Source organism: Pedosphaera parvula Ellin514, assembly GCF_000172555.1.
In the GTDB taxonomy this organism is placed as follows: domain Bacteria; phylum Verrucomicrobiota; class Verrucomicrobiia; order Limisphaerales; family Pedosphaeraceae; genus Pedosphaera.
In genome coordinates this window covers 1-41760 of sequence record NZ_ABOX02000057.1, presented here as the reverse complement: position 1 = coordinate 41760, position 41760 = coordinate 1, and the positions used below count along the sequence as shown (strand labels likewise).

Below are 41760 nucleotides of genomic sequence, written 5' to 3'. Positions count from 1 at the left end.
TTGCCGCCATTGGAATCGATATAATACGTGACCGCAAAACCGGCCAGCGGAATTAATAATAGAACGAGAATTAAAAGGCGTTGCAGGAACGCCATTGTAGACGTCAGTTTCATAAGGGTCTTGATCGGTTTTTGCTGCCCTGATTCTAAAATCAGGGGGGATCGGAATCGGCGGCAGTTTTGGTTGAAGCAAGAATATCAAAAAATTAGTGACTGCCAAGCTTTAATCGAATTTTTCAATGCAAGCTCTCTAGTGCGGATGCCACAAGAATCAGAGGAGTCATTACTTCTTCGTCATATAGGTTTCCTTTCGGTTCGCTATTTTGTTCTTCGTTCGGACAATAACGTTCTACCGGGAGGAAACCTTCCTCCGCCGGCCAGCACTTAATGTTTATCAAACCAAAGTGATTACACAGCCATTTCGCTCCCAACCTCGCTCACGTTCGCAGAATGAAACCATCCCACTGCGAAGCAAAGTCGGAACCAAAACTTCACTGTTCAATTTTCAACCCACGACGGCACCCGCGCGACAGAGCCCAATCAATCCAAACACGCCAGCCGTACGACCCTCTCCTCGGGGAGAGGCAATGGTGAGGGGGACCGCGACACTCGAAAACCCAAACCTCAACACGATTAGCCTCCACGACTCCCCCGCTCAGTCACCCCTTAATTTTCAACCCACGTCAGCAATCGCCTTCAGCCACGAAAAGGGACAAACCAAATTAATCACATAGCCATTGTGCTTCCAACCTCGCTCACCTTCGGACAATGAAACCGTCCCCACCGCGAAGCAAAGCTGCAAACTCCAACCCCTTCCGAACAATCCACAGTGCCAACGGCACGCCAGTCAATAGCCAGGGCATGTGAGCCCCTTTAAGGCTCAGCTTGGGGAAGGCTAAAATAAAACGTCGCTCCTTTGTCCACCGCAGCCTCTGCCCAAATCCTTCCACCATGGCGATGAACGATGCGCCGCACAATGGAGAGTCCCACGCCTGTCCCTGAAAACTCCTGCGCGCTGGTGCATGCGTTGGAATACGCCGAAGAGCTTGTCGGCATAGCGCATGTCAAAGCCAACTCCATTGTCCCGCACAAAATAGATCGTCATTCCCTCTCCATCTTCTGCTTTGGAGCCCACTTCAATCACCGCTACGGGTCGATTGCGGGTGTATTTCATGGCATTGGACAGGAGATTGACAAACACCTGCCGCAGCAGAGCCGGGTCGCCCATGCAGCCCGGCAGATCGGCTGCTTGGATGTCCATGTTGCGGCCCGGATATTCGGCCTGCAATTCATTGGCCGTCTGGCGCATCAGCGCGGTGAGGTTCACGGGACGCGGCACGATCGGCTGGCGGTCTATGTAAGAAAGACTCAAAAGAGCCTCGATCATTTGGCTCATCTGCAGGGCGCTGTCTCTGGTCATGGTCAAGAGGTTCAGAGCATCCCCGGATAGCTCGTGAGCATGGTCGGACATCAAAAGCTCCGCGAATCCGGTCACCGTCCGCAACGGACGCCGCAAGTCATGCGACACCGAATAGCTGAAGGCATCCAACTCCTGATTGACCTGCCGCAATTCGGCGTTGACGTGCTGCAGTTGGGCGGTGCGCTCCTGCACGCGCGCTTCCAGTTCATCACGGGAGTGGCGTAGCGCGGCTTCGGCCTTCTTGCGTTCGGTGACGTCATGCGCCACTCCGACAAAGCGGGATATACGGCCTTCGGTATTTTTTATCGGAATGAGGGTGGTGTAAAAAATAAAATTTTGCCCGTAGACCGCTGTAATTGGCTCCTCATAGCTGATGGGGGATCCCTGGGCGATACATTGTTTATAATGAGCAATCATTTGCCGGGACTGATCTGGCGGAAATATTTCTTGAGTCGTCTTGCCGGAAATTTCAGCCGTGGTAAGCCCTACCACCTTTTCGGCCATGGGATTATAGCGATTGATTAAAAACCGACCATCGGCTGTGACATCCATCAGAAAGATGGAGTCGGAGGTGGTTTCGAATACCTCGCGATAGCGCCGCTCACTTTCGCGCAAGGCGATTTCAGTTTCCCTCGCCTGGTTCAACGCGGCGCTGATCGAGCGATTAGCCAGAAACTGAAAAATGGCGATGAATTCCATGCAGATGGCCACAAGCGCCCAAATTGAAAATAGTGTGTAAACTATTTCGCTCTTAGGAAGATGGCCTGTTGATTCCACCAGAACCACACCCAACGCGGTGAGGCAGAAAACAACGCCTGCAACCACTCCACCCCTCCCGCCAAACACCAACCCGGCGATGAGCACATACACGATGAACATCAAAACAGCCAGCGCATGAATGCCGTGGGCCGTCAGAGCCAGAACCGTCGCCATCATCCACAGCTCCGTCAAAAGCAAGACACCCGCCAAGCGCGTGTGACCGCGCTTGTTCAGGAGCAGCAAGGGAGGCAGGGTGAAGTTGAAGGTAAGCAGGATTGCCAGCCATCGTGCCCACTGGTTAGGCAGGAGGAGGAAAAAGACAAAAAACTGAGTATCAATGACAAACAACAGGCTCAAAACAACAAGATGCACCATCCGTGCCTGTGTGCATCTTCCCCCCATCGGCAAAAGCCGGTGGACTGATGAGACGGCGAATATTCATGCGCAACGCTTTGATCCCCATGTCAACCAATCATACCACCACAACTCAGGGCCAGCGACTCCAACTGCCTGCGCAGGTGTATCACTACTTATACCGAATGCCGAAAGAAATTTCCGGATGGCAGGAGGGATTTTGGTTTGAGGCAAGGCGGAGGCTGCCGGCGCTATCTGAAAGATAACGCCAAGGCCGACAACGCCGCCTCAAATCAAAAGCATCCTGTACTCAATGATTAACGAAGTTCCTCTTTCCTCAGGGTCATGGCTTTTTCAGTCTCCACATTCATCAGGCTTATTACTTCCTTTCATTCCGGTTCTTTTCCCCATTCCGGAAATTAATTTTGGCATTCGGTATAACGCCACGGACGCGGTGCTAGCGCTCGAGCAGCGCTCCGGTTATGCCAGGTCCAATGCTCCTGAAACCAGGAAGCCGAATCCTCTCATATTTGACCGGTCCAATCCGATGGGGCAAAACCCCACAGGGCGACCTCCCACTGGAAAGGGTTCAAACCAAATTAATTACACGGCCGTTTTGCTCCCAACCTCGCTCACCTTCGGGGATGAAACCCTCCCACCTGCAAAGTAAAGTCCGAACCCAAAGCTTCACCCTTCGATTTTCAACCCACAACGGCGCCCACGCCACCGAGCCCAATCAATACAAACACACCCGACGGTCCCCCCTTCTCCACTTTGCAATGAAAACGGAACGAACTTGATCCACCCCCAGGTGAGCCTCGTGTAACGACCTTGGAAGATCAGCGGGAAACGGTCTGCCCTGAAGCTGCGTCCCCTCTACGGGCGTTTGATCCGGGCGGGCGACGCCAACCGGCGGCGACGCCCACCCCACCCTAATATTCTAGCGAATCAACCCGGGCCGCCGAGCGACGACCATGCCGTCCAGGTACCGGCGTTGTTGTAGGTATGGCCGACATTGCTGGTTGCCGCGTCGCGGCCATAAACTTCCGTCGTGCCATCGCTGTTCACAATGGCTGTCGGATCGCTTTGCAGGGTGACGGAGAGGCTGATGTGCGCCCAACCGTTAAAAGGCGTGCCCGTTCCGTTATTCCAGTTGTGCCACAAATTGCCGTCGGAGGTGATGGCAAAAATTTCGATGTGCCCGCTTGCGTTTTGCGTGGCACTGATGTTCGAGGCGACTGTGCCGCCAACTGAGCCGGAGCCCCAGGTGTCCGAGAAACTGCCATGATAATAGTGATTCACGGAATTGTCCGTGTTGCGCACGAACACTTCCACGCCACCATCATTGCGGGCAACGACGCATGGACGACCTTTGTTGCCGCCACCAAGCGACACCCAGCCGCCGCTATTCCAAGCCGTGCCAGGACCAGTGTTCCAGCGATGAACGAGATTGCCGTTCACATCGGTGGCAAACACTTCCAGGTAACCGTTCGCGTTGATGATGGCTGCGCAATCGCTGCCGATCGAGCCGCCGAGCGAACCGTCATTCCATGTCGCGGAAAAGCTCCCGTGATAATAATGCTGAACCGAGCCGCCGTTGTCGTTGTGAACGAACACTTCCACGCCGCCGTCCTGGCGAAGAACCACGGCGGGATTGCCAACGTAATTGTTCGTGCCATCCAAACCGACGGTTTGCCACGTGCTCCAGGCCGTGCCTTCGCCGGTATTCCATTTGTGGCGTAGATATCCGAGATCATCGCCAACGCAGAAAATCTCCATGTAGCCGTTCGTGTTCAAAACCGGCACGACGGCACTGGCGCACATTTGCGCGTTGTTGTCGCCGAGCCATTCACCTGTCCATGTGCCGTTGCCGCTCACGCCGGTCGTGTGCGAGTCCCACGGCGCCGCGCCGTTGTCCTGGGTCGCGAAGACGACGCGATGGCCGTTGGTGTAAGTGATGGGACTTGGTTTCAATTCTACCGCCGCCTGGAAGCTGCCGCCAACGAGGAATTGGTCGATCAATTGCGACGTGCTGCCGTTGTAGACATCCCCGTCCACGGAGCCGGAAATGCCGGAGACGCTGAGGCCACTCGTGTATTGCCAGATGTCCCACGCGCCCGAGCCCCAAACTTCGCAACTGGTACAAATGTTCCAGGGATTTCCGGATTGCGGGTTTTCGCCGTTATAATTGGCGAGCCACGCGCCCCATGAATGTGAAATGCCGCTCAAATTGCACGCGCTGCACGAGCTGGTGTAAATGACCGGCGTGACGCTCAAGCCTTTGGCGGCAGCTTTGCTTACAATGGCATTGCACCATTGATTTGCCCAGTCGCCATAGCTGCTTGCGCCCACATGGCCGTTGAATGTTTCAAAGTCCAGCATCGGCACAAAAGTTTTTCCATCGGCTTTAATGTAGGAGCTGGCGACGTTCCAAAAATAATTCGCTTCGGCCTGCGGCGTGTCCAAATCGGGCCGTGCGAAATCATATGCGCCCATGTAAATGCCCGCGTTCTTGCCGTTCTTCATGTTGCCGGCCAAATAGCCGTCCGTGAAGTAGGTGCCCTCGGTTGCTTTTGCCCACGAGAAGACCATGCCCGAGCTGCGGACGGAGTTCCAATTGATGGAGTGGTTGTTGTTGGAAACGTCAATGCCGTTCGGCTTCGCGCCCACCGGCCCGGCCGAGAGCACGCCCGCTGCCACCAGAGCGGCGGTGAATTGAAGTGATTTTCTGATACTCATTCTTTTCCTTTTAGTTGTTTTTAATTTTGTGACTGTTCCTTCCAATAACCGTGAACCGAAATTCCGGTTCACAAAAAGCGAATTCGTTGAAGCAAAACTTTCAACCATGTCTCGAGGCGATGTGGATTTTTTGGCTCTGTTGACTAAAGCGCAAAACACGAGTGCGCTGGAACAGAGGCTGACTGGTTCGGATTACATCAAAGCTCCAGGTAACTGTCCACCGATTTTTGAGTTAAACACAGCCTTTAATCTTGGAAAAGTTGCTTATGTTACCTCAGTTTCGCCGCAGCAAAAAAGGGTCGCCCATCAGGGCATTGGACCAAAAGGTAAAACGGTATGGAGGGGGTCGCTCTCAGTTATTTACACTATTTGATCCTGTAAAGAGACCAACCCTAATTAATTACCACAGCCATTTTGCTTCCAACCTCGCGTAGCGCACGAAGCTGGCCCAAATGACTTCCTCGAAACGGGTGTCGCTGCAGGGTTCGGCATTGCTTTTCTGTTCGGATGGTGTTCTAGTTTTTCTCGCCCACTCTCAGCGGCGATCGCCAAGCCTGGGCGCTAAGGATCATGTGCGCATCTACACCAAGGTCTGTTATTCACTGGAAACGGTTGTTCCTGATTTTGGAGGCATTTGTTGTTCTCGCCTGCCTTTACGGACTGGCCCTGAGGATTACCTGGCGTTACGACGTGGGCTGGCATCCACACGGGATGACGGTCTACCAGATTTTGTCTCCGCTGTTAGGCCCGATGTCCTATGGTTTTCTCGCAGCCTCGGTGTTCTTGCTGCTGGGCAGCCCATTTTTTTTGAGACCACTCCGTTCCGCCGCGGTCAGGGCGTGGCTAATTGGAGTAGCGGCATTATTCTGTGCCGGCTGCCTGCTTGTTTTCCTCTGATGCTTGACCATTCACTGGAGCGAACCAGCACCCGTCGAGTCGGTAGTCTTGCTGCCGGTGAAAGGCGGGATACCTTCGACTCCAATGTCGGGGTTGGTGAAATGAAACATTAACTACGAGGCGATAATCCAATGCGACAAATAGTGCGCGAAGAAGCAAATTGCGAAATGATAGCCGCGGAATTAAGAACGCGGATTGAAGCCTTTAACGAACGCGTCGTCGGAGCATTGAATACAAGAGAGATCGTTTTGACAGTTCGTGACGATGCGGGCAATTTGATCGCCGGTTTAACCGGCGAGATGTTTTGGAATGTCCTCCATGTCGATGTATTATGGGTCGATGAGAATCATCGAGATAAAAACCATGGCACTGAGTTATTGAAACACGCGGAACATCTGGCGGCGGATCAGTCTTGCGAAGCAGTTTATCTTAGCACTTTCGGGTTTCAGGCTCCTGGATTCTACTCCAAGCAGGGGTACAATGTGATTGGTGACCTGCCTGACGTACCCAAACATTCCATGCGTCGGTGGTTCTGGAAACGGTTGCCAAGCCCTGCAGTTTAAAAAGGGTGCAAACTTCGGCCAACCCTAATTAATTGTACACCCATTTTGCTTCCAACATCGCTCACCTTCGAAGAACGAAACCATCCCACAACGTGTCAGGATGTTGGTATCGAGCTGTGAACAAAGTCTCGAGTCTGCCAAATAATGATGCTGGAGGCCGTCAAGAGCACGATGCCGACTAAAAAGAACGTGCCGGCAACAACGGTTCCCTGACGAAGCGGATCCCAAGGTACGTGTGGCTTGGCAGATAAACGGCGTTTTTTCTTATTCACGGACGGCACGGTAAATCCAAGTGATTGGGGTTGTCGAGTCACTACTGTCCAAATTAGCTTTTAAAAGTGAGTGAAAATGGCTCTCGGTCTTGCAGCAGCCGGATGCGCGGTGTTCGCCGCCGGAACTTTTTTGCGACACAGAATTACGAGCACCTATGGAAGCGCTGGAGGATTGAGAGCGTTTGGGATGATGCGATGGTGAAAAACCCTTTGTAGGGTATCACCTACTTGGCAAAATTACGCTGGAGATATATCTGAAACCTTACACTTTGGTATGGTCAACAGGTTTGAGAGAAGACCTTGAGCATTTCGCACCGGCCATTCGCGGCAAGGATTGTTTCGCTCCCAACCACCGGAAAGGAATCGCATGATTGCAGACGGGAATGGTTCAATCGCGCTGAATGGACACGTTTTCAATGGGGCAAAAAACTCGGTAGTGGCCGAGGACTTGGTGCTGCTTCGCGAGCCGCCCTGCCAGGAACAAATTTGCATCCGGCCGTGCAAAACATCAGACCACGGATCTATTCAGCGTCTCTGCTGCGAGACCGGGTTTCTGGGGCGGCCTGTCGATCCGATGTTTCACGACCATGATTTGTTTGCTGAATTATTCACACGCCCTTACCTCGACTACGAACCGGGCTGGAGCATGGTTGCCGAAGCGAACGGGAGAATTGTTGGCTATCTTTTAGGTTCAGTCTCCCGTTATTTTGATTGGCTCCAGTTGTGGTGTGGATTTCAGACCGCTTCCAAAATGGGCTTCCGATTCGCCACAGGACGCTATGCGAATCACGCCCGCAGCCGGAAGTTCGTTCGCTGGCTCTTCACTGCAGGAATGAAGGAACAACCCAAACATCCCGATGGCGCCGCGCATCTCCATCTGGATATTGACGCACGATATCGCGGCCGCGGGATAGGACGAAAACTATGGGAGACTTACGAACAACGACTGCGTGGAGTTGGAATCGAGCGATGTTACGGGGCGTTCTTTTCACATCCCGGGCGCCGGCCCGAATCTGCGTATGCCCGGTTTGGTTTTACCGTCTTTGACCGACGCCGCACTACCATGTTCGAGCCGGATATCCCCCACCCGGTGGAAGTGGTCTGCGTCTGCAAGAATCTCTGAGGTCGGGATGCAAGTAGCGTCCGCTCTATGAAACATATTTTCTTCACCTTGGCCAGCGCACGTTCAGGGACGCTTTACCTGCGCGAGCTTTTCCGCAACAACGTGCTCGATTGCGCCAGCCGTCACGAGCCGTTTTTCGACTGGGGAAACCCGACCCTCTTTGGCCCGGCGATTTACGACGCGTTTGCCGGGCGGGTGGACCGCATCCGCGCACGTTTGGCAAAGAAGCGTGTGTACATCGAACAGCTTCCAGAAAGTATCTATCTTGAATCCAGCCACGCATTCCTGAAATCGGCCTACGTCGCCGCGCTGGAGTTTTTTCCCAACCTGCGGCTCATTCACCTCGTTCGTGACCCGCTTTGTGTCGCACATAGTGAAACGTACCGTCAGCAATGGCGGGAGCGCATTCACGCGCCGTTTCATTTCTATACTGGCGATGATGGCCGCCGCCACTTCTGTTGGGCGTTGACTGGAAACGAGGACGTTTTTCGGCACTTCGAGGGCATGCAATTGAGTTTGTTCCAATGGTACTTGATTCAGTGGATTGAAATCGAAAACCGCGCCATGAAGTTCCTGGACCAGCACCAATTGCATGACCGTTGTTTTACCCTGCACTCGTCCGCGGATTTGAACAACGGATCAAAAATCCGGACGATGTTCGAATTTTTTGAGCTGCCAACGGTCGCGCCTGCGCACGTTTTCCTGGGCGGCCGTAGAAACGAGAGCATTGGGCACCGTACCGTCGTCACATTCGAAAACGAGCGGCAATGTGGTGAAGTCCTGGAAAGAATGCCAACCCGGTACTTGGAGATATTCGCCCGCGAACCGTATCGCGACTTCGGCTGGAGCAGCCGCTTTAAAAGGGATCAAACCAAAGTAATTACACAACCATTTTGCTTCCAACCTCGCTCACCAAACCATCCCACCGCAAAGTAGAGTCCGAACCAAAACTTCACCCTTCGATTTACAACCCACGTCAGCAACCGCCTTTACCTGAGTCAGAGAGCATCAAATGAGTGTACTTAATTTGGTTTGTCCTTTTCGGAAAGAGAAAGCAGCCTGTGCAAAGGCTTGCAAGACCATGGAGCAGGAAGTAAATCGCAAAAAAACCCGGCGCCGGCTGTGGCAGGAACTCATATGGGAAATCTCAATTAACTGATCGTTTTTCGCGTGAGGAAAAAGTTGAGCATTTTGTTGACGGTTCTCATTCTCGCCGTGTTGGGCGGCATGATTCAGATTGCCTTGAGACCGCGCGAAACCGAACCGGTTTATCAAGGCAGAAAGCTGAGCTTTTGGTTGAGCGATTATTTGCCCGGGGCCAAGGCGAGCCCGGAGCAGTTGCAGCGGGACAGCGCCGCCGTTCGTGAAATTGGCACCAATGCCATACCCGTTTTGTTGCGATGGATTTCTGCGAAAGATGGTCCGCTAAAACATAAAATAATCGTCTGGATCTACGAGCATCCCCGTGTGCCTTTTCGCGTCGAATCGGCGGTGGACAAACAAATGATGGCCGCCAGCGCTTTCAGCATTCTCGGACGGTTGCAAGCCACCTCCGCCGTCCCTGCGCTGGTTGAGATCGTAAAACAAGGCGGTGGCACCAAAACTTCCGGTGTCGGTGCTCAAACTTTTCCAATTTTTGCCCCTGGCCGAGCTTGATCCCGAAGCCGCGGTCAAGGCGGGGGTAAAGTTCGGATCCGGCGGCAGCATTGCCGGCTGGAGCGCGCCGCCGCCTGAACCAAAACATTAAACGGGACGAATTAATTTTCGCATTCGGTATAATTCTTTCGAAGCAACAAATACAAAGGCGCGCCCGATTTTTCATTGTAAGAAATTCCAATCTCTCCAAAATTTGGCCGCACTGTCTCGCCGGGGTGCATTGGTAAATCTCTATCATGAAGAAAAAATTATTTGCCTGCCTCTTTTTGGGGTTGAGCATGATCTCCGCCACGCTGTCCGCCGCTCCGGTCAGGCTGCAAATCCTCCAGCAGGGCACGAACCTCCTCGTCTCGTGGCCCACGAACTACTCCGCCTTTGGCCTGCAATTCAGCACCAATCTCAACTCCACCAATTGGACGCCGGTTTCAGTGACCCCATCGCAGACCAACACTTATGTAGTGCTGGACCCGCTCCAGGCCGGCCCGCGCCACTACCGCCTGGTCTCGCCCTGTGGCACGAATGCCGCACCCTATTTGCCTGTCGGGACGTTCCTCAAATTAAATGGCAATGGCAATGGCTATTCCATCACCTCGACCAGTCTGACAAACGCCCTGTCGGTTCCAACCTTGAGCTTTGACGCTTCCGCCTTCGTGGATCCGTCCAGTTGTTTTGGCAACGGCGGCTTGTCCTACGCCTGGCAGTTAACGACGAACGGCTCGCCGATCCTTGCCAATGTCAGTGGTCTAAATGCGGCCCGCTTAACGATCACAAACAACTCTCTCGCGGCAGGGGTCTATGGCCTGAACCTCGCCGTCACCGGTTCCAGCGGACTCACCACGAACCTGACCTTGACCCTGACGCTTAAAGATTTGCTCCCCGGTGACCCGCAAAATCCCGGAACCACACCTTTCCTGCCGGCGGGAAGTTATATCTTCGAAAACAATGTTCCGATGATTGATGGTGATACGGCCATGCTCGCGGATTATTACCCTCATCTTACCTTTGATCTTATCGGCCTTTTCAGCACCCAGGTCGATCCATTCAGTATCTTGGATGTCGGCGCGGTCGTTGATCCGGCCACCTGCGATAACAGCTCCTTGACCTACCAATGGAAAATAAACAACTCGGACCGGGGACCAGACCTCCATCCCTTCGGCGTCGCAGGCTTCAACGCCTCCCGTTTGAAAATCTTCCGTCAGTCGCTGGCGAATGGTTTTTACGATGTGCATGTGTTTGTGACGGGCCTCACCGGAACGAGCGAGTTTGCGTACGAATTTGAAGTTCGCGACTCCAACGCGCAATTCCGGACTCCTTGCAGCACCAACACCGCCCCCTATCTGCCGCCGGGAAACTTCGTGACCCTGAATGCCAGTCCGCTTCCGGCCGTGTTTCAACTCGCCACCAACGTGACCTCGGTGGTCCTTGACGCTTCCGCGTTCACCAGCCCCTTCAATTGCGTGGGCGGCCTCGGGCTCATGACTTTTCACTGGGCGCTGGCCCCTTCTTCGACCAATGCTTTCACCGGCAGCGTCAGCGGAGCCGACACATCGGTGCTGACCATCCCCGCCAGCAGCCTCGCGACCGGCTCCTACATTTTCCGCCTCACCGTCACCGACCAATTCGATGGCTCGACGGTGCAAAAAGATTACCCGGTGCAGTTTCTCCGCCCCTGAACCTCGTTGCGGCTCTCAAGTGCGGCGCGCTGTGTGAAGGGGTCGGCCCAGTTATTTACAGTGATACTGTAAAGGAGCCAACCCAAATTAATTGCGCACCCATTCTGCTACCAACCTCGTCCACCATGGCGGAATCAAACCCTCCCACCGTGAGGTAAAGCCCGAGCCAAAACAGCTGCTCCGGTAATATCCCTGTGACTCAGAAAAGCCAAAATTGTCACGGCAGTGTAATACTCAGGTGACAATTGGCCGCCACCCATTGACTTCACTCGTTTCTGTGGCTCAATCCCCGCTAATGGTGTAAATATGAAACAGACTCGACGCGAATTTGTCCGCAAACTCTTCGTGGCCACTCAGGTTGCTGTGGCCAGCCGTTTTCTTCCTGACAACCTCCTTGCAGCCGAACTCGACCGTCCCCTCTCCCCGGATGGTTTCAACTTCATCGTCTTCGGCGATTGGGGGCGAAATGGCGAACGCGACCAGTCTGAAGTTGCCGCTCAAATGGCACTTGCCGCCAAGGCAACCAAGGTCCGTTTTATCATCTCGGCCGGTGACAACTTTTATGATAATGGCGTCGCCTCCGCCAGCGACCCTCAATGGCAGACCTCCTTTGAGCATGTTTATCGCGACCCCGCCCTCCAGATTCCGTGGCATGTCATCCTCGGCAACCACGATTATAATGGCAACTGCGACGCACAGTTGGAATATGCCCGCTCCCACCCTCGCTGGAACATGCCCGCCCGCTATTATCTGCAAACACATCACATTGACAAATCTACCACCGCCGACTTTTTCTATCTCGACACCTCGCCGATGATCGAGAGCTATCATCGTCACCGCAGACTCGGCCCCAACGTCACAACTCAGGATGTGAAAAAGCAAATCGCCTGGTTCAAAAACGCTCTCATCGCTTCTCAGGCCCAATGGAAAATTGTCATCGGACATCATCCCATTTATTCCGGCGGTGAACACGGAGACACCGCTGAACTCATCAAGGACGTGTTGCCGCTGCTGCAGGAACACAAGGTGCAAGCTTGGTTCAACGGCCACGACCACGACCTTCAACATCTGATGGCTGGCGACCTGAACCTATTTTGTTGCGGGGCCGGGTCGCAGGTTCGTAACACCAGGAAAACCGAGCGCACAAAATTCGCCCAATCCCGATCCGGTTTCACCACCGTTTCACTGCGATCAGACCGAATGCGCGTCCACATGACCGATAACCACGGTCAACTCCTCTACCACACAGATGTTCCAGTAAAGTCAGTTTGACTCCGTTTCGCACCTGACGGCGTTGGCGGGTGCTTTGATCCGTTTACCCGTTCAGCGTCCAGCCCTTCCGGTAGGTGTGGCTCAGGTATTGGTTGGCTTCCGGGCAGTCGGTGCATTGTCCAGTGGCGCCGTCGTATTTAATCTTCTTGCCGGCGCGATAGGCCACCAGGCCAAGCAACATCATTTCGATCATGTCGCAGGCGTAACCAAAGTTGCAGGAGGTCTTGAGGTTGCCCTTGCAGGCGTTGATCCATTCCTTCTGGAAAACGCCCATGGCCGGAATCTGCTCGTTCTTGGGACGAGGCTTATACCCGCTGCCGTCGTCTTCCACTTTGTCTCCGCTGCGCGGAATGAGAATGCGGGAATTGAAATCTGCGACGAGGGAACCTTTGCGCCCTTTGAACAACACGCCGTGGTCAATTTTATCCAGATCAATGCCGCGATGCGGCGACTCCGGCATCGCGCCGCCTTGATGCCAGGACACTTGAATGGGAGGACGCCAGTCGTTGGCCGGAATATCAAAGCGCGTCCGAAGTTTCACTGGCGTCACTTCTGGATTGAACGGATCGCCCGTGCCTTCGGCGGACGTGGGCAGTCCGGCATCAATGGCGTTCCAGGCCAGATCCATGGTATGACTTCCCATGTCGCCCACCTGCCCGCTGCCGAAATCCCAATGCATGTTCCAATGCAGGCAACCGCCGAGAAAGTATTCCGGGTTGTAGGGGTGAAAAGGGGCCGGACCGAGCCATAAATCATAATTAATATATTTAGGCGGATCGCCCGCTGCGGGCAGATAGCCGGCACGCGGAACCTGTCGGTTACCCCAGGCGCTGACCGCCTGCAATTCACCGATGGCCCCGTCGCGGATCAGTTCACGCACCCGGTTGAAATTTTCGAACTGATGCCGCTGTGTGCCAACCTGCGTGGCGAGCTTGTCCTTGTTCTTCAGCCAGGTGGCGCGAATGAGGCGCGCTTCCTCCACGGTGTTCACCAGCGGTTTTTCACAATAAACATGTTTGCCGCGGTTCATCGCCCAGTTGGTGACAAAGGCGTGCGTGTGATCCAATGTGCAGCAAACGATGGCGTCAATATCCTTTTGCTCAAGGCACAGGCGCCAATCCGCGTATTGCTTCGCCTTGGGAAATTTCTTGGCGGCGGAAGCCAGATGCTGCTCATTCAAATCACAGATGGCCACCACGTTCTCGTGGGACATCACCTCGAAATGTTCCTGCGCCCGGTGTCCGGTGGCGATCAGGGCGACGTTTAACTTGTTGCTCGGGGCTTCAGCCCCAAAAAGTTTAAAGCGAGGCAGGAGAAATCCCGATGCTCCGATCACGGCAGCGGATTTGAGGAAGTGGCGTCGTTTGATGGCGGAGGATGAGGGTTTAGAACCACTGTCAGCCAAGCGCGGCTGAGCCGAATATTGCTTCCTGGAATTCATGCGGGAAGTTTCCCGCAATCACGCGGGAGCCTCAAGCGAAAAACTATCACGCGAAAGATACAAAACATCCCACTAGGCGTGATTTGTTCAGGCGGCTTCCCACTGCTCGCGCAGGAGTTTGGCTGCGGCAATGAGGGCCTTGCTCCGATCACCTTTGAGACCGCATTCGAAGGAGACCAGGTCCTGGTAGCCGATGAGCTTGAGCCCCTTGAAGCCGTCCACGTAATTGTCGCCCGCGTCTTCGCCGGGCATTTTCCGGCTCTTGCGGCTGGCCATGTGAACGTGCCGGAGATATTTGCCGCCGGCAACAAATGCGGCCATATCGCTGGTTTCCTCAAACGTCATGTGCCAGAAATCACCCATCACGCGGATGCCGGGATGATTAACGTCACGGCAAATGGCGGCACCGTCGGCAACCTGGCGCAGGAAATGGCATTCCTTGCGGTTGAGCGGTTCGAGCAGCATATGCATGCCGACTTTTTGGGCGTGCTCGCCAATTTCAGGCAGAACTTTGACGAGCAACTCGCGGGCTTCCCAATGCTCGAGCTTGGTTTGATTGGGCCGGGCAGGCACCATGACCATGCCGGTCGCTCCCAAAGCGCCGGCGGCGGTCAGTACCTCTTTAATGCTGTCCATGGCTTTGCTGCGAACTGCTTCGTCGTCCGAAATAAGACTTCCCTGCATGCCGCCGCAAATGACGCCTATCTTGATCTTCCGGCCTTGCATTGCCTTTTGCAGTTCATCAGCGATCTCCAACAAATTCTTGCCATGCGGTTCAAAAGCTTCGAAGCCGTTGGCCTCCAGGAAATCGAGTTTTTCGGCAATGGTTTTTCCGGGCGCAACCGTATCCTGACACGACAAACGCAACCGCGCCTTCGTCGAGGGATCGGGCAAAGTCACCGCCTGGACGGGACGTGGAGTGGTGGCGCTAACGATTCCAGCCAACGCGGAAACGGTCAAAAATTTACGGCGATTCAGGTTCATATGCTTGCCCTCGATTATAGCGCCGGACCGATAAAAAAACATAGAAGAATTTGAATCGCGCCGGCTTCGTGGCGCTTAGAAAGATTCGCATCTTGCTCATCATTTCAGATTATTCTCATTCCGGTTTTGGAATTCATTTTTCGACCTTCGAGAAACTGAAGCTATTTAGATCCAAGGAGTAATTAATGGACGGCTCACCATTCGCAGCTGGTTCCTCTATTCCTAAAACTGTGCTTGCAGAATTCCATGTCAGGTCCACAACTAAGCTTCATCGAATTCGAGTCCAATGAAGGCTTAACTAAGGGCATTCAGGAGTGCCCCCTGAGGCGGGAGACAAATCACGGATTTCTGTTTGAGAGTCGGAAAAAGACGAAATTGCCCAGGCTCTGCTCGATTGGCAGGTGAAAGGCCACACTGTTTGTGACAGGATTGCCGGTTAATGCCTGCCAACTGGCAGGGTTTGCAAGGTTTGTTGTGTATTCAGGATGGAAACCCGGGACATTGGTGGGCCATTCCAGAGCCAAACCGGAAGGGGTCGAAACAATGGATAAGGCAGGACCGTTCGTCCACGTGGCTTTGTAAATATAGTTCTGGGCAGCCCACACGATCGTTCCGGCATCGTTGATACCGCCACCGAATTGAAATTGGTCGGGATCACTGATGAGGAAGCCATGCGCGCTGGAAAATAGATGTGGCCAAGTGTAATAGCCTGATGTCTTTTCGAGGCTGTCAAAAGAGCAGAAATCGCCAGCATTGTTCAAATCCACTATATTATGAGAGTCACCGGGCAAAACCCCTCGTATGGAAGAAACATTCACTCTGCCCCCATCGTCCAAATACTCCTGCCAGACTATTTCACCTTTGTCATTGATGCACGGATAATAGTGATCCCTCGCACCAAAGGTGATCTGCCCCCGAACGGTTGAATACACCTGGTAATAGTCATTCGTGTCTCGGACACCATACACCACCTCTCCCAGAGCGTTCACATCGAACGTCGATGAGTTAACGTCAATTATTCCGCCTTGTGTCATCCGCCCGCGTGTAGTGCTGACCAAATCCCAATAAGGGCCGCCAAACCAATCGGCGTAAACTACTTCTCCACTATTCGCCAGATGAGGAGAAAGTCCTGAACTGGCAAGCGCTCCCCTTACGGATGAATATATCCCTCCGCCATTCTGAGCCCACACTATCTCCTCGCTGTTGTTGATTGATGGTTCCATCGCAAGCGAATAGGGAAGCTGTGTAATCACCCATTGACCATGGGCTGCCACAGCAACACATGCAGACAGGGCGAGCAAAATTATCACGAACTGCACCATGCCAAGACGTTGTCTGGTTGTTTTAATGCCGGTCACAATTGCCAATCATTTCACGTCGGCGTCTCCGTTTTGCCTGCGCGTTACTTGCTCCAGGACTTGTTGTCATTATTGGAAGAGCGCCTACAAGGTTCGATTCTCATGCAAAAATGTGGAGAGGTAAAGGAGTTTGGCTTTTAAGGCTGGATCCTGATATCGAAACTTTAGAGATCAACCCCCTCTATTGACACTCATCATCCTTTTCGCTTTTCCCAGTAAAAGCGATTGGTGGCGTGGGCCCTGCTAGTGAATGCGTGGAACATTCCATTTCAAGGTGGCAGTTGCCCCGCGCATGAATGCCAAATAACAAGCAATCCATATTCAGACCAACGATGCTGATTCCACTCGCTAGAAGCCATCTCATAAACAGGTGCAGACGGCGCAGCAGCTTCTCTTTCAGCGTTCCACCTTCACCTTCAACCCTTGAAAATCATTATTTCCGCAAAATCTTCTCCATTGCTTTTCCCTTTGCCAGCTCGTCGATTAATTTATCCAGGTAGCGAATTTCCTGCATGGTTGGTTCTTTGATCTCTTCCAACCGGACACCACAAATCACACCTTTAATCAAAGCACGCGAAGGATTGAGTTGAGGAGCTTCCGCAAAGAAGGTCTCAAAATCTGTCTGTTTTTCCAGTAGAGCCTCCAATTCCTGCTGGCTGTATCCCGTCAACCAACGAATGATTTCATCGACTTCTGCTTTCGTGCGTCCTTTTTTCTCTGCCTTGGCGACATAAAGTGGATAGACACTCGCGAAGCTCGTTGTATAGATCCGATGTTTTGTCATGGTAACTTCTTATTTCTATAATTTCGTTAAGGCCAATCATTTTTCCGGAGCGGGAAAGGCGGAGATGAGCTGGCTGAACTTCTCCAGATCTGTGAACCGGTTTTGCCAGGTCGTATACATCGCTCCCACTATGCGGGGGAATGGGCGGGCGGCGGTGAGCCAGTTTGTGATCCTGGCAGGGTCTTCATCATAATAGCCTGCGATCAACTGGGGGTTGCCCAATTCGGCAAAGAATTTCAACGAAGCATCCCGTTGCTCGTAGTTCCACGGGACCACGATGATGTCGCGGTCCAGGCCCTTCCATGAACCGGCGAGGTTGCCACGGACAAGGAAATAGTTGTCATGGGCATTGTGATGCGGGTCGAACATGTCGCTCCAGACATAAATGCGGCCACCCGGGTTGACCTTCCGCAGTATCTCCGCGCAGCGACGCACGTTGTCGGCCAGCATCTCCCCCGCATCCAAATGCCTCGCTTCACAGGCCGCGCACCAGTTCATCACGCGGATTTCATCGTGGGACATGAAATAACCGCGGGCTCCCCAGGCCGCGTGCATCCGTTCAGCCTGATCCTGCAACAGCGCCATTGTTTGCTGTTCGGACGGGCAGATCATCGCCTGCCCATCATAGACAGTCATCGCGTGATACCAGGAGGCGCGCAACCGGGTGCCGTCGGGCAGGCTGGTATGGAGCGCGGGCGGCGCATGATAAACATCGTAGGAACCATTCCAAGGCTTGGTTCCCATCAGCGGATCGACCAACTTGGTGAAGTCCTGCGATTCAACCAGGCTGGCGCCTTCCTCCTTGCGAATCGTCAGTGGTGTTCCCGGTCGGCGGATGAGATTGAGAAAAGCGACTTCCTCGATTACGGCGTCGTCCCACCAGAGCGTTCCCTTCGTCCCGCCCCAGACTCCAAAATAGACGTTGACCTCGGTATTGGTCAGTGAGTTGAAAACCACGTGATGGGTCTTCCAACCCTGGGTTCGTTCGACACCGAGATTGACGAAATTCAACGACTGGTTACCGGCCAATACCGCCACGTTGGGCGGCGTCGGGAAATCCTGCGTTTTGACCCGCACAGAAATATGATACTGGCGGAACGGCCGCACTTTGAGATGCTGGACAATGCGCGCATTCGCCCCATTGGGGTTGTTGATTTTGGCGGTGCCATTGTCGGCGGTGACGTTGGGATCCTTCCAGGACCAGCGCGACAGGTCGGCAAAATCGCCACCTGGAAAAATGATGGCCGGGTCCGGCACCACGCGGGCTACACCGTTGCTCACGACGAGCGGAACGTTACGGGCGGGAAGGCCTTCGACCAGATTGGGATTTTGGTAGAGAATATCGTTCGAATAGCCAACCGGGAAAACCGCGGGCACGATTTCCAGTCCGAGCTTTTGCGCCGCTTTCTTGAGCGTGTCCACATTGCGGAAGTAGCGGGCATCCATGTCCGCCAGGTGGCCAAACTTCGAATCCGTGATGAGCACATGGGTGTAACCGGCGGCAGCAGCGCGCTGCATCAGCGCTGTCATGTTGGTGATATTTTGATCCACCCACAGGTTTTGGGCGCAGTAAATCCAGCGTTCGAATGCGGATGCCGAATTGGGCGTTGCAAAGAACAGGGCCAGCAACATCGGCAATGCGGTGAGCGAGCGGAACTTCGTCTTTCCTGCCGGGTGGTTGCCGGAGGCCGCCAGTGTCCAAGGGATCATAATGAACAAGTCTTGGATTTGGCGTTGCGATGTCAAGCCGGTTTGCGAAATTCACATCGGCGGGTACCGACGTGCGAAAGTTCATTTATTCGCGGCAGCCGGCGGTGCGCTCCAACTGATGGGGACGACATTAGTTCCGGACCACCGATTGGTTCCGAACTTTATGCCAGCATTGGTTGCGGCTTCGAGATCGACGTCGGCGAGCGCCCACATGGGAAAGGTCACGTTGTCGTAACCGGAGGTTCTTTCACCACCACCGGTCCTTACGATTTTAACGAGAGCGGGAATGGCGGGGCCGGCTTGGGATTTTCCGAGAATACTGAAGCCACTCGATGCCAAACTTTGCCTGTCCACGGCTGATTGGAGACGAAAAGGCACCCAGGGATGTCGCCAAATAAAATCGACAATTTCCAGTTTGAGGGGGACATCCTTGGCGGAAATCCATTGCAACAGGATGGGGATGGCGTTGGTGCCGATTTGGCGGACGGCGAGTTTATCTTGTTCCAGTTTCTCGCGAGTCGGGTTGCGTCCGGGAACACAAAAATCGCTCAACCAGTACGTGAGAGTTTTGCCTTGGTAAACGGGCTCGCGTTCACCCGTGCTTAAGAGAATCGAGAGAATGACACCGAGTGCGGCAAGAACCAAAGCCGTGATAACGGCGGAGCGAGTTTTCCTCATGGAGCAAATGTAGTCGAAATGGTGTCGGCTATTAGGCTATTGGGTCAAGATATAACAGGTATGGTTCCCAATTCCTTTTTGGGTGAGTCTTCCCCCTGGCAAGTGGATGTCCTGTCTTTACTTTATGGATGGAGTGCCTAATTCTCGGGAAATGAAGAGAGGGATTATTTGGAGCCGTGATCGAGTGCGAGAGAGTAGGCTTTTTTGTCCAAGGAGTGTCAATAATTATTGATGTGAAGAGAAACCATAAAGCGGAGAAGGGATTTACCTTGGTTGAGCTGCTCGTGGTGGTGGGCGTTATAGCTGTTCTGGCCGCCTTACTGGTTCAGGGACTAAAAGGCGCCCAAAACAAAGCCAGACAAACTGCGTGTCTGAACAATCTGCGGCAAATCAGCCTCGCCGTTCACCAGTATATCGATGATTCGCTGGACCAGACGCCGCGCACCCCTGGAACGCGCACCAACTGGACGCTGACCTTCCATGGGTATAAGAAGCTCATTGAGAGTTACGTTGGCACAGATCGAGAGTCCCCGCTGCGTACCCGGCTGTTCGCCTGCCCAGCCGACACTTTTTACTATGGCGTATCAAATGGCTATAAGGTGCTCATCACCCAAAGTTTGCACGCCCAACCCTTTACAGATTATGAGAGCTATGGGTTTAACGCGGGAAACCTTCGCACCAATTTGGGCCGGTTTGGGATTGATTACTCCCGCCTTGGCATTTCAGGACGAAAGCTCAGCTCGATCAAGAACCCCGCCACGACCATCCTTACACTTGAAGCTCCAGCCTCTGACCCCTTCTCGTGGCACCAGCCCAGAATGCCTCTTTCACTTTCTTCCACTCGCATGGATGAGCGGTTTAATGATGCAATGAATATGATTGGCTTCGTGGATGGGCACGTCAGCTATATCAAAATCTATTGGAGCGATACCACGACCAATGGCGCCAGCCTGGGCGCTTGTGATGAGAATCCACCACCAGAGTACGGTTACCAATGGAGCGGAGATTGATCATGAACTGTGTCAATAATTGAGACCGCCCCACTTCAGATTCCTTTTGTCGTTGTCACAACGTTCAGAGTTGCCATAATTATTGCTCTATGTCGTCGCCGCTTTCTCTTTTTCGGATTTGCTCCGCAAATGTTGCCACGTTGCTTTTGATATTATTTGCTTTGCCTGCTCAGGCGGACACCATTGATTCTTCCACGCTTAATAACAAATTTCTACTTGGATACCAGGGCTGGCACGCCTGTGCCGGCGATGGCTCTGCGTTGAATAGATATGTCCACTGGACCGGAGACGATACCATCCCCAATCCAGGTACGGTGAAGCATCCGATCTGGCCTGAACTTTCAGAATTTCCTCCTGAAGAGTTGTTTCCGACTGATGGGATAGTGCTGGGTAACGGGCAGCCTGCGATGGTCTATTCCTGTTATGTCTCCAATACAGTGGCGCGCCATTTCAAGTGGATGCAGGACTATGGAATTGATGGCGTGTTGGTGCAGCGATTCACGAAAGATGTTTATCAGGGAGCGGATTGGGGGGCGCTCAAAACCACCAACCTGGTGAATGTCCGGGCGGCAGCCGAAGCTTACGGACGTGTGTTCTGCGTGGAATACGACATTTCAAATGACGATCCCTCGCAAGTCATCAGTCATTTGCAGAACGATTGGGCTTACCTGACGGGAACACTGGGGCTCACCAATAGCAACCGTTATCTCAAGCACAAGGGCAAGCCGGTGGTTGAGATCTGGGGCCTGGGCTTTGTTGGTGTCAACATTCCACCAACTGACGCGCAAACGATCATCAATAATTTCAGGGCGGCAGGTTGCACCGTTGTGGGCGGCGTGCCGCAGGCCTGGCGTGCGCTGGCGGGTGATTCGCAAACCAACGCCGCCTGGCTGAATGTTTATCATTCCTTCGATGTGATTAATCCCTGGGCGGTGGGTCGTTACCAGACGACAAACCAGGTGGATTCCGTCGCAAAACCCGCTTACATCGGCGATCTCGCTGACCTGACACCCAGAGGCATTGATTACTTGCCGGTTATTTTTCCCGGTTATGCCGTAGCTAGTGGACCGAGAAATGGAATACCGCGACTTGGCGGGCGATTTTATTGGCGGCAGGCATATGACGCGGTTTCGGTGGGCTGCAATATGGCCTTTGGCGCGATGTTCGATGAAATTGATGAGGGCACGGCCACCTATAAGCTGGCTCCGACAATGAGCACCACTCCGGCAGTCGCAAGCATGTTTGCCCTGGATGTCGATGGAGAAGCCATTCCAAGCGATTGGTATCTGCGCGTGGGTGGAGAAATCACCAAGGCATTGCGCAAAGAAGTGCCATTGAACGAGCCGCTTCCCATCGCGCCCAACGCCGAAATTAAGTTATTGTCGCCGAATGGAGGAGAAGTCTGGAATGCCGGCGACCTGGCGCTGGTGAATTGGAATGGGTCGGGTTCTTTAACCAACGTGAGAATTGATCTATCCACCGATGGAGCTGCAACGTGGAGTTGCCTGGCTTACGGCGTCACGAATTCGGGTTCGGCTTTGGTGCTGGTTCCCAATACTCCCAGCACCAATTGCTGGCTGCGAGTCGCCGGGTTGAGTGGAACGCCAGCCACATGGTCCGCGACTCATTTTACCATTCAAACTCAGCCATCCTTCCGCCCGACGCATCTGCAGCCACTGTGGAGTCTCGCGCCGGGCAGCCGCTCTTACGTCACCACTGACGTGTCCAGTACTCCGAACCAACGCAGCCTCGCTTACAATTCTCTTTCCAACCAGGTCATCGTCGTCAGCCGCACGGGCGCGACCACCGGGTTGACGGTAAACGTTCTGGATGCGACGACTGGCCAGTACCTATATCAACTCAACACAACTGGGATTACCGGTGGAAGCATCATTTTGCTGAGCGTTGCGGTTTCCGACGACGGCTCGGTTTATGCAGGCAACATGAGCACCAGTGGCGGGGGCGTTGCGACGTATAAACTTTATCGCTGGCCGAATTCCGGCAGCGCTGCAATCCCAACCACGATTTTTTCAGGCGAACCCGCCGGACGCACCGATTCGGTTCGCTGGGGAGATACTTTGGCTGTGCAAGGCGCGGGCACGAACACTCAAATCATGATTGACGCTTACGGGACCAACGTCTGTGCGATATTCACTCCGGTCAACAGCAGCCTGACGAGTTGGATTTCCAGGAGCGGTCCGCAGGATTATTTCCCGGGTTCAATCGGCCGCAGCTTGCAATTCGGCCCGACCAACACGTTCTGGCAGAAGCGCAAGGCTGACCGGCTTGAAAAATCCGGCTTTTCGATAACAGGCTCGCTCGGCACCAGCAACCTGGTTGCATACACGTTTTTACCCGGATCGACCGGCCCGGTTGGCATTGACTTCACGCGCAATTTGTTGGGCGCAATTAATTACTGCGGCAACACCAACGGCCCTGACACACTGGATCTCTACGACATTTCCAACATCAACAGCCCGGTTTTGCTTGCACGGGTCAATTTCCCAGTGAACCAAAAGCCAAATGCCAATTTCGTCGGACAGATTGTGTTCGGCGGTGGAAAAGTTTTTGCCATAGATGGGAACAACGGAATCGTAGCTTTTTCGATTGTTGATGCACTGCCGCCAACTGCGATTCGATTCACGTTCTGCTCTCTCAATGGCAGCGGCGCGTTGCAATTAAGCGCTACTGGTGACCCGGCTCCCGGATATGACCTCGAGATCTCGTCCAATTGTGTGAACTGGATTCCTTTCGCCACCATGACGAATTTCACCGGTTCCATACAATTCACAGACTCTGCACCCGCCCTCATCCCACAGCGCTTCTACCGGCTGAGAGCGCCGAAATAACTCATAAGAAGTGGCGCAGCCCTTCATCATGGGATTGCCCCCCGTCAGGGATCACTGCTGTCCAAAATAGGCGATCTGGAATGGTGAAAGCTGTGCTTTTGCTGGGGACTTGACGTGTGACGAGCCGCTCCCGAAAACAGGCTGGCCGTTGTATGAACCAAATGCAGGCCAACCAACAACCCTTTAAATGCGCGGTAAAACTGTGCTTGGCCGATGAGTTCAAAAACCTATTTTGGACAGTAGTGTTTCTGCCCCCTTTCTGCGTAGCATCGAGAAAATCCTCTAAAGCTCGCGTTGCCCGCGCTCGCGCAGGTGGCGCGTCCACGAATAATTCTTGTCGGATTTGCCATGGCGGCGGGTGCTATGGGAGAAATGAGAATTACGCATGATCCTATAATGCACGGGCCGCTGGCGCGCCGGTGCATCGCCTTCCTTTCGTTCCTCGGGTTCGTTGTGATCTGTGGCCGGAGCGCGACCGCCGCACCGGTCATTGATTTTGTTTACCCGCCTGTAATTAATGAGGCCGCTGGAGGTCATGTGGCTTTCCAAGTTTCGGCTTCAGGAACCGGACCACTTTCGTACCAGTGGTATCAGTCGAATCTCCCCATTTCAGGCCAAACTGGTTCCTCGCTCGTCTTGACGAACATTCAAACGACCAATTCCGGAGAATATGAGGTGACCGTGGGTGATAGCTCCGGCACTTATGTCATCAATTCGGTAACGCTGTCGGTCTCGGCAATGGCGATTCCCTTATATTTCTCAAATTTGGTAGTGCTGCGGGTCGGGGATGGCGTCCAGGAATTGAGCGGCTCGACTGGCAACACGATTTACCTGGACCAATACACAACAAACGGAACATACGTCAGCAGCCTCCAGATCCCTGATGAAAGCGAGGGTGCAAATTACGGCGCGGGCAGTTCCGCAAGCGTCTATGGCAGCCCCGCGTTGCTTTTGCCCGGCGTCGGCAACGATTGCATCAATGCGGGTCTCCTGAGTTTATCGCCAAACGGCCAACTGCTGACATTTGGCGCGTACTGCGAGAATTATCCATTTAGGGGCAGCGACATGACGACAGCCGCAGACGGCGGGCCTTACTGGAGGGGCCTGGCAACGGTCGATGCGTCCGGCCGTTACACGCTGGCCTCTACCAACAGCGGGCTTTACACCGGCGCCAATGGGAACTCCAACAGCGGTGTCAATCATAGCATTCGCGGCTGCGTGACCACGGACGGCACTAATTTTTGGACGGCCGGGCAAGCCGGAGCGGGCGGGGGCGTCAAATGTCTCAATTCGCAGAACAGTGGATACGCCAACGGAAGAGGCATTCCATACGTTTCGACATCGAGTCTCACAGGGACTCACGCGGTGCAAATCTTCGGCACGAACCTGGTCTATTCCGATGCCCTCGCCGGCAACGGAGCCGGTCTTTACATTTGCGATGGCGCGCCCCAACCGCCGGCCAACAGTTCCATCACGGCAAGGTTGCTCTTGAATGAAGGCGGTCAACCTAACGATTTTGCCATCAGCCCGGACGGCCGGACGATTTACGTCGCCGACGGCGGTGTATTCGCCAACTCGTTCACCCGTGGTGGAGGCATCCAGCGTTGGGACACGAACACAATCAGCGGCGGCTACACGTTTAGTTATACATTGCCGGTAGATGGGACTAATGGCGCCCTGGGGCTGGCGGTTTCCTTCCCGGCCACCGTCGCGCAATGGGGCAGCAACGCTTTCGGCGCTGCCCTGTTTGCCACCGACGCTGCGAACGTCCTCAGTTCCATAATTGACAATGGCCCATCTTCCACCGCCACAGTCCTTCTGAACGCCGCGCCTTACAAAGAAGTGCTTCGAGGAATTCGGTTCGCACCCGGCAATGAATCCATTTCGCAACCATTTGTTTCGTCGGTGTCGGTCTCAGGCGCGCAAGTCTCTATCACCGTGGCCAACGGTCAGCCAGGCCGAGCTTTTTATCTGCTATCTTCTACCAACCTGGCTTTGCCCCTGGCGCAGTGGCCAATTATTGCGACTAATTTCTATTCCTTCGACGGCACACGCACGAATTTCCTGATCATCAACCCACAGGAGAGCCAGAGGTTTTACTGCATTAAACAGCAATGATTCATTGCAAATCGAAAAGAAAGATTATCTGGAACCTTGATGAGGCTCGCACGAGTAGTATCTGTTGTTGTGCATGGTGTCCAAGGGAATGGGGTTGTCGAGTTGGAAGGCGGATGATGTTTATCAAATTTTGAGATTATCAGATTGGGAAAGTATCGAACATCCCCTCTCTTTTCCACTACAACCAACCATGTTCCACCACTTCGCAGCAGAACCTGCTTATCTCACCTCCACTTTCTCGAGGTCACATCATGACCTTGGAATTGCGATTCCCATCCGGCTGGTTACTATTGTCCGATGCAAAAGACACTGCTGTTTGTAATCACTGCCATTGCGGAAATTTCCGGGTGTTATTTTGTCTACCTTTGGTACCGATTGGGCCGGACAGCTTGGTGGCTCATGCCAGCTGCGATTAGCCTGGCGACGTTTGCGTGGCTGCTTACACTGCACCCGCAGGCCTCAGGTCGCATTTATGCGGCCTACGGAGGAATCTACATCATCACTTCACTCGTCTGGCTGTGGCGCGTGGATGGAGTCAAACCAGACCACTGGGACTTGATCGGCGGCGCCTTGTGCCTCGTCGGATCGCTCATCATTTATTTCTCTCCCAGAGGATAAATCTGAAGTTGCCAAATTTTCTTGTCGGATTCATTTCGCGGTCGGGTGCTATACAGGAAAAACAATAGGACCGACATAATTAAAATGATATCGAATCCTCGCATTCCACTGAAGCCAGCCATGGACCGGGTCTGGGATTCACTTCCATTATTGATAACACAGTTCCAGCGCAGTTCGGTTCAATGCAAGGATGCAAATAACAAGCTTATGAATCATGCCATCTCCATCGCGCATTTAAAACGATTCACGCGCAAATGCGTCGCCATATCATTGACCAGCTTTTTCGGATTTATGCTTGTGACCCTCTCACCCCTGACCAGTCACGCGCAACTGTCGGATGATTTCACCACCGACAGCAGCTTAAATACTGATATGTGGACGACCTCGTCCGGCCTGCTGGCAGCTCTGGCTGTGGAATTCAACTCCTCCTTGATCACTCCCACATTGAGTTTTGGAGGGGCGGGAATGAACTTTTCCGGCGTCAAGGGCGTTAATGAACTCGCCGGAGTTCAATCACTTGCCACGTTTTCGCCCCCGTTCACGCTGACCACCACGGTCACCTCCGGCCAGGCGCATGGCAATGCTTATGAAATATTTCTCGTCAGCGACGGTCTGGGGGTATGGATGAATGTGGCGGGCAATCTGAACCCCGGCAACGGCTCTTACTTCGGCGTTTGGGTGAATTATGATTACAGTGGACTGCCATTCCTCAGTTTGGGCAACAAGCTCTATTCGGACCCCAGCGTCAATTCCCTGAGCACGGTTCAGATTTTCATCGAAGACACCGGCATCGCAACGGTTTCATTATTTTCCGCCAGTGGCGTCCTCCTCGGCGTTCAATCCGATTTGGACGTGGGCATAGGCCCTTTCTACCTCATCCTCGGCCAGCGCGAGGGAGGACCCAACGTGGTGGGCGCAAATGCCGCCACCTGGAAAAATGTCTCCCTGACTCAGTCCGCGCCCGCACCGGTGCTTGCTCCCATAACGTGGACCGACGGAATGGTGACACTTGCCTGGAGCGCTGTGGCAGGTGCCACCTATCAGGCGCAATACACCACCGACCTCTCGTCAGCCCAATGGAACGACCTCGGACCACCCATTACAGCCAACGGGGTGCTTGTAACCACCACCGACTCCCCTGGCTCAGACCAGCAGCGATTTTATCGTGTTGTCCTGATGCCTTAGGACACGGCCCGGACTGGGGCATTTCCGCGAAGGAAATAATTATTGTCGGATTTTTTTCGGGGCGGGTGCTATAAAGCAGTATCAAAATGACAGAGGATTCGATCCAGTTGCACCGGTTCGTCGAAAAGGGCGATGAAGAAGCTTTTCGGGAGCTGGTCGGCCGACATTTCAATCTGGTGTATGGGACAGCGCTACGTCAGGCCAATGGCGATGCCAGCCTGGCGGAAGATATCACCCAAACTGTATTTACTGACCTAGCTCGCAAGGCACCGTTGCTGCCTCGTGAAATCATACTGGCCGGCTGGCTTTACGAGGCGACTCGCTTTGCCGCCGCGAAGGCGATACGGAGTGAACAGCGCCGACGAGCACGCGAACAGAAGGCTTTTTCCATGCAGGATACCACTTCCGATGCCTTGCTCGACTGGCAGCAAATCAAGCCGTTGCTGGACGCCGCCATGGAAAAGCTCAGCCGTCCGGATCGAAATGCAGTGCTGTTGCATTATTTCGAGGGCAAAGATTATCGATCCGTCGGTGCTGCCCTGGGTCTTAGCGATGATGCAGCACAGAAGCGGGTAAGTCGCGCTTTGGACAAACTGCGAATCATTCTGACACGTGGCGGGGTGGCTGTTTCAGTAGCATCTTTGGCTTCTTCCCTGAACGCCGCGACAATCCCTTCAGCACCCGTCAGCCTGCCGTTGGCAGTGGCAAAAACCTCTCTGGCAAAGGCAGCCGCAATGGGGCCGCCAGGCTGGACGACGGTTTTCGTCCAACATCTCCTCTCGGCCAAAACCAAGTTGGCAGTCGCAGGTCTCTTGATTCTGCTGTTCGGCTGCGGTGCGACGTATCTGATTTATGGCGTCCATCCAGTGGAAAGCGGAGCGTTCATGGCTGTGGATCTGTCCGCTCACTTTAATGGCGGGCTCGATAAAAGCTGGACTCCTGCCTACGGAAATAATTACCTGGCCGCCCTTGGGGAAGGACGACGCATACTCAAGCGGGTGCCATTTGAAATACATGGTGTCGTTCAGCTCCAGGGAGCCGAATGGAAACAGCGCGGTTACAATTATCCGGAAACCGTTGAAGGAATCCGTGTGGGAGCGACCGGTCACAAGATTCATATCTTGCACGCCAATTCCGCAATTGCCGATCCGCCTGGAACAAAAGTCGCAAGCGTGATTTTACATTATTCTGACGGCGACCAGGTTCAATTTGACATCCGCCAGGGAGTGGAGGTGTTGGATTGGTGGGAATGGCCGCGCGCCCCGGTTAAACGGCCAACGGGTACTAATACGATTGTTGCCTGGACCGGCAGCAACCCGGCAGCCGAGCACCAGGGCGCGCGCATCCGCCTTTTCGATACCGTCTTTGTGAACCCGCATGCCGAAAAGGAAATTCAATCCATTGACTATGCTTCGGCCATGGCCGGGGCCGCACCCTTCATGGTGGCACTCACAATCGAACGTTGACACTAAACTTATGCGCTTCATCCACCTACGCAGAGCTGGAAAAACAGGGTTCACCCTGACTGAAATGCTGGTGGTAATTGCGGTCATCGGCATCCTGGCGGCCTTGCTGTTGCCAGTCCTCTCCAGGGCCAAAATGAAGGCCCGGGAGGCAATGTGCCTTAACAACATCCGGCAACTCGCTCTGATTGGCTTTGTCTATGCCAATGAAAATGGCAGTCCCATCCTTTACGATGATCCCCGTTATCCGGGCGGCACCTGGATGGGCAGTTTGTCCGATTTGATCAAAGACCGAAAAATATACATTTGCCCCATGGCCCCCTTGCACAACCCGCCGCCTGATAACGGAAATCGAGGAGGCAGCGCCGACGCCGCCTGGGTAAGGTGGACCTCCAATGCCAAGGACATGTTTTTTGGCAGCTACGGCTACAACGGCTGGCTGTATTCGGATCTTGCAAAATATTACCCAAAGGCCGAGGGCAACGTTTTCACCAAAACTGATGGCATTGAAGACACGACGCGGACTCCAGTCTTCATGGATGCAAACTGGGTCGATCTATCGCCCAAGGAGACGGATGCGCCATGGATTGATCTTTACAACGGGGCTCCATTTGGAACGAGTGACAACGGAATGGGCCGTTGCACGATTGCGCGGCACAGCGTCAGCAGTCCCTCGTCCGCTCCGCACGCCTTGACGACGGGCCAAAAGCTGCCCGGAGCCATCATGATTGGCTTTGCCGACGGCCATTCGCGCTTAACCAAGCTGGAGGAGTTATGGACCCTCAACTGGCATCACGATTGGCAAACTCCCGCCATACGGCCGGACGTTCACCAATGAGTTGCGCCGGTGTTAAAAACGACCCTTCGTCTCAAGTTCCTTTCTCTTCTGTATATTCCCAAAGCATAATGAGCACCGCAAGTTCGGCGTAAGCTTTCTGCTTCTCAATGACAAAAAGTCATTGACCATGGACCTCGTACCATTCTTTCCCCCTTCCAAAAAATTCTGATTCAGGCAAACTATGTCTCATGGGCGTCTTTGCCATAGTATTGATCGGTTGGATATTCTCGGTTTGCCTACACGAGTTTGGACATGCTTGGGTGGCCGAGCGCGGTGGTGATTACACCGTCCGCGAAAAGGGTTATCTCTCCATGAACCCTGTCCATTATGCTGATCCGCTCATGAGTTTTATCCTCCCGATAGTGTTCATGGCCTTGGGAGGCATCGGCCTGCCCGGCGGAGCAGTCTGGATTAACCGCAGCCTCCTCCGTTCCCGCGAATGGAACACTTATGTCTCTCTTGCTGGCCCGTTAATGAATCTGATTCTAGCCATCATTTGCGCCGTCCTGCTCAAACTCGTTCTCATACCGCATTTCATCGATAATCCAGCCACCTACGCCGTCGCCTTCCTGCTTCAACTGCAGATCTGCTCTGTCTTGCTGAATCTCATCCCCATCCCGCCGCTCGATGGTTTCCAGGCGATCGAACCCTATATCCCATCCGAGGTCGATCAACACCTTCGACCCGTCCGCCAATACGGCATGTTCGTGTTGTTCATTGTCCTCTGGTACGTCCCTGCCGCCAACCACGCTTTGTGGGGGACCGTCGATTGGGTCATGAGCCTGCTTGGGATCAATGGCGATTTGGCGTGGGGCGGCTTTCAAGCCTTCAGGCAATTCTTGCATTTTTAAATCATCATCAATCGCCCTAACGATTTATTTGACAGGTGGAACGCACGTTTAAATCTTCAGGCCAGCGCATTCTCTGCAGGATCTGCACTGCCTCTGAAATTTCCACCCCAAGGCTCCAATCCCGTTTCGCCACCTGGTTGCTCATTCTTTCCAGCTTGATCTTTGCGCCAAACCTCTTTGCTCACGACCCGAGCAAGAGCTATCTCACGATCAATTTCGACACCAACCAAACCGTCGGCCAATGGGACATCCCCATCAAAGACCTTCAAGCCGTCGTCCCGCTTGACTCCGACAACGACGGCTTTGTCACCTGGGACGAACTCAACGCCCGTTATAAAGACGTCACGGCCTACGCTCTCGCCCATCTCAAAATCAGCGGCGACGCCAAACCCGGCACGCTCCATTTCACCGAATCTGAACCCATCGTGGAGGACTTTGCCGACGGCACCTATCTCGAGCTTCCCTTCATCCTCGAAAACGTCTGCCAACCCAACGTCGTCGAATTCGATTATCAACTCTTCTTCGATATCAACCACAGCCATCGCGGCCTACTCCGACTCCAACACGGCGAAAAAACTGAGTCCGCCGTCCTCGATTCCGAGCACCATCTCCAGCAGTTTGAAATAAACCACCCAAATCCCGGCAAACAATTCCTCGTCTTTCTAAAGGAAGGCATTACGCACATCTGGACCGGCTACGACCACATTCTCTTCCTCCTCGCATTGCTGCTCCCCGCTGTCCTGCATCGCCGCGAACAGGATTGGCACGGCGTCCCCGCCTTTCGCCCCGCGTTTCTCAACGTCCTCAAAATCGTCACCGCTTTCACGCTGGCCCACTCCCTCACCCTGAGCCTCGCCGCTCTTAACATCGTGCGACTCCCTACACGCCTGACCGAATCTGCCATTGCCGCTTCCGTCATTCTTGCTGCTACGAACAACATCTGGCCTTGGATCAAAGGCCGCGGTTGGATCGTCGCCTTCCTCTTCGGACTCATCCACGGCTTCGGCTTTGCCAACGCCCTCTCCGAACTCGGCCTCACCAGCAGCGCCCTCATCCTCACCCTGGTTGGATTCAATCTCGGCGTCGAACTCGGCCAACTCGCCATCGTCACCGCCTTCCTTCCCCTCGCCTATGGCTTCCGCAACTCCTGGCTTTACCGCCGCCCCATCCTCCACTTCGGCTCCGCCTGCATCATCCTCATCGCCGCCACCTGGCTCACCGAACGCGTTTTCAATTTCAAGGTCCTGCCTTTCTAGACATCCGCACCGAAACCGGACACTATGACAAAGCCTTTTTCCTTGCCGGATTCCTCTGCATCTTCACCGCGTTAATGGTGCTTCTCATTACTAAAGGGAAGAATGCAGCGCCCGCGCCCTCATTGGTCACGGCAAGTTCCTAATTAGCGGTTTGCGCGATTCATAATAATTGTATTCCTATCCATTCCCGAACGCTCCTTTCCTAGTCTCATACACGTAATTTTTGCTCGCTGATCCTCAAGAGTCAGGTTATCAAAATCACATGGGGAAGCCTTGGAAACTTAGCATTGTCGCGCTTGCCGGTCTCTTTGTCTGTGCGATCGCTTGGAAAGTGCTGACTCCGCGTGAACCAATTTACGAGGGAAAACCATTAAGCTCCTGGCTGCAAGTTTATGATCCCATCAACGCCAATTATAACAGTCCGGAATGGCTGAAAGCGAACGCAGCCGTGCGCCACGCCGGCACTAACGCGATTCCCACCCTGCTTCGGATGCTTCGAGCAACGGACTCGCGATGGAAACTTAAGTTGTATGGGCTGGTCCAAAGACAAAGTTTCATTAAGATCACGTACACACCCGCATCCTCCAGCCATCACCAGGCAACCGAAGCCTTTTATTGCTTGGGAGCCAGAGCCGATAGCGCGGTTTCGCCATTGGTAGAAATCTATAATTCTGAGATTTCACCTTCCTCCCAATCTGCCACCGCCTATGCCCTCGGGGCGATTGGTCCGACTGCAAAAGACGCAGTTCCTTCCTTGCTGAGAGGCGCAACGAATACGAACCGGAATGTGCGATCCTGCGCTATGATGGCCCTGGGACAAATCCATGCGGATCCATTTTTAGTCATGCCAGTTTTGCTAAAAGGCCGGCGCGATCCAGCTACAGATGTTAAGAATGCCGCCACTTGGGCTATTCTGAGCTATGAAAGCGAAGCCATGCGAGCCGTCTCTGCACTATTCGAGTCGCTTCAAGATTCGGACGAAAAAGTCCGTCGTCAGGCCACCAACGCATTAAAGGAAATCTATCCCGAAGCGTCAGCTCGTGCCGGACTCAAGTAACGCTCCCATGTCTTTTGCAGCTTACGTTAAAAATTTCCCCTTGCATTTCTTACTGTTACTATTACAGTCACAGTATGGCAGTGAACACACAGTTCTCGATTGCAGTACATATCCTGGCCGGGCTGGGATATCGGTGCGGCGGGAACGTCACGTCCAGCACGCTCGCTCACAGCGTGAACACCAGTCCCAGCTTTGTGCGAAGAATTCTGGCCAAGCTTTCCAAGGCCAGGCTGGTTCATACCACGACTGGCAAGACCGGGGCCTGCTGTCTCGCCCGCGATCCAGCCAACATTACCCTGCTGGAAGTTTACCAGGCGGTCGATGCTCCCAAAGCCTTTGCGATTCACAAATATAACGCCCAAAAGCCCTGTCCCGTCAGTTGCCAAATCAAATCCTCACTGGAAGGCGTTTTGCATAAAACCCAACAATCCCTGGAAAACAGCCTCGCCAAAATCACGCTGGCTGACGTCATTTCCGACCTGAAAAGAAAATAATTTTTTTGCTTATAACTGTTACTTTTACAATCACAATTAAATGCGCTATTCTAACGAGACAAGAGGTTCGAAAACGATTTCATCCAACTAACAACAATCCAAAATCATTACCGAAACAAAAAAAACAAAATGAGCACTCCAACACAAAAACTCGCAGGCAAAGTCGCAGTCGTCACCGGGGCATCCAAGGGCATTGGCGCCGGCATCGCCAAACAGCTCGCCGCTGAAGGTGCTGCCGTCGTCGTTAACTATTCTTCCAGCAAAGCAGGCGCCGACCGGGTGGTCGATGAGATTACCCAAAAAGGCGGAAAGGCAGTCGCTGTTCAGGGAGACGTCTCCAAAAAAGCGGATATCGAACGTCTCTTCGCTGAAACCAAAACCAAATTTGGCCGACTCGACATTCTGGTCAATAACGCAGGCGTTTACGAATTCGCTCCCCTTGAAGAAATCACCGAAGTGAATTTTAACAAAATGTTTAATCTGAATGTCCTCGGCCTACTCCTCACCACGCAAGCAGCAGTGAAGCAGTTTGGTCCAGAGGGCGGCAGCATCATTAATATCAGTTCCACTGCCAGCACATTTACCCCACCCAATACAGCCGTTTACACGGGCACTAAAGCGGCCGTGGATGCAATCACCCGGGTCCTCGCCAAGGAACTGGGACCGCGTAAAATCCGTGTCAATGCGATCAACCCTGGAATGATTGAAACGGAGGGAGTGCACGCGGCTGGATTTGCTGAAGGTGAGTTTCGCAAACAAATTGAAGCACAAGCCCCGCTCGGTCGCATCGGCCAGACAGATGACATCGCTCCGACAGCCGTCTATCTCGCATCTTCGGACTCCAAATACATGACCGGCGAAACGCTCGTGATTTCAGGAGGCCTGCGCTGATTTGAAGCGGGCTCAACCAGCGCCCCGCACATCATCAAAGCGAAAGAAATGTTTATGAGCATCAACGCACAAAAACTGGCAGGCAAGGTTGCTGTTGTTACCGGTGGTAACAGCGGGATCGGTCTTGCCACCGCCAAACGCTTCGCCGCCGAAGGAGCCTACGTCTTCATCACGGGTCGTCGCCAAAATGAACTCGAGGCGGCCGCAAAGGAAATTGGCAACAATGTCACTGCCGTTCAAGGCGACATCTCCAAGCTCGCCGACCTCGATCGGCTTTATGCCACAGTGAAAAAGGAGAAAGGCCACATCGACATTCTCTTTGCGAATGCCGGCCTTGGAGAATTCGCCCCGCTCGGCTCCATTACGGAAGAGCACTTCGACAAGACCTTCAACACGAACGTCAAAGGAACGCTCTTCACGGTGCAAAAAGCTCTCTCGCTGCTTCGTGACGGTGGTTCAGTAATCCTAAACGCTTCCACGACCGCCTCCACGGGCAACGAAGCCTTCAGCGTCTATAGCGCCACCAAGGCCGCCATTCGCTCCTTTGCCCGCTGCTGGATTCTGGATCTGAAACAGCGCAAGATCCGCGTCAACGCCATCAGCCCCGGCCCCATCAACACGCCGGGACTGAGCGGCTTGACGCAAACGGAGGAACAAGACAGGCAATTCAAGAATGCCATGATTGCTTCCGTACCCTTGGGACGTCTGGGCGATCCCGACGAGGTCGCCAAAGTCGCCTCATTCCTCGCCTCGGACGACAGCAGCTTTGTCAATGGTGTCGAATTGTTCGTCGATGGCGGTGCCGCACAGATCTAATTCATTTGAGTTACCACCGTTTCGATGAGAAGTTTGCGGTATCGGAGCGGCCAACGTCACGCTATTCGTCGGAATCAAACAAACATCAGGAAAATTTAACAACCAAAGAACACTATGAGCACAGATACAAAGAAACTCACGGGCAAAGTCGCCTTGGTCACAGGCGCCTCTCGCGGCATCGGCGCAGCGATAGCAAAAGGCCTCGCTGACGATGGCGCAAGCGTGGCAATCACTTACACCAGCTCACCGCAAAAAGCTGATGAAGTGGTGCGCGCCATTGAAGTCACAGGTGGAAAAGTCCTCGCAATACGCGCTGACAGCGCCGATGCCGAAGCCGTAAACAAAGCTGTCGCCGGGACCGTAAAAGCCTTTGGCCGTCTCGACATCCTGGTGAACAACGCCGGGCTTTTCGCGATGGCTCCCATCGACGAATTCAAAATCGAAGACTTCGATCGCTTGATTGCCGTGAATGTAAAAGGAGTTTTTCTCGCCACCCAGTCTGCCATCCGACACATGGGCGAAGGCGGACGCATCATTAATATTGGCAGTGTTAACAGCGATTCCATGCCGTTCGCTGGCGGATCCGTCTATGCCTTGACCAAGGGCGCGGTGGCAAGTTTTACACGTGGCCTCGCCCGCGATCTCGGCCCGCGAGGCATTACGGTCAACAACATCCAGCCTGGACCTGTCGATACCGACATGAATCCCGCGGATGGAGCGTTCGCCGCGCAGTTGAAAGATTTGATGGCCATCAAACGCTATGGCCATGGGAACGAGATTGCCGCTTTGGTTTCCTTTTTGGCCAGTCCGGAAGCTGCTTTCATTACCGGAGCAAGCATCAAGATCGATGGCGGCTTCGATGCCTGATCGCCTCAGGACGATAAAAACCGAATGGCAACCTGGATGAATTTGTGATATTTATTCGGGAGCCGATTATGCCAATCTACGAATTTGCCTGTCCCAAATGCCGAACGGTTTTCAACTTTCTATCCAAACGGATCAATCCCGACCGTTCACCGGTTTGCCCCAAGTGTGGCAATAAAAAAATGGAGAAGCAGATGAGCCGCTTTGCCATGTCCCGCGGGCTGAAGGATTCCGATGCACCGACAAGTGCCGAGGGCGAAGCCATGCCGGACATGGACGATCCGCGCATTGCTCGTGCCATGGATGAAATGGAACGCGACATGGCCCACATGGACGAGAATAATCCAAAGCATATGGCCCAGATGATGCGCAAGATGCAGGAAATGATGCCTCCCGGTTCCATGCCCAAGGAAATGGATATGGCCATCAAACGCCTCGAAGCCGGTGAAGACCCCGAAAAAATCGAGGAGGACATGGGCGATATTTTTGAAAACCTCATGGGCGGCGAAGGCGCCCCTAGTGGTGGCCAGGGCGGCTACTCTCACGACAGTGGTCTCTACGATTATTAATCCTTGTCCGGCAAGAGTTTATCTTTTCAAATATTTTCTCTCAGCGAGTATTTGACGCCCTGTCTGACTGACGCCACAGTCTCTGCTGGTTTTGATATGGCGCACATTCACGAAAAAATAGATTTCACCGTTGCGATTTTTATCGTTCATGATGGGAAAATCCTTGTGATCCATCATCGCAAGCTCAACGCCTGGCTCCCGCTCGGCGGCCACATTGAACTGGATGAAGATCCTGAAATCGCCGCTTTGCGTGAAGCCAGGGAGGAAAGCGGCCTTGATGTGGAACTCATTGGCGAACGCCCGCCAACCACCAGTCCCGGCACCCGCGCCTTGATCGCGCCCCGTTTTCTCGACATCCACCGCATCAGCGACACGCACGAGCATATCGGCATGATTTATTGGGCTCGACCCAAAACCCATTCCCTCGCCCTGGCCGAAGCCGAGCATCATGACATCCGCTGGTGTTCCGCTCAGGAACTCGATTCTCTCCAACCGCCAATGTCCAGCGCGGTAAAATGGTATTGCCTCAAAGCCATCGAAGAGATCAAGGGCTAAGATGCTGGAAGCTGCGGAACAAGTTGTTCTCACGTCGCGCACGCCGCCTCCCGATCTGACGGGCCTGCGCCGGAGGCTGAGAATCGGTTATTTTACACTGGAGGCACTCAACGGCCTGGCTGCTCCTTTTTATTTTAACTACCTGTTTTTTTACATGCGTCAGCATTTCGGTTTCGAGAACCGGCATAACCTGATGCTGACCGCTCTCCACGGTTTCTTTTATATGTTCTCGGCTTACAAGGCCGGTTCATTTGCACAGAAACGTGGCTATTTCTTTTCCTTGCGACTTGGTTTTTCCGGCATGGGTCTGGCGCTCGTCATTGGAGCGCTTCTGCCTCACTTCTGGGGTTACTCACGCACAACCATGTTTCTGGAACTGCCGGTTCTCATTCTCTGGACACTCAGCATGTGCCTCACCTGGCCAATCCTTCAGGCACTCCTCACTCAGCACCAACCGCCCACTCGACTCCCCCGCACTGCTGGCATCTATAATATCGTCTGGGCCACTGGCGCTGCCATCGCCTATTTGACTGGTGGCGCTTTGCTCGAAAAGTTCGGCGGTGAAATTTTACTCTGGCTGGCTGCCGGTTTGCACGGAATCGAACTGCTTTTGCTTCCGCGCCTCCAAAAAATGCACGCGATCGCCGAAGCCGCTCCGCAGGAAACAGCGCTTGAACCAAGCATTCCCCTGCCCGCACTAAATCCGCGACCCATTTCCAAGGCGAGAAACTTTCTCCACCTCGCCTGGCTGGCCAACCCGTTTGCCTACGTTGCGATTAACGGCATTCTGCCCGTGATCCCCAAACTGACTGCTGGTCTGGGCTTATCCGAAGCCTCTGCCGGCATCATCTGTTCAGTTTGGTTTTGGGTGCGACTCTGCGCCTTCATTCTCTTCTGGCGCTGGACTGGCTGGCACTATCGCTTTGGTTGGTTGCTCTGTGCGTTTATTGCACTTATCGTTGGTTTTATTGGCATCCTGCTCAGTTCCCACATCTGGCTTCTCGTCGGCGCACAGGTCATATTCGGTCTTGCCGTCGGATTGATTTACTATTCCTCACTGTTCTACTCGATGGATGCCGGAGAATCCAACGGCAAGAAAGGCGGCATTCACGAAGCTGCCATCGGCATCGGCGTATTCACCGGACCAACCATTGGCGTCAGCACCCTCTTCTTATTCCAAGGCCAGTCCAACGCCGGCACCTACGGAATCAGTGCATTATTAGGCGTGGGTTTGCTCGCTTTGATATGGTTGCGGTCAAGGAAGATATGATTTTCGACTACAACCACAGTGGATTATGCCTTGCCACCGGTAAAAAATTTGCCTACTGCTAATTCAGAAACATTCAATGTTCATTCATTTATATGTCACAACTCGCTGGTAAACTGGGAATCGTATTTGGTGTCGCCAACAAACGCTCCATCGCATGGGCCATTGCACAAGCCTGGCACAAAGCCGGAGCCAAACTTGCCTTCACTTATCAAGGCGAACGCCTCAAGGAAAATGTCGAGGAACTCGCCGGCACTTTCGGCTCCGACACCTTGCTTATGCCTTGCGATGTGACCAAGGACGAAGATATCGACCGCGTCTTTGCCGAAGTGGGTCAAAAGTTTGGCAAGCTCCACCTAATGCTCCACTCTGTCGCGTTTGCCCCCAAGGACGCTCTCGAAGGAAAATTTATCAATACCAGCCGGGAAGCTTTCCGTGTCGCACATGATGTGAGCGCCTATTCCCTGATTGCCCTCGTCCGCGCTGCCGAACCGCTCATGACCGAAGGTGGCAGCATTGTCGGCATGACCTACTACGGCTCTGAGAAAGTGGTTCCTCATTACAACGTGATGGGTGTCGCCAAGGCCGCGCTCGAAGCCAGCACACGCTATCTCGCCTACGATATGGGTCCGAAGAAGGTGCGCGTGAACTGCATCAGCGCCGGCCCTGTGAACACTCTCGCTGCTCGTGGCATCTCCGGCTTTACCGAAATGCTGAAGCATTACGAAGCGCATGCCCCACTCAAGCGCAATGTTCTGCCTGACGAACTCGGCGCCACCGGCACCTTCCTCGCCAGCGACGGTGCCGCGGCCATCACGGGCCAGGTGCTTTACGTCGACTGCGGCTATCAAATCATGGGAATGTAACTCCTGACAGTCGTTGATTCTTAGTCAGGGACATCTGTCAGAAATGTGGCGTGTTAAATAACAAGCCACTTGTAAAAAAAGAGACCGGGTCCGAAAACCCGGTCTCTTTGTGTAATTACGACACAGTATTTATGGCTCAACCGGCGTGGGCACTCTCAGCCTGTAGAAGGCGGTTCCGCCGGAAGGAGTTATGTAACTGGAGGCACCTGGCTGTGGAGTAACATCGCTCCAGTTGCCCGGACTTAATTGAGTCGCCTTTTGCAGTATGCCCGCACCGCTCCAGCTGAGCATTACATTGCCATTGGCAACGACTGGCGAATTGAGATGCGGATGAGTAGTCACCGCGCGATAGGCCATCAGCGAACCAGGCGTGGCTGAATCGTTCACCAACACGCGAGTTCCGTCTGCTGTCAGACCAGGCTGGATGCTGGTCCACTCCAAGCCGGCGCCGCCGCCGCCTTGCCAATTAAACAGGCGGATCGGATAAGCCCCCGCTGTCGGCACAACGAAGCCGAAGTCCACACTTCCCATACCCTTGGCATAATCGGCTTCTCCGAGCCGGATATGCGCATCAGCGCCGATACTGGCAACGAGACCGGAGTTCGTCACCCAGAAGTCTCGTTGACCAAAGTCACCGTTCACAACCAACACAGGGATGGTCACCGGGGCGCCGCTACCGTCACCGACGAAAGGCAGGCCGTAACTTGGATTGTTGATGATGATGGCCGCCAGTGCCCCGTTGGTCTGGAGGTTGTAAGCCAAATCGTGGACGTTAAAGCCACTATCGCAACTCGCATAATCAGCGACTCCAATTTTGTTGGCCAGATTGACCGCGCCCGGCAGATTCGGACATGGTACCGGGACGAATACTGCAGGACCGGTAACAGGTGTTAAAGGCAAGGTGGCTCCATAGCCTGCGTTGCCACTGGTGCCACCATAGGTAGCCACTGCTGCCACATCGGTATCGATGCCGGGACCAGTCACATGTAGCGCCTGACGTGAGACACCCAGGCCCTCACTGACCCGGAATCCATCATCACTGCTCACACCCATCTGGTAGAAGCCGGCCGTCGGGAATACCACGTAAGACTGGAACCCAGCAGCATAGTAATTTTCCGAGCCGGTCGTACCGGGAAGTCCTGGCAGCGTATAATTATAGGTAAAGTCGCCCGGAGACGTGATCACGTTGAAGTCAATTGCGTTGGTCCAATACCAGAGGTTGTTCGTAACAGCTGGAATGGCACTGAAGCCGCCACCCACGGTGTCGGCCACGTTGACACCATACCAAGGGAAATAAAGACCGGCCAGCACGCCTTCGCTGCTATCCAACTGATTGGCAATCGAGTCTCCTGAATCACCAACGGTGGCGGGATCCAATTGTGTCACTTTCAGCACAAATCCAGGTTGGGTCAGGTCGGCTGAGCCAACTGAAGAACTCAAAGCCGCATCGAGGGTCACGTAGGGTGCCACCACAAACGACCAGGCGTTGCTTGCTGTCAGCGCCCCGCTGTCGCTCCAAACCAAACTTGCGGTGTTGCTGCCCGGAGCCATGAGGTGACTCGGGTCCAGCACGAGCGATACCGTCGTGGTGTTGCCGGATTTGCTCACAGTTGGAGAAACCAGCGAGCCATTGATCCGCAGTTTAATGGAGGAAGAATTGACCTGGGTACCGCCATCGATCAGTTGCAGCTTGATAATATCAGCCCGGACGCCCGTGGCGCCTGGATAAGGAATGACTTGGGAGACATGAGGTGGCAGAGCCGGTCCGGCATAGAACGCGGTGACTCCAGTGGTATTGGTCGGGCTCGGATCGTTGATCAGAACTTTGGTCCCATCGGGTTGGACGGTGAACCACTCGAGGTTCGCGCCATTGCCAGCTTCGCCGTTGCCATTGTACCACATCAACCGGAATGGATAAGTCCCGGCGGTTGGCACCACAAAGGTGAAAATCGTATCGGACGAACCGCGGCCGCCATCAAACTGGCCGAGGTTCAAGGCGAGACGATCCTGGGGATTATGCCCTTCAGTAACGGCAAACCCGTCATCACTATTGACACCCATCTGATAAACACCCGCAGTCTGAAACCGCACAAAGGCCAAAGCCTCCAAGGCCGAATCGCCTGTCAATCCGTTTGCGCCTGGGATTCCAGGGAACGACTGGTCAGGATAGGAGTCGGATGTTTGGAAGTCACCCGCATCACCGCTTCCTCCCTGGTTGATGCCGCCGATATTGAAATTGATCAGCCCGGTGAAGTCGATATAACCGTTGTCGGTGGCCGCACTCAAGTCCGCATTGTTGGTCCCGTGCAAACCTGCGAGTTGCTCGTTGGCCCAATAAACGTGGTTGGGTTCAATACCCGATTCCCACGGTAGAATCCTGAAGCCAGGCGCACTGGTATTCACACCAGTAACAACATCCGAGGCTGGCACTGTGTTATAAACTGGGACAACAAAACTGCGTGTCCCGCCGAGTGTTGCGCCCGTGGTGTCTTTAAAAGAAACCGCCAGCTG

Annotated in this window: 35 protein-coding genes and 1 pseudogene; 26 read left to right on the top strand and 10 right to left on the bottom strand. The window is 53.9% G+C overall.

All coding sequences use genetic code 11. From position 1 onward, the window contains the following. Nucleotides 1–872: 872 nt before the first annotated feature. The 3 genes and pseudogenes from CFLAV_RS37935 to CFLAV_RS27540 all read right to left on the bottom strand — a co-directional run bounded on the left by CFLAV_RS37935 (nucleotide 873) and on the right by CFLAV_RS27540 (nucleotide 5271). Nucleotides 873–1055 carry an ATP-binding protein gene (locus CFLAV_RS37935; protein WP_425500558.1) on the bottom strand — a complete coding sequence of 61 codons (183 nt, stop codon included), beginning with the start codon at nucleotides 1053–1055 and terminating at the stop codon, nucleotides 873–875. Further along, nucleotides 1036–2118, bottom strand: a pseudogene (locus tag CFLAV_RS33305) (sensor histidine kinase); the annotation flags it as partial. The pseudogene CFLAV_RS33305 and the gene CFLAV_RS37935, both read right to left, overlap by 20 nt. 1362 nt (nucleotides 2119–3480) lie before the next feature. Then, on the bottom strand, nucleotides 3481–5271 hold the full coding sequence (locus CFLAV_RS27540; protein ID WP_007418187.1) for a DUF8189 domain-containing protein: 1791 nt from the start codon (nucleotides 5269–5271) through the stop codon (nucleotides 3481–3483). A 28-nt stretch (nucleotides 5272–5299) separates the two neighbouring features. On the opposite strand from CFLAV_RS27540, the gene CFLAV_RS27535 reads away from it, so the two are divergent. The 8 genes from CFLAV_RS27535 (at nucleotide 5300) to CFLAV_RS27500 (ending at nucleotide 12727) form a co-directional block, all read left to right on the top strand. Further along, the gene (locus tag CFLAV_RS27535; protein WP_192812814.1) at nucleotides 5300–5644 is read left to right on the top strand and encodes a hypothetical protein; all 345 of its coding nucleotides are present in this window, start codon (nucleotides 5300–5302) and stop codon (nucleotides 5642–5644) included. A 197-nt stretch (nucleotides 5645–5841) separates the two neighbouring features. Beyond that, complete coding sequence (locus tag CFLAV_RS35265) at nucleotides 5842–6168, top strand: hypothetical protein (RefSeq protein ID WP_150107635.1); 327 nt, start codon at nucleotides 5842–5844, stop codon at nucleotides 6166–6168. Between the two features lie 131 nt (nucleotides 6169–6299). Next, nucleotides 6300–6731, top strand: coding sequence for a GNAT family N-acetyltransferase (locus CFLAV_RS27525; protein WP_050785975.1), 432 nt, complete (start codon nucleotides 6300–6302; stop codon nucleotides 6729–6731). A 639-nt stretch (nucleotides 6732–7370) separates the two neighbouring features. Continuing rightward, a complete protein-coding gene (locus tag CFLAV_RS33300; RefSeq protein ID WP_007418183.1) occupies nucleotides 7371–8126 on the top strand; it encodes a GNAT family N-acetyltransferase in 756 nt (251 codons plus the stop codon). Between the two features lie 27 nt (nucleotides 8127–8153). Continuing rightward, nucleotides 8154–9062: a hypothetical protein gene (locus CFLAV_RS27515; protein WP_007418182.1), complete on the top strand. Its 909-nt coding sequence runs from the start codon at nucleotides 8154–8156 to the stop codon at nucleotides 9060–9062. Nucleotides 9063–9296: 234 nt separating this feature from the next. Further along, nucleotides 9297–9782 (top strand): hypothetical protein, encoded by a 486-nt coding sequence (locus tag CFLAV_RS27510; RefSeq protein ID WP_007418181.1) that lies wholly within the window; start codon nucleotides 9297–9299, stop codon nucleotides 9780–9782. Nucleotides 9783–10018: 236 nt separating this feature from the next. Next, nucleotides 10019–11455: a hypothetical protein gene (locus CFLAV_RS27505; RefSeq protein WP_007418180.1), complete on the top strand. Its 1437-nt coding sequence runs from the start codon at nucleotides 10019–10021 to the stop codon at nucleotides 11453–11455. 306 nt (nucleotides 11456–11761) lie between these two features. Beyond that, nucleotides 11762–12727, top strand: coding sequence for a purple acid phosphatase family protein (locus tag CFLAV_RS27500; protein ID WP_007418179.1), 966 nt, complete (start codon nucleotides 11762–11764; stop codon nucleotides 12725–12727). A 43-nt stretch (nucleotides 12728–12770) separates the two neighbouring features. Here CFLAV_RS27500 and CFLAV_RS27495 read toward each other — a convergent pair whose 3' ends face one another. From CFLAV_RS27495 to CFLAV_RS27470, 6 genes are all read right to left on the bottom strand, one after another. Then, on the bottom strand, nucleotides 12771–14168 hold the full coding sequence (locus tag CFLAV_RS27495; RefSeq protein WP_007418178.1) for a Gfo/Idh/MocA family protein: 1398 nt from the start codon (nucleotides 14166–14168) through the stop codon (nucleotides 12771–12773). Nucleotides 14169–14255: 87 nt separating this feature from the next. Further along, a complete protein-coding gene (locus CFLAV_RS27490) occupies nucleotides 14256–15152 on the bottom strand; it encodes a sugar phosphate isomerase/epimerase family protein (RefSeq protein WP_040550463.1) in 897 nt (298 codons plus the stop codon). 338 nt (nucleotides 15153–15490) lie between these two features. Then, entirely contained in the window at nucleotides 15491–16510 is a 1020-nt protein-coding gene (locus CFLAV_RS27485) for a hypothetical protein (RefSeq protein WP_150107634.1), read from the bottom strand. Between the two features lie 433 nt (nucleotides 16511–16943). Further along, entirely contained in the window at nucleotides 16944–17294 is a 351-nt protein-coding gene (locus CFLAV_RS27480) for a DUF2200 domain-containing protein (protein WP_007418175.1), read from the bottom strand. A gap of 36 nt (nucleotides 17295–17330) precedes the next feature. Next, a complete protein-coding gene (locus CFLAV_RS27475; protein WP_007418174.1) occupies nucleotides 17331–19004 on the bottom strand; it encodes a hypothetical protein in 1674 nt (557 codons plus the stop codon). A gap of 81 nt (nucleotides 19005–19085) precedes the next feature. Beyond that, complete coding sequence (locus CFLAV_RS27470) at nucleotides 19086–19682, bottom strand: hypothetical protein (protein WP_007418173.1); 597 nt, start codon at nucleotides 19680–19682, stop codon at nucleotides 19086–19088. Nucleotides 19683–19915: 233 nt separating this feature from the next. On the opposite strand from CFLAV_RS27470, the gene CFLAV_RS27465 reads away from it, so the two are divergent. From CFLAV_RS27465 to CFLAV_RS27380, 18 genes are all read left to right on the top strand, one after another. After that, a complete protein-coding gene (locus CFLAV_RS27465) occupies nucleotides 19916–20692 on the top strand; it encodes a type II secretion system protein (RefSeq protein ID WP_083809177.1) in 777 nt (258 codons plus the stop codon). Between the two features lie 89 nt (nucleotides 20693–20781). Next, nucleotides 20782–23541, top strand: a complete 2760-nt coding sequence (locus tag CFLAV_RS33295; protein ID WP_007418171.1) for a glycoside hydrolase family 71/99 protein — start codon at nucleotides 20782–20784, stop codon at nucleotides 23539–23541. 372 nt (nucleotides 23542–23913) lie between these two features. Continuing rightward, nucleotides 23914–25659, top strand: a complete 1746-nt coding sequence (locus CFLAV_RS27455; RefSeq protein WP_150107633.1) for an immunoglobulin domain-containing protein — start codon at nucleotides 23914–23916, stop codon at nucleotides 25657–25659. Nucleotides 25660–25956: 297 nt separating this feature from the next. After that, entirely contained in the window at nucleotides 25957–26277 is a 321-nt protein-coding gene (locus CFLAV_RS27450; RefSeq protein WP_007418169.1) for a YnfA family protein, read from the top strand. Between the two features lie 207 nt (nucleotides 26278–26484). Further along, nucleotides 26485–27462, top strand: a complete 978-nt coding sequence (locus CFLAV_RS27445; protein WP_150107632.1) for a hypothetical protein — start codon at nucleotides 26485–26487, stop codon at nucleotides 27460–27462. Nucleotides 27463–27548: 86 nt separating this feature from the next. After that, nucleotides 27549–28928: an RNA polymerase sigma factor gene (locus tag CFLAV_RS27440; protein WP_007418167.1), complete on the top strand. Its 1380-nt coding sequence runs from the start codon at nucleotides 27549–27551 to the stop codon at nucleotides 28926–28928. 10 nt (nucleotides 28929–28938) lie between these two features. Continuing rightward, nucleotides 28939–29763: a type II secretion system protein gene (locus CFLAV_RS33290; protein WP_007418166.1), complete on the top strand. Its 825-nt coding sequence runs from the start codon at nucleotides 28939–28941 to the stop codon at nucleotides 29761–29763. Between the two features lie 188 nt (nucleotides 29764–29951). Then, entirely contained in the window at nucleotides 29952–30614 is a 663-nt protein-coding gene (locus tag CFLAV_RS27430) for a site-2 protease family protein (RefSeq protein WP_007418165.1), read from the top strand. Nucleotides 30615–30649: 35 nt separating this feature from the next. Next, a complete protein-coding gene (locus tag CFLAV_RS27425; RefSeq protein ID WP_007418164.1) occupies nucleotides 30650–31870 on the top strand; it encodes a HupE/UreJ family protein in 1221 nt (406 codons plus the stop codon). 262 nt (nucleotides 31871–32132) lie between these two features. After that, nucleotides 32133–32927: a HEAT repeat domain-containing protein gene (locus CFLAV_RS27420; protein ID WP_007418163.1), complete on the top strand. Its 795-nt coding sequence runs from the start codon at nucleotides 32133–32135 to the stop codon at nucleotides 32925–32927. Between the two features lie 74 nt (nucleotides 32928–33001). Next, nucleotides 33002–33421, top strand: coding sequence for an Rrf2 family transcriptional regulator (locus CFLAV_RS27415; protein WP_007418162.1), 420 nt, complete (start codon nucleotides 33002–33004; stop codon nucleotides 33419–33421). A gap of 129 nt (nucleotides 33422–33550) precedes the next feature. Then, the gene (locus CFLAV_RS27410; RefSeq protein WP_007418161.1) at nucleotides 33551–34312 is read left to right on the top strand and encodes an SDR family NAD(P)-dependent oxidoreductase; all 762 of its coding nucleotides are present in this window, start codon (nucleotides 33551–33553) and stop codon (nucleotides 34310–34312) included. A 48-nt stretch (nucleotides 34313–34360) separates the two neighbouring features. Continuing rightward, nucleotides 34361–35128: an SDR family NAD(P)-dependent oxidoreductase gene (locus tag CFLAV_RS27405; RefSeq protein WP_007418160.1), complete on the top strand. Its 768-nt coding sequence runs from the start codon at nucleotides 34361–34363 to the stop codon at nucleotides 35126–35128. 114 nt (nucleotides 35129–35242) lie between these two features. Beyond that, complete coding sequence (locus CFLAV_RS27400) at nucleotides 35243–35995, top strand: 3-oxoacyl-ACP reductase family protein (protein WP_007418159.1); 753 nt, start codon at nucleotides 35243–35245, stop codon at nucleotides 35993–35995. Nucleotides 35996–36063: 68 nt separating this feature from the next. After that, nucleotides 36064–36561 (top strand): FmdB family zinc ribbon protein, encoded by a 498-nt coding sequence (locus tag CFLAV_RS27395; protein ID WP_007418158.1) that lies wholly within the window; start codon nucleotides 36064–36066, stop codon nucleotides 36559–36561. A 96-nt stretch (nucleotides 36562–36657) separates the two neighbouring features. Next, complete coding sequence (locus tag CFLAV_RS27390) at nucleotides 36658–37116, top strand: NUDIX hydrolase (protein ID WP_007418157.1); 459 nt, start codon at nucleotides 36658–36660, stop codon at nucleotides 37114–37116. A 1-nt stretch (nucleotide 37117) separates the two neighbouring features. Beyond that, nucleotides 37118–38386 (top strand): MFS transporter, encoded by a 1269-nt coding sequence (locus CFLAV_RS27385; RefSeq protein ID WP_007418156.1) that lies wholly within the window; start codon nucleotides 37118–37120, stop codon nucleotides 38384–38386. A 92-nt stretch (nucleotides 38387–38478) separates the two neighbouring features. Then, on the top strand, nucleotides 38479–39249 hold the full coding sequence (locus CFLAV_RS27380) for an enoyl-ACP reductase FabI (protein ID WP_007418155.1): 771 nt from the start codon (nucleotides 38479–38481) through the stop codon (nucleotides 39247–39249). Nucleotides 39250–39378: 129 nt separating this feature from the next. Here CFLAV_RS27380 and CFLAV_RS35810 read toward each other — a convergent pair. Then, a partial coding sequence (locus tag CFLAV_RS35810) for a protease-associated domain-containing protein (protein WP_007418154.1) occupies nucleotides 39379–41760 on the bottom strand: 2382 nt, incomplete at its 5' end.

What these genes read in the sequence shown, in the direction of transcription:
- CFLAV_RS37935 (WP_425500558.1), bottom strand. Translation starts at nt 1,055, where the DNA reads ATGCCGACAAGCTCTTCGGCGTATTCCAACGCATGCACCAGCGCGCAG.
- CFLAV_RS27540 (WP_007418187.1), bottom strand. Translation starts at nt 5,271, where the DNA reads ATGAGTATCAGAAAATCACTTCAATTCACCGCCGCTCTGGTGGCAGCG.
- CFLAV_RS35265 (WP_150107635.1), top strand. Translation starts at nt 5,842, where the DNA reads ATGTGCGCATCTACACCAAGGTCTGTTATTCACTGGAAACGGTTGTTC.
- CFLAV_RS27525 (WP_050785975.1), top strand. Translation starts at nt 6,300, where the DNA reads ATGCGACAAATAGTGCGCGAAGAAGCAAATTGCGAAATGATAGCCGCG.
- CFLAV_RS33300 (WP_007418183.1), top strand. Translation starts at nt 7,371, where the DNA reads ATGATTGCAGACGGGAATGGTTCAATCGCGCTGAATGGACACGTTTTC.
- CFLAV_RS27515 (WP_007418182.1), top strand. Translation starts at nt 8,154, where the DNA reads ATGAAACATATTTTCTTCACCTTGGCCAGCGCACGTTCAGGGACGCTT.
- CFLAV_RS27505 (WP_007418180.1), top strand. Translation starts at nt 10,019, where the DNA reads ATGAAGAAAAAATTATTTGCCTGCCTCTTTTTGGGGTTGAGCATGATC.
- CFLAV_RS27500 (WP_007418179.1), top strand. Translation starts at nt 11,762, where the DNA reads ATGAAACAGACTCGACGCGAATTTGTCCGCAAACTCTTCGTGGCCACT.
- CFLAV_RS27495 (WP_007418178.1), bottom strand. Translation starts at nt 14,168, where the DNA reads ATGAATTCCAGGAAGCAATATTCGGCTCAGCCGCGCTTGGCTGACAGT.
- CFLAV_RS27490 (WP_040550463.1), bottom strand. Translation starts at nt 15,152, where the DNA reads ATGAACCTGAATCGCCGTAAATTTTTGACCGTTTCCGCGTTGGCTGGA.
- CFLAV_RS27480 (WP_007418175.1), bottom strand. Translation starts at nt 17,294, where the DNA reads ATGACAAAACATCGGATCTATACAACGAGCTTCGCGAGTGTCTATCCA.
- CFLAV_RS27475 (WP_007418174.1), bottom strand. Translation starts at nt 19,004, where the DNA reads ATGATCCCTTGGACACTGGCGGCCTCCGGCAACCACCCGGCAGGAAAG.
- CFLAV_RS27470 (WP_007418173.1), bottom strand. Translation starts at nt 19,682, where the DNA reads ATGAGGAAAACTCGCTCCGCCGTTATCACGGCTTTGGTTCTTGCCGCA.
- CFLAV_RS33295 (WP_007418171.1), top strand. Translation starts at nt 20,782, where the DNA reads ATGTCGTCGCCGCTTTCTCTTTTTCGGATTTGCTCCGCAAATGTTGCC.
- CFLAV_RS27455 (WP_150107633.1), top strand. Translation starts at nt 23,914, where the DNA reads ATGAGAATTACGCATGATCCTATAATGCACGGGCCGCTGGCGCGCCGG.
- CFLAV_RS27450 (WP_007418169.1), top strand. Translation starts at nt 25,957, where the DNA reads ATGCAAAAGACACTGCTGTTTGTAATCACTGCCATTGCGGAAATTTCC.
- CFLAV_RS27445 (WP_150107632.1), top strand. Translation starts at nt 26,485, where the DNA reads ATGAATCATGCCATCTCCATCGCGCATTTAAAACGATTCACGCGCAAA.
- CFLAV_RS27440 (WP_007418167.1), top strand. Translation starts at nt 27,549, where the DNA reads ATGACAGAGGATTCGATCCAGTTGCACCGGTTCGTCGAAAAGGGCGAT.
- CFLAV_RS33290 (WP_007418166.1), top strand. Translation starts at nt 28,939, where the DNA reads ATGCGCTTCATCCACCTACGCAGAGCTGGAAAAACAGGGTTCACCCTG.
- CFLAV_RS27430 (WP_007418165.1), top strand. Translation starts at nt 29,952, where the DNA reads ATGGGCGTCTTTGCCATAGTATTGATCGGTTGGATATTCTCGGTTTGC.
- CFLAV_RS27420 (WP_007418163.1), top strand. Translation starts at nt 32,133, where the DNA reads ATGGGGAAGCCTTGGAAACTTAGCATTGTCGCGCTTGCCGGTCTCTTT.
- CFLAV_RS27415 (WP_007418162.1), top strand. Translation starts at nt 33,002, where the DNA reads ATGGCAGTGAACACACAGTTCTCGATTGCAGTACATATCCTGGCCGGG.
- CFLAV_RS27410 (WP_007418161.1), top strand. Translation starts at nt 33,551, where the DNA reads ATGAGCACTCCAACACAAAAACTCGCAGGCAAAGTCGCAGTCGTCACC.
- CFLAV_RS27405 (WP_007418160.1), top strand. Translation starts at nt 34,361, where the DNA reads ATGTTTATGAGCATCAACGCACAAAAACTGGCAGGCAAGGTTGCTGTT.
- CFLAV_RS27400 (WP_007418159.1), top strand. Translation starts at nt 35,243, where the DNA reads ATGAGCACAGATACAAAGAAACTCACGGGCAAAGTCGCCTTGGTCACA.
- CFLAV_RS27395 (WP_007418158.1), top strand. Translation starts at nt 36,064, where the DNA reads ATGCCAATCTACGAATTTGCCTGTCCCAAATGCCGAACGGTTTTCAAC.
- CFLAV_RS27390 (WP_007418157.1), top strand. Translation starts at nt 36,658, where the DNA reads ATGGCGCACATTCACGAAAAAATAGATTTCACCGTTGCGATTTTTATC.
- CFLAV_RS27385 (WP_007418156.1), top strand. Translation starts at nt 37,118, where the DNA reads ATGCTGGAAGCTGCGGAACAAGTTGTTCTCACGTCGCGCACGCCGCCT.
- CFLAV_RS27380 (WP_007418155.1), top strand. Translation starts at nt 38,479, where the DNA reads ATGTCACAACTCGCTGGTAAACTGGGAATCGTATTTGGTGTCGCCAAC.